The organism is Brachymonas sp. J145 (assembly GCF_036312245.1).
Lineage (GTDB): Bacteria > Pseudomonadota > Gammaproteobacteria > Burkholderiales > Burkholderiaceae_C > Brachymonas > Brachymonas wangyanguii.
The window spans coordinates 54,766-105,715 of sequence record NZ_JAZDCI010000009.1 but is presented as its reverse complement, the minus strand read 5'-3'; the positions used below and the strand labels follow the sequence as shown (position 1 = coordinate 105,715).

The following is a 50,950-nucleotide window of genomic DNA, read 5'->3' as shown; positions in this document are numbered from 1 at the left end:
TGGAGTTCCCCCTATCTCACGGACGGTTGAGCGCTGAAGAATTCAGCGCGGTAACGGTGGTATTTTCTACCGGGGACTGCCCGGATTGTGCATTGATTTGCTCGAATTCGTTGGGAGCAAGGTAGCCCAGTGCGCTGTGCAACCGATGTGGGTTGTACCAGCCCTCTATCCAGGTAAACACGGCATGCCTGGCCTCGGTCTGGCTTTTCCAGCTTCTTCGGTTGACCAGTTCGCATTCCAGGCTGGCAAAGAAACTCTCGGCCATGGCGTTGTCGTAAGCATCCCCCACCGATCCCATGCTTGGGCGCACGCCCATTTCCTCGCAACGCTTGCCAAACACCGTGCTGGTGTATTGGCTGCCCTGATCGGAGTGGTGGATGACGCCCTGGGGCTTGCGCGTGAAGGCGGCCATCTCCAACGCCTGCACCACCAGATCGGCCGTCATGCGCGTGCCAAAGGCCCAACCCACTACTTTGCGGCTGTATACGTCGATGACTACCGCCAGATAGGCAAACCCGCTCCAGGTAGGCAGGTAGGTCATGTCTGCCACCCAAAGTTGGTTAGGAGCATCCGCCGCAAAGCGGCGATTGACCAGATCGCTGGCCAGCCCAGCCTCTCGATCACGGCGCGTTGTCACGCACCAGCCGCGCCGGCGGCTGACACCCTTCAGACTCGCCTGACGCATCAGGCGTTCGACGCGCTTCTTGTTGACGATCACCCCATCGCGCGCCAGTTGCGCGACCATGCGCGGCACGCCGTAGGTGGTATCGCTCATCTGATGGATGGCTTTGATGCGCAGCAGCAGCTCGGCATTGGCCTGATCGCGTGCACTGGGTCGGCGATTTAGCCAGTCGTGGTAACCACTGCTGGACACACCCAACACCCGGGCCATGGTGCGTATTGGGAGATCGGCCTGGTTCGCCTGCATCAGCGCGTAGACGGCGTGGACGTCTTCTCGCTTTGTCCGGCAAACCAGGCCGTAGCCTTTGCCAGGATGTCGCGCTCCGTTTGAAGACGCTTGACCTCCCGGCGCAAGCGGACGAGTTCCTCGCGCTCGGACGTTGTCAACACATCCTTGCCGGATAACGGCTTGCCAGCATCGGCTGCAGCGCGTGCAACCCAGTTGGCAATGCTCACCGCTGACACATCGAACTCACGTGCCAGCTCGGATTGGCTGCGACCGGAATGAAACAGCTCGACGATCTGCTGTTTGAATGCCTCGGGGTACGGGGGCTTGGTTTTTCCCATGGGGGCTCCTTTCTTCTCAGTGAAAGTGTCCGTCAAATGGGGGGAACTCCATCCAGCCGGAGCTCAGGCTTTCCAGCCAGCGTTCGGACGGATGGCGCACCTGCACCGCTTGCTGTATCAGTTGTTCGGCGCGTTGCGCCACGGCGGCATCGGCCTGGATACGGCCCGGTTCGGCCTGGGACAGCCAGCTGGGCAGCAGTGGATCGGGTTCCAGCGTGTCGGGTGCCTGCAGCGGCCAGCACAGCAGGCCGGGGGCAGCACCGCCTTGTGACAGCAGATGCGCACGACGCAGCCACCAGGCCCCTTCCAGCGGATCGCCAATCGCCTGCAGCGTGTCCTGCTGTAACGCCGGTTCAGGCAGCTCTTGCAGTGGCAGCGGCGCGGCCTCCGGCACCAGGCGTTGCACCTCGCAGCCGGCCAGGCGCAGCTGTTCCAGATGCTGCTGCAGCCAGTCGAGCCGGCAGGTACAGACCCAGACCGGCTGGCCGATGGCGGCATTCGGCTGCAGCGCGCAGTGCAGTATCTCCATATCGTCCAGCACCAGCTCTTCCAGCAGGCCGTCCAGCACCAGCCGCGTGCGTGCTGGCGAGGCCAGGCTGCCCTTGGGCAGCTCCAGCGCATGCCAGGACAGCGCCTGCACCGGCACGATGCCGATCACCTCGTGCGCATCGGCCAGCGGCAGGGCATCGGCAGCGGCCATGCCATGCTGCGACACACCCTGACCATCGGGGCTCAGGGCAAACGCGTAGCCATCGGCTGCATCGTGGCCGGGCAGGGGGAATCGGACAAGCAATTGGGACATGGGGCGGTGCGATTCTAGGCAGTCAATATGACGCCGGAATGTCATGAAAGCATCATCTACATGACATGTACCGGGCGACCTCAGCGCTGGGTGGCAGGATCCTGGGCGATTACGCTGTCCTTCTGGCGCCACAGCACGATCGAGCTCAGGCCGTCACGCTGGATCAGCGCCTGTTCCTCGATGCGGACATCGCCAATGCGCAGCTTGCCGTGGATCAGGAAATAGCGGCTGCTCACGCCCAGGCTGGCCTGCTGGCCGCCGGTCGGCAGCAGCTCGCGCACGGCGTCCATCTTCAGGAAAGGCTGGCTGTTGCGCCGGCTCACCAGCTGCAGCACCTGCGAGCGGGTGGCATCGCCGGCAGCAGCCAGCAGCACCTCCTGGGTGGCGGTATTTACATTGATGGCGGTGTATTCGGGCAGGATCGCCAGATGCGGCTCCAGTTGCGCGATGCGTTCAGCCGGCAGGCCGAGCCAGACCAGCTGCTCGATGCGCTGTGGCAGCAGCGGCGCGCCGGGATCGACCTGGGCACTAGCCTGGTTGGCGCGCCAGGCGCGTTCCCACTGGCTGACGAGCTGGTTTGCCTCTTGCGTTGGCAGGCCGAGCTCCTGGAACAGGCGCTGCAGCGTCTGCACGTCACGCTGGGATGGCTGGCCCTGTCGTATCAGGTTGCCCAGATTGAAGCGGCCCTGCATGTCCTGCACCTGGCCGGACAGGAAGGCGTCATCGGGCAGGTCGGTGCTGTTGGCAGTGACGTTGCCCTCTGCGGCCAGAAAGCTGCTCATGCGCGCCTCCAGCAGCGGCACCGCCCAGGGTTCGGACAGGTGGTCGGCCTGGGTCTGGCGCGTGTCTTCCTGCAGGATCTGGCGTGTCCAGTCGATGGCGCCGGACAGCAGCCAGCTGGTCTGCAGGCGGGCGCGCTCGGCCGCCTCGACCTCGGTGGCGCGCCATTGCTGCCAGGCGGCGGCCGCGGCAAAGGCGGTCACCAGCGTTACCGTCAGCATCGCCAGCAGCAGGGCGGCACCGCGTTGCGGGCGCGGGCGGGGCAGGCTGCGGCGCTTCATGAGCGTCTCCGTGTCAGCGTGGCCGGTATCCAGTCCATGGTGAGCGTGCCGTGCAGGGCGCTGTCGGTATCGGGCAGTTGCAGTTCCAGCCGTATCGCGTCGGGCATGCTGGCCAGGGCCTGTTCGCCTGCCAGTGGCAGCTCCTGCTCGCTGGCCGGGCGCCAGTTGGCATCGCGGAAGTGCAGCAGTTTCCAGTTGGTGAGCGGCACCAGTTCCTGCTCTCCGGGCAGCTGCTCCTGGCCTTCGGTCCAGCGTGCCGCCTGTTGCCAGGCCTGCTGCTGTTCACCGACGGTACGCAACACGGGGGACTGCCAGCGGATCCAGCACGGCGTAGCACCCAGGCTGGCGCACTGGCTGCGCAGCGACCAGGCGACGACCTGGCTGCCGGCCGGCAGCAGCAAGCTGGAATCGCCCTGTGCCACCGGGCTGTCGCTGGCGGGCGCCAGCCGCAGCACGCGCAGTGCGCGACCGTTCCAGGCCAGCACCGGCTGTGCCGGTTGCGCCGATACCGGCAGCATCGCATCGAGATCGCTGCGCCATTGCGCCAGCGCCGTCTGCAACAGCGTCAGGCGTTCGCCCTGGGCCTGCGTCACCTGCTGCGCGCGGATCATGGCATCCAGTCCGCGCCAGCTCAGCAGCGCCAGCAGCGCCATGATGGAGAGTGCCACCATCAACTCGATCAGCGTGAAGCCGCGTGATGCGCGGCGCAGGGGAGATCGGCGCATGCTCACCACTTGCCCAGAATGGTGGACAGGCGCAGCAGCGGACGTTCCTGTTCCAGCGCCTGCGCATCGATGCGCCGGAAATGCGGGTTCAGCGTGGTGTGCACGCTGACTCTGACCTGCAGCTCGCGACCGGCCTGGCTGCAGGCCACGGTCGATTCGCCCACTGCCGGGTACTGGGTGGACAGCCGCATCGCGATCAGCTGGTTTTCGGCGCACAGCTGGCCCAGCAGGAGCTCGGACTGGCGCTCGCTGTGCCGGATCAGCGCACTGGTGGCTTGCGTGCCGGCCACCAGCGCCACCGCCACGATGGCGAGTGCTACCAGCACTTCGATCAGCGTAAAACCCCGGCGGTTGGCCGGGGCAGGGCGGGGACGTCGCATCATGGTTGTGCTGCAGCTGCCTGCGCCACACGGAAAGGCCGCAGGCCATCGGTCTGCAGCGTGCGCTCCAGTCCGGGCTTGCCGGGTACGCCCAGCGTCAGCGATTGTGCCGGCAAGATTGGTTCCGGCCCCAGCAGCAGCTCCGCATCGGCCCCCTGGCGTGGCGCAGTCAGCAGGCCGCCGCGCAGCACCAGCGTCGGTTGCAGCCAGGGGTGGGACAGCCGTGCATGCGGCAGGCCGAGAAACTGGAAGCCCTGGCCATCGCTGGTCGCCTGCCAGCGTACCGGCAGGCCGCTGGCGCGCGACTGCGTACGCGCGCTTTCGAGCACGGCGGCCAACCGTTCGGCCTCACGATCCAGCCGCATCTGGTCGCCATCGCGCAGCGCCAGCGTGGCTGCGCCACTGGCAACCGCCACGATCAGCAGCACTACCAGCAGCTCGATCAGGGTGAATCCGCCGGCTGCGCGCCGGACGCGCCTGCCGCCCATGGACACTTACTGCCAGCTGCCGATATCGGCATCCTTGCCTTCGCCGCCGGCCTTGCCGTCGGCGCCAAAGGACATCACGTCCACTTCACCCTGGATGCCGGGGTTGGCGTACTGGTAGGCATTGCCCCAGGGGTCGGCCGGCAGCTTTTCCAGATACGGCTTCCAGTTGGCCGGCACCGGCTGGCTTTCCGGCTTGCTCACCAGCGCCTGCAGGCCCTGTTCGGCTGTCGGGTAGCGCTGGTTGTCCAGACGATACAGCTTGAGCGCCTGCATCAGGTTGCTGACATCGGTCCTGGCGGCGGTGACGCGTGCATCATCGGCTCGGCCGAGCACGCTAGGCACCACCAGGGCACCCAGCACACCGATGATGACCAGCACCACCATCAATTCGATCAGGGTAAAGCCACGGGCAGCACGTTGGCGTGGCTGGCGACGGCGCAGTGCCGCAAGGGAAGACAATCGCATGAAAACTCCTCGGAAATGCGGCAAACATAACGCTGTTGTGTGACAGTCAAGTGACTGTTGCATGTATTCCAGTCGCCTGTCGGGCCCATGCGAGATGCCGCATAATGGCGCACATGAGCGCCTCTCCCAGCCTGTTGTCCAATCGTATTCCTGCTTTTGCGCTACCCCCGGCCGAGCGCTGGGGCGTGCGAATCGGCAGCCTGTTGCCCTGGTTCGCCGCCAGTGCGGTGCTGGCCTATGCGTTGCTCGGCACGCAGGGCGAACCGGTGGCCGTGATGGCCAGCGTTGCTGACAGCCGGCTGCAAAGCCAGCAGGACAGCCTGGCCAGCCTGCTGGGCCATCAGGACGAGGCCATCCCCGCTGCACCGGCGGATGCACAAGCGCAGACGGCCCCGGCCGGTCCGGGCCGATTCGTGCTGCAAGGCACGGTCAGCCGGCTGCAAGGAGGCGGCACTGCCATCATCGCCATCAATGGCCAGCCCGGTCGCCACGTCAAGCTGGGTGAGGAACTCGTCGATGGCTGGAAGCTGGCTTCGGTGGGCGTACGCCAGGTGGTGCTGCAGGCAGCCGGCCAGCCGGATCTGACGCTGGGCTTCCCGGCCAGCGGCGTGACAGCGGCGCAGGCGAACAGCAGCCTGCCGGCCTACGGCTCCGATGCCAAGGTGGTGACGCCCGAGCCCGCACCGGTTGTCGTGCCGGCCCCAGCTGCCACACCAACACCAACGCCGCCTGCCCATGTTCCCGCCGCGATCCCGCCAGCCACCGAGCTGGGGGATGGCCGCAATGATTGACCCGATACTGCCTCCATGCCACTGAACGGACTCGCTTTTCCTGCTGATCTTTACTACCTGATCGAGCATCAGGTCTGGGCGCGCCTGGACGCTGACGGTTGCGCCACCATTGGCATTACCGCGCTGGGCATCCGCCATTCGGGCGATATCTATATGTGCCGCCCGAAACGCGTCGGCACGCCACTGGAGCAGGGCGCTTCGGTCGGCGTTGTCGAGCTGGCCAAGTCGGTAGTCTCGGTCAAGACGCCGGTCAGCGGCGAAGTCATCGAGGTCAATCCGCTGCTGGAGGACACTCCCGAGCGCGTGCACCAGGATCCTTATGGCGAAGGTTGGCTGGCGCGTATCCGCCTGAGCGATTGGGCATCGGACCAGCAGGCGCTGCTGCACGGTGACGCACAGGTCTTGCCGGCGATGCAGCATCACGCCTGGCTCAACCGCATCGAATAAGCCATGGCCTTTGTCGATCACGCCGCCGATGGCATTGCCATCCTGCTTTGGGCTTCCGGCCCGGAGCGCCCCGATCTGCTGCATACGCCGTTCTTCTTTGCCGCAGCCGCGGCGGCGATGGAAGTCCCGGTCGAGATCTATTTCACTGCCGGCAGCGTGCGCCTGCTGCAACCCGGCATCGCCGAAGGCCTGCAGGCGGCGCACCACCAGAAGGATGTGGCCACGGCCATGCGCGAGTCGGTATCGCATGGCGTGCGCCTGCTCGCCTGCACCGATGCGCTGCGCGCGCATGGCATGGAGATGCACGGCCTGATCCCCGAATGCTCCGGCCATGGCGGCGCCGTGCAGTTCATGGCGCGCGCGGCCGACCTGCGCTGGCGCACGCTGGTGTTCTGAAGCCGGAAACGACAACGCCCTGCACAGGGCAGGGCGTCGGCATCATGTGTGGCACCCGCGGGTGCCACGACAGGATCAGCGGTAAACCGGGAAACGGCTTACCAGCTCGGCCACCTTGGCGCGCACGGCGGCGATGTTGGCCTCGTCACGCGGGTTGTCCAGCACGTCGGCCATCAGGTTGGCGGTGATGCGGGCTTCCTCTTCCTTGAAGCCGCGCGTGGTCATGGCCGGCGTACCGACACGCAGGCCGCTGGTCACGAAGGGCTTCTCGGGATCGTTCGGGATCGAGTTCTTGTTGATCGTCATGTGGGCATCACCCAGCACGGCTTCGGCTTCCTTGCCGGTAATGCCCTTGTTGCGCAGGTCGACCAGCATCACGTGGCTTTCGGTGCGGCCGCTGACAATGCGCAGGCCACGCTGGGACAGCGTCTCGGCCACGACCACGGCGTTCTTCAGCACCTGTTCCTGGTAGGACTTGAACTCGGGCGTCAGCGCTTCCTTGAAGGCGACGGCCTTGCCGGCAATCACGTGCATCAGCGGACCACCCTGCAGGCCCGGGAAGATGGCGCTGTTGATCGCCTTCTCGTGCTCGGCCTTCATCAGGATGATGCCGCCGCGCGGGCCGCGCAGGCTCTTGTGCGTGGTGGATGTGACCACGTCGGCATACGGCACCGGGTTGGGGTAGACGCCCGCGGCGATCAGGCCGGCATAGTGCGCCATGTCGACCATGAACAGCGCGCCCACGTCCTTGGCGATGCGCGACATGCGCTCGAAGTCGATACGCAGGCTGTAGGCCGAGGCGCCACCGATGATCAGCTTCGGCTTGCTTTCGTGTGCCTTGCGCTCCATCGCGTCGTAATCGATCTCTTCCTGCTCGTTCAGGCCGTAGCTGACGACGTTGAACCACTTGCCAGACATGTTCAGGGCCATGCCGTGCGTCAGGTGACCGCCTTCGGCCAGGCTCATGCCCATGATGGTGTCGCCGGGCTTCAAGAAAGCCAGCAGCACGCCCTGGTTGGCCTGCGAGCCGGAGTTGGGTTGCACGTTGGCGGCTTCGGCGCCAAACAGCTGCTTCACGCGATCAATCGCCAGCTGCTCGACCACGTCCACGTTCTCGCAGCCACCGTAGTAGCGCTTGCCCGGGTAGCCTTCGGCGTACTTGTTGGTGAGCTGCGTGCCCTGGGCGGCCATCACGGCCGGGGAGGCGTAGTTTTCGCTGGCAATCAGCTCGATGTGTTCTTCCTGGCGCTGGTTCTCGGCCTGGATGGCGGCCCACACTTCGGGGTCGGTCTGTTCGATCAGGATGTTGCGGTTGTACATGGCAGGTTTGCATCAAGTGAGGATGACACTTGGCACGCAAGCGTGACAAGGCTGCCCAGGCGAACGGCAAGGACGTGCCCCAAGGCACGGTGCATTTCCTCGCGGTTGAGGCAGCGGCCGCAAGGGCTTGCCAGTCCGCGTCAGCCGGGGTGGCCGGCAATAGCCAAGCCCACCGGCCTATCGCCAGTCATGCACATGGCTAGTGTACCGGATTCGACACCCGGCAGACCAGCGAAAAAAGATTACTGGACGCTGGAGTCCCCGGTGTCTGCTGCAGGATGTTCCTGTGCGACCAGGCGCACGCTGGAGGCAGCGCTGGTGGCCTGCTTGCTGGTTGCAGGCTGCTCGGGGGCGAGCGAACGGCGGATCTGCTGCTCGACACGGGCGCTGTCGTTGCGCACCTGTGCGGATTCTTCCTGTACCTGCGGCGTGACGCGGCTGGATACACGCACCGGCTTGGCGGCTTCAGTGCTGGCCGGCGTCAGCGGCTGGGCGCTGCCACGCTGTTGCGGTTCGGCCTTGACCAGCTGCACGGCCGCGGGCTTCTCGCTCTTGGCCGGTTCGCGCTTGGCAACATTTACGGCAGCTTCCGGCAGGCCGTGCGGCAGCTGGGCATTGTGTGCCACCTGCTGGCCCTGGGCCACGGCGCGGATGCGGGCAAATTCGGACAGCACCTTGTTGCCATAGCCCTGGTCATCGGGCAGGTTGGCAGCACCCACATAGTATTTCAGGCCACCACGCACCGAGCCGGCGCGCGCAATCGTTTCCTTCAGCACCTGCACGCCCACGTGCAGGTTGCTGACCGGGTTCAGCGCGGCAAAGTGGCCGCCGTGGTCTTCATACTTGTCCGAGTGGATGTGTGTCATCACCTGCATCAGGCCCTGGGCACCGACATGGCTTTGCGCAAACGGGTTGAAGCTCGATTCCACCGCCATGATGGCCAGGATCAGCGCCGGATCGATCTTCTCGATCTTGCCCACGGCATAGGCTTCCTTGACCAGCATGCCGACCGCTTCCGGGGCCACGCGGTATTTCTTGGCGATCCAGTAGGTCACCGCAGCCTGGCGGCTGGGCAGTTCCTTCGGGTTGACCACCGGCATGCCGGCCGGGTTGACATCGGTCGGGGTCACGCTGGCAGTTGCAACGGTGGCTGCCTGCAGTTCGGCGGCAGCTTCCAGCGGCATGCCGATATCGCTGATGGCTGGTGCCACCTTGTCGCTGTTGGCGAGCAACTGGTCCAGGCGCTCACCCAGATCCTGTTGCAGGTGCGAACTGGTTGCCAGCAGGGCGGCGCCGGCAATGGCGCCTGCGCCTACTAGTGCCATGCTGTGGTGCGTCCACTTCAGGACACGTTGCAGGGGGTTTTTGCGGGCCGGATCGGCCGTTGCCAGGGAACTGTCCGCAGACAGGGTGCTGGTAGTGCTGTTCAAGCTGAATCTCCTTCAGTATCGGTGTCGCCGCTGGTACTGCTGAGAGGGCAGGGCAAAAGGCCGGTTGGCACTTGCCTGCAAAAGAGGATCGGCTGAAAAACAGGTCCGTCCGGGTGCGACACGAGTAAGACCGTCAGGTGACGATCGGGAAAACCCTCGAATTTTATGCACTGCACAAATTACTGGTCAAGCATGATTGTTGTTTTTCTTATGATTTTTGGTTCTGTTGTGGCATCTGGTACACAGTGCCAAAGCCCGGCCAGCGGGTGCAGCAGGGGCAAAATGCAGGCAAAATAGGCATGTTGCCCGCCTATGGAGGCAGGCACAGCCATTGACTCTAGATTTCATACTGCCATGATCCGTACTCCACGATTTGGCCTGCGCCCGCTGCTGCAGTCCAATGATCCGACCTCCACCGGAGGACAAGAATTTCCCGCTGCATCCGGCAAGGCCGCTGCGCACCCGCTCGATGCCGTGACTGGTGGCGTGTTTTCTGCCGCCACCTCCGGCGAACGCGCCGCGCGCCTGCGCGCCTGGCTCGCCACCGAGCCCGAAGTCGCCGTCATGCAGGAAGTCTTTCGTGATCTGAGCACGCGCGACAAGGGTGCCGCCAAGCCGCTGCGCGAGAAACTGGACGAGATCAAGCGCAGCCGTGGCCAGGAAGCCCTGGCGGCTGAATGGCAGGCGCGTGCCGAGCAGCTGCTGCAGGCGAGTCGCCTGAATATTGCCGATGCCATGGCCTGGCAGCGTGACGCCGCCAAGGCTGGTGCGCCGCTGAGCAAGGAGCCGCTGGCTACCACGCGGACCCAGCTGGCTGAACGCATCAAGGTGATCGAGGATCTGCAGACTCAGGTCCAGATCCAGCGCGAGGCTGCGGTGCTGCTGGCACAACGCATTGAAACCCTGTCCACCAAGAGCTGGAAGGAAGCGGAAGAAGCCGAAACTGGCCTGCAGACCGATGTCGCCGACTGGCGCCAGCAGGCCCAGACGCTGCAGCAGGATGCGAGCTGGCCCAGCGTCGATCCCAAATACGCCGGCCAGCTGGAAAGCGCGGTCGATCAGTTGCAGCTGGTGGTGCAGGCGTTTGAAGACGCGCTGCAACAGGTACGTGCCGCCGCCGCCGACAACAGCGCTGCGCTGCCGTCGGTGCCGGTCTGGGCGGACGAGATTCGCAGCCTGCGCGGTGAAGCGCCCGAAGCTGCCGCCGAGCCGGCCGAAGACCCCGCCGTGGCCGCCGAGCGCCAGCAGGCGCTGGCACAACGCCGCGCCGAAGCCGAAACCGTGGTGACTGCTGCCGTCAAGGCGCTCGAAGCCGAGCTGGTCAGCGGCCACAGCAAGGCCAGCGTAGCCGCTGCCCAGGCCCTGCGTCAGGCGCACAAGGAACACCGCAAGGCGATCAGCCCCGAACTCGAAGGCCAGGTGCATGCCGTGCTGGCTTCCGCCGGTGAACTGGAAGGCTGGCAGCGCTGGCGCGCCGACCAGCTGCGCCAGGAGCTGGTGCAGAAGGCCGAAGCCTTGATCGATCGTCCGGCCGCCGAGCCGGTGGTGGAAGCGGCTGCAGACACGCCTGCTGCTGAAACCGCTGTCGCAGAAGCGCCCGCAGCAGAAACCCCGGCCGCTGAAGCCAGCGCGTCCGAGTCGCCTGCAGCAGAGACGCAGGCTGCCGACGCGGATACGGCACCGGCTGCAGAACCGGCCGCGGTCGAATTGGCGGAAAGCACCGAAGCTGCAGCCGAGCCGGCAGCAGCCCAGGATGAGGGCGCCAAGGCTGCGCCCGCAGAGGCGACCCAGCCTGCTGCCGCCCCCGTGGTGGCCCGCCCCGCACGCCGCCAGTCTGACAAGCAGGCGGCCAAGGGTGAGCGCCCGCTGCCGACCAGCAAACTGAGCCCGCGCAAGCTGCAGGAAACCCTGCGCCAGCTGCGCGAACAGTGGAAACAGACCGACCAGGGCGGCGTGCCCAACCACGCCCTCTGGAAGCGCTTCGACCAGGCCTGCAACGAGGCCTATCGCATCGTTGAAGCCTGGCTCTCCACCATGAAGGAGCATGCGGCCCAGCAGAAGACGCTGCGCCTGACGCTGCTGGAAGACGTCAAGGCCTGGACTGCGCGCCACCAAGAGCAGGTGGATGCCGGACGTGCGGACTGGAAAGCCGTGCACCGCGACCTGCTGGCCTTCTCGCGCCGCTGGCGCGAAGCCGGTCATGTCAGCGAAAAAGTCTTTGCCGAACTGCAGCCGCGCTGGAAGGCCGCCATGGCCGAAGCTGGCGCGCATATCGACGCCGCCCAAAAGGCCAGCATCCAGTTGCGCCACGCCATGATCGACGAGGCCAAGGAGCTGGGCGCCGCCCCTTCGTTGCGCATCGACGCGATCAAGGCGCTGCAGCAACGCTGGCAGCAGGAAGCGCAGACCGTGCCGCTGGAGCGCAAGCACGAACAGAAGCTGTGGGATGCTTTCCGCAAGCCGCTGGACGAAGCCTTCCAGCGCAAGCACGAGCAGCGTGGCCAGCAGCAGGCCGAAATGAACGAGCGCGATCGTGCCGTGTTCGATGCCTCCAAGGCGCTGGAAGCCGCCAACGCGACTGGTGATGCGCAGGCCATCCGTGCAGCCATGCAGGCCCTGAACGATGCCATCCGTGGCCAGCAGGAACAGCAGTCCGCAGATGCTGCCGCAGCAGCCGAGGCGTCGGCCGCCGAAGCGGCACCAGAAACCCCGCTGGAAGAGGGCGCCATGCGTCCGCCGGCTCCTTCTGCGCTGCAACACAAGCCGGCCGTGGCCGTGCGTGGTGATGACCGCCCGCAGCAGCAGCGTCCGGGTGCTACGCGCCAGCGGGACGAGCGCGGCGACCGCCGTGATTCGCGTGAGCGTGGCCGCGACGGCCGCCGTGATGGCCGTTTTGGCGATCGTTTCGGTGATCGCCCCGAGCGCGGCCCACGCGCGCCGCGTCTGGGCGATGCCGCTTTCCGTGCCCAGCGTGATGCCGTCGAACATGCCCAGGCTGCGCTGCGCAAGCTGGCCGAGCAGGCTCATGGCGAAACCCTGACGCAGCTGCTGTCGGCCTGGGAAAAGCGCCAGCCCGATGCGATTCCGGTGGCTTCTGAACTGGGTCGCCGTGTCAGCGGCAGCCAGCGCAATGCCTGGGTTGCTGCACTGGGTCAGGGTGCCGCATCAGGTCGCGAATCCGAAGCGCTGCTGCGCCTGGAAATGGCCGCCGAGGTGCCCACGCCGGCGGACCAGCTGAACGCGCGCCGCGCCCTGCAGCTGCAGCTGCTGACGCGCCGCAACGATCCCAGTCCGCAGGAAACCTGGCACGAAGACGTGGCCAGCGTGCTCGCCGCCCCGCACGATGCCGCCAACGCCAAGCGCCTGCAGCACGCCTTGCGTGCCTTGCTGAAGGGCTGATCGATCTTCTTGTCGACCTCCTGCAACACCCGCTTCGGCGGGTGTTGTCATTTCTGCACGCGGGCACTGTGCCAACCCGCTGTTCAGATTGCGTTCAGGCAGATCTTCCATGATGCCGTCATGGTTGATCACAACAGGACGCACGACATGAACACACACGCTGGTTTGTGCACGAGCATGACGAGATTCCGGCCCAGGTATTCAAGCGCGCCTCGATTGGCAGCGCTGCCAACTGCATCGCCTGCCACAGCGGCGCCGAGCAGGGCTATTTTGATGAAGACAGCGTGCGCATTCCGCGCTGACAGGAACTGACATGGAACAGACTCTCCCCCTGGGCGGCAGCAGTGCCAGCCCGACTTCTCCCGCAACCAGCCGGCGCATCAAGGATGCACCGACGCGCGCCGCCCACGCCTGGATCGCGATCAGCTTTGCGGTGGCCTACATCACGGCCGATGGTGAAGCCTGGCGTCTGGTCCACGTGATCGCCGGCTACAGCATGGTGATTGCACTCGGTTTTCGCCTGCTCTGGGCGGTGTTCGGCCCGCGCTCTGTCGGCTTTTCTGCCTGGACCGCACGCGGCCGGGCCTTGGGTCACTGGTTGGGCGAGCAGCTGCGTCCGGCTGGCTGGAAGGCCTGGATGACGCAGCCGCGTGCAGCGCTGCAACGCACGCTGCAGCAGGGCGTCAGCCTGTCGATCCTGGTGCTGCTGCTGGTACTGCCGCTGATGTTGCTGACCGGCTATCTGGGCTGGAGTGAACTGGCCGGTGAATGGGCCAGCGAGCTGCATGAATCGCTGGGTGAATTCAGTCTGCCGCTGGTGCTGGCACATATCGGCGTCCTGTTCGGCCTGATGGCAGTGCGCCGCCAGAATGTGCTGCAATCGATGTGGAGTGGCCGCGTGGCCGGCAAGGGTCCGGATCTGGTGCCGCACAACCGCAGCTGGCTGGCCATGCTGCTGGGCGCGGTCGTGGTAGTCTTTGCCGTGTGGTACTGGCAGGATGCCAGCCAGCGACTGCCCGATGGTGTCTCGATGCCCTCGCTGTCGCAGCTGGCCAGCCAGGGCGGCCACGACGATGACGACGACTGATACGGAGGTTTCCCGCCATGCGCATCCTGCTGGCTGAAGATGACGAACTGCTGGGGGCCGGCCTGCGCGTCGGCCTGCAGCAGCAGGGCTTCCAGGTCGACTGGGTGCGTGATGGCCAGGCCGCCCTGCGCGAACTGCTGGTGGTCGACTACGAGGCTGCCGTACTGGATCTGGGCATGCCGCGCATGGATGGCATGGACGTGCTGGCCGCCCTGCGCGAGCGTGGCCGCAGCCTACCGGTGCTGGTCCTGACCGCGCGCGATGCCATCCAGTCCCGTGTCGCCGGCCTGGATCTCGGTGCCGATGACTACGTCGTCAAGCCGGTCGACCTGCACGAACTGGCGGCCCGCCTGCGCGCCCTGATCCGCCGCGCCCATGGCCTGCAGCAGACGCTGTTGCAGGCTGGCAATGTACAGCTGGACCCGGTCGGCCATGTGGTCATCCAGGCCGGCCAGCCGGTCGATCTGGCGCAGCGCGAATACGCCGTGCTGCACGCCCTGATGCGCAATCCTGGCCGCATCCTCAGTCGCGAACAGCTCGAGGCCCAGATTTACGCCTGGGGCAGCGAAGTCGCCAGCAACGCCGTCGAGGTGCATGTCTCGCACCTGCGCCGCAAGCTGGGCGCCAGCCTGATCGAGACGGTACGCGGTCTGGGTTACCGCATTGGCCAGGGTACGGAATAAGACCATGGCCCGCAGCAGCGCTTCCTGGTCCCTGACGCGCCGGCTGGTGCTCAGCATCGTGCTGCTGCTGACCGTGGTCTGGTCGCTGGCCATGGCTGGCATCTACTGGCATACGCGCGAACATGTGCACAAGCTGCTCGACATGCACCTGATGCAGACGGCGGTGCTGCTGTCGAACCAGTCGCCCGAAGAGATCGATGATGACGAGCTTGAGCATGTGCAGAAGCGGAGTCGTGAGCGGATCGTGGCTCAGGACGAAGAGAGCGCTGATCTGGATGACGTGCCGACTATCTTCCAGGTCTGGCGCGATGGCGTCCTGATTGCCCATTCGCGCCATGCACCCCAACAGGCACTGGCGGATGGCCATGCCGGTTTTTCCCGCGCCCGGCTGGATGACCGGCGCTGGCGTGTCTACACCGAAGTGGCCGACACGCCCAATGGGCAGGTGCGCGTGATGGTGGCGGAAGACCTGCATCTGCGCGATGACATCGTGCTGGGCAATGTGCGCGGCCTGCTGGTCGGCCTGCTGTTGGCCTTTCCGGCCACCGCGCTGCTGGTCTGGTGGCTGGTGCGCCGTGCCATGCGTCCGTTGCAGCAGGCGGGTGCCGCCATCCGCGAACGCCAGCCCCAGGCACACGCACCGTTGCAACTCGATGATGTGCCGCGTGAAGTACAGCCCCTGATCGATGCGCTCAACCAGCTGTTCGGCCGTATTGGTGAATTGCTGCACAAGGAGCGCCGCTTCACTGCCGATGCCGCGCATGAATTGCGCACCCCGATTGCCGCCATCCGCATGATGGCGCAAGTCGCCCAGGGCGCCGAAGACGTCGAGCAGCGCCAACAGGCGCTGGATGGGGTGGTGCAGGGCTGTGATCGCGCCACACGGCTGGTGGAGCAGCTGCTGCAGCTGGCCCGGCTCGAGGCCGAATCTGATACCGGCACCGAATGGCCGGTCGCCGACCTGATGCCGGCGCTGGACACAATCGTGCAGGAGTTGCAGCAGACCCAGGCCGCCAGCCGTGGCCAGTGCCTGTCCTGGCAGGCCCCCGAACAGCTGCCGGCACGCATGCAGCCGGCGCTGGCTGCCGTGCTGCTGCGCAATCTGCTCGATAACGCCTTGCGCTACAGCCCGGACGGAGCCGAAGTGCGTGTGCTGCTGCAGGCATTGCCCGGGCAGCGGATGTGCTGGATCGTGGAAGACAGCGGTCCCGGCATGGCCGAAGAGGACATGCAGCGCCTGGGCGAACGGTTTTTCCGGGTGTTGGGCACGGGCCGCAGCGGTAGTGGCCTCGGCTGGTCCATCGTGCGTCGTATCGCGGCCCTGTATGGCCTGCGCCTGCAGGTGGATCGCAGTCCGGAACTGGGCGGCTTGTGCGTGCGGCTGCAAGGCTGAAGCGCAGGGTGGCCTTGCCGCTGTCTGCCGGAAAAGTACAGACAACAAAAAACCGCCATGAGGCGGTTATTTGTTGCTTTCGATCGATGGTGCCCAGAAGAGGACTCGAACCTCCACGGAGTTACCCGCTAGTACCTGAAACTAGTGCGTCTACCAATTCCGCCACCTGGGCATCGATTGAAGCTGCTATTGTAGCCACATTTTTTCGTGTTTTGCAAGCTTGCCCCAATTTTTTTATGAGGCTGTGCACCTTGCGGTGACACTTGCTTTCCACGAAACACCGCGCGAAGCGGTATCATGTGTCCTTTGTTGATGGTGCCCAGAAGAGGACTCGAACCTCCACGGAGTTACCCGCTAGTACCTGAAACTAGTGCGTCTACCAATTCCGCCACCTGGGCATCAACGAAGAGGAGCATTGTATCAAGAATTCAAACAAAAAAACAAGCCCGGAAAAAGATTTTTCTGCGGAGTTCGAGGGTGTGGTGCAAGGGCATCGTGACGGGCACGGTTTCGTGATTCCGGACGATGGCCGGCCCGACCTGTTTTTGCCCCCCAACGAGATGCGTGCCGTGCTGCACAAGGATCGGGTCAAGGCGCGTGTCGTGCGGCAGGATCGCCGGGGCCGCCCCGAAGGCAAGGTGCTGGAGATCATCGAGCGCAGTACGCAGCCCATCATTGGGCGCCTGTTGCAGGAGAACGGCATCTGGCTGGTGGCACCGGAAGACCGGCGCTATGGCCAGGACGTGATCATCCCCAAGGACGCCATCGCCCAGGCCAATGCCGGCCAGGTGGTGGTGGTCGAGCTGACCGAGGCGCCGGCGCTGTACGGCCAGCCGGTCGGCCGCATTGCAGAAGTGCTGGGTGAAGTCGATGATCCCGGCATGGAAATCGAGATTGCCGTGCGCAAGTATGGCGTGCCGCACATATTTTCCGATGCCTGCCTGCAGGCCGCCAAGGCGCTGCCGGCCACGGTGCAGCCGGATGACTGGCCGGGTCGTGTCGACCTGACTGACATCCCGCTGGTCACCATCGACGGCGAAGATGCACGCGACTTTGACGATGCCGTCTACTGCGAACCGGCCGTCATCAGCGGCCGTGGCAAGACAGCGCGCCAGGGCTGGCGTCTGCTGGTGGCGATTGCCGACGTCAGCCACTACGTGCGCACTGGCAATGCCATTGATATTGACGCCTACGATCGCGCGACCAGTGTCTATTTCCCGCGCCGCGTGATTCCGATGCTGCCCGAGAAGTTGTCCAACGGCCTGTGCTCGCTGAATCCGGATGTGGATCGCCTGTGCATGGTCTGCGACATGCTGATTACCGATACCGGTGATTTGCATGGCTACCAGTTCTATCCGGCAGTCATGCACAGCCATGCGCGCTTTACCTATACCCAGGTTGCCGACATCCTGTCCAACACGCGTGGCCTGGAAGCGCGCAAGGCGCAGGGTCGTGTCGATGACCTGATGCATCTGCACGGTGTCTTCAAGGCACTGCACAGCTCGCGTGAGCGCCGTGGCGCGCTGGACCTGGATACGGTCGAGACACAGATCGTTTGCGATGAAAGCGGCCGTATCGAGAAGATCATCCCGCGTGTGCGCAACGATGCGCACCGCCTGATCGAGGAATGCATGCTGGCGGCCAACGTCTGTGCGGCGGATTTCCTCACGCACCACAAGCAGGCCGGCCTGTTCCGCGTGCACGAAGGCCCGACGCCCGAGAAGATCGAGATCCTGCGCAATTTCCTGCGCACCATGGGCGTGCCGCTGAGTGTCAGCGACGAGCCGACGACGGAAGAATTTGCCGCCATCGCTGACGCCACCAAGGAGCGTCCGGACGCCGAGCAGATCCACATGATGCTGTTGCGCAGCATGCAGCAGGCGATCTATACGCCAACCAACAGCGGCCACTTTGGCCTGGCCTACGATGGCTACACGCACTTCACCAGTCCGATCCGCCGTTATCCGGACCTGCTGGTGCACCGTGTTATCAAGTCCATCCTGCTGGGGCAGCGCTATGTGCTGCCGGCATTGCCGACGCCGGGCGAAGCGCATGCCAAGCTGAGCAAGCGGCTGGAAAAGACCGCAGCCGCGCGTGGCCGTCCGGTACCGGCACGCAAGTCCAGTGCCGAAATCCAGGCCTGGGAAGCCGCTGGCTTGCACTGCAGTGCCAACGAGCGCCGTGCCGACGAGGCCAGCCGCGATGTCGAGGCCTGGCTCAAGTGCAAGTACATGCGCGATTTCCTCGGCGAGGAGTTTGGCGGCCGCGTCACCACGGTCACCAGCTTTGGCCTGTTCGTCACGCTGGATGCCATGTATGTCGAAGGCCTGGTGCACATCACCGAGCTCGGTAGCGACTATTTCCGCTTTGACGAGGCGCGCCAGGAGCTGCGCGGCGAGCGCACCGGGGTGCGCTTCGCTCTCGGCAGCCGCGTGCAGGTACAGGTGATCCGTGTTGATCTCGATGGCCGCCGCATCGACTTCCGCCTGGTGCGTGCCGGCGAAGAGGCGGTAGCAGCCGGTGCCGCACAAAAGCGTTCCGCCAGCAAGCGGGCCAATGCCGGTAACCCGGGCGAAGCCGAGCAGGCCGATGCCGAAGCCTACGCTGACGACGAAGTGGTCTGGCAGCCGCGCAAGCGCAGCACGCGTGCCACCCGGGACAATCGTTCCGGCGATGCGGCCAGCAAGCGCAAGACCGCCAGGGTGCCGGCAACGGCAGCGCGTCTGGGTGTAAAGACGGTGTCAGCGGTCAAGCCGGCCGCCAAGCCGGCATCGCGCTCGGCACGCAAATCGACTGGCGGCAAGCGCTGATGCCGCAGTAACGGTGGTTCAGCCGGGCAAGCGCTGCAGGGCGCTTGCCAGTTGGCCGGCAGTCAGCGTGCCACGGGCTGCCGGCCACAGGTCGGCGGCACGGCCGTGCGCCTGTACCGCCGCGCAGGCGACGTCAAAAGCCTGTTGCCAGGCGGATTCTGCCGGGTTGCGGGCATGCGCCTGTGCCCAGTACGCGGCGATGGTGCCGGCCAGCACATCGCCAGTCCCCGCTGTCGCCAGGTGCGCATTGCCGGCATGCACGATGACGGGCTCCATGCCAAGGGCAGGCGGCGCAGCCACGACGGTGCCCGATCCTTTCAGGACGACGATGGCCTGCCATCGTTGCGCCAGCTGGCTCGCTGCCTGCAGCCGCTGTTGCTGGATATCAGCTGCCGTGCCACCCAGCAGGCGTGCCGCTTCCAGCGGGTGCGGCGTCAGGATGGTCGGCTGCTGGCGTTGCGCCAGCCATCCGGCTAATGCGGTATCGCTGGCAATGGCATTCAGGGCGTCGGCATCCAGGATCAGGCGGGCAGTGTGCTGCAGCAGTGCGGGCAGGTGTTCCGTAATCGCCTGGCCGCCGCCACAGCCGGCTGCCACGCTGGCGCCAGCCAGTGGCAGGGCATCCAGATCATGGGCGTGCAATAGCGGGCGATGCATGATTTCCGCATCAATCGGGCCGGAATCCCGTGCCGACAAGGAGGCCAGATAGACCCGGCCCGCGCCCGCATGCAGGGCGGCACGCGCCGCCAGTACTGCTGCTCCCTCCATGCCGCTGGCACCACCGACGATGCAGGCATCGCCAAAGCTGCCCTTGTGGCTGGCGTGCGGGGCAGGTATCGCAGCGGAAGCGGCCTCCGGCTGCAGCGAAACGCCTTGCAGCCAGGCGTCTGGCGAACTGGTGTCCTGCGCTTGCAGGGCCGAGGTGCCCAGATCATCCCACCAGACGGTGCCGGCGGCATCGCGACCATGGGCGGTGAACAGGCCGGGCTTCAGGCTCAGCAGGCTCAGCGAGTGGTCGGCCTGGATGCATTGGCGCGCGCTGCCACCTTGCAGCCAGGAGCCGCTGTCGGCATCCAGCCCGGTGGGCAGGTCGATCGCCAGTATCGGTGCCGGCAGCGCGTGCATGGCATCGATACAGGCCTGCATCGCGGCCGAAGGCGCGCGGCTGGCACCGATGCCGAGTAGGGCGTCTATGGCCAGATCGTGGTCTTGCAGACCAGTGGGAATGGCGTTGCTGATGGCTACACCGGCAGCCACGGCATCGGCATGGGCGGCGCGTGCGTCGTCCGGCAGGCGCTCCGGTTCGGCCAGCAGCGTGACCTCGACCTGATGTCCCCAGCCCTGCAGCAGTGCGGCCGCCTGCAGGCCGTCGCCGCCGTTGTTGCCCGGTCCGCAGGCGATCCAGATGCGCTGCGCATGCGGCGCGATGGCGCAGGCGAGCCGGGCGATGGCCAGGCCGGCGCGCTGCATCAGGGTATGTGCTGGCAGCCGCTGCATCCAGGCCCGCTCGATCTGCCGGCTGCCGGTCACGCCATGCAGGGGCAGGCGTCGGGGCAGGGCGCTGGCATGCAGGCGTGTCAATGCAACAGGAGGGGGATTCAGGGTAGGCATGGCTGTTCGGTAAAGCATGGTTGTGCTACAATTTCGCGGCTCTTGCTGATGGCGCTGCCATCCTGCAAGGCTAATCGCAAATCCGCCAATCTAGGTGTTGCCGCAATCCTTTACGGTCTGCTGGCATGCGAGGCGAATTTTAGACCCAACCTCAGGAGAAAAACCATGTCCGTTACCATGCGCGAAATGCTGGAAGCCGGTGTCCACTTCGGTCACCAGACCCGTTTCTGGAACCCCAAGATGGCCCCGTACATCTTCGGCGCCCGCAACAAGATCCACATCGTGAACCTGGAGCAGTCCCTGCCCATGTTCGAAGATGCCATGAAATTCATCCGCCAGCTGGCTGCCAACCGTGGCACCATCCTGCTGGTCGGTACCAAGCGCGCAGCCCGCGACATCATCGCTGAAGAAGCCAAGCGCGCCGGCATCCCCTACGTCAACCAGCGCTGGCTGGGTGGCATGCTGACCAACTTCAAGACGGTCAAGACCTCCATCAAGCGCCTGAAGGACATGCAGGCCCAGCAGGAAGCCGGCCTGGAAAGCATGAGCAAGAAAGAGCAGCTGATGTTCCAGCGCGAAATGGACAAGCTGGAAAAGGACATCGGCGGCATCCAGGACATGACCAGCCTGCCCGACGCCATCGTCATCGTTGACGTTGGCTACCACAAGATTGCCGTGTCCGAAGCCAAGAAGCTGGGTATCCCGCTGGTTGGCGTGGTGGATACCAACCACAATCCGGACGGCATTGATTACGTGATCCCCGGTAACGACGACTCCGCCAAGGCCGTGGCCCTGTACGCCCGTGGCGTGGCTGACGCCGTGCTGGAAGGCCGTGCCAACGCCGTGAACGAGCTGGTGCAGGCCGTGTCCGAAGGCGAAGACGAATTCGTCGAGGTGGACGACGCCCAGGCGTAAGCCAGGCTTTCGCCTGCCCTCAAGGCATAATCCAAGGAAGAGGGGCGATCATGCCCCTTTTTCGTAACTGAAAAATCTTTTCAATCGAATACGGAGAAAGACAATGGCAGCAATTACCGCAAGCATGGTGGCAGAACTGCGTGGCAAGACCGACGCCCCCATGATGGAGTGCAAGAAGGCCCTGACCGAAGCTGGCGGCGACATGGCCAAGGCTGAAGAGATCCTGCGCGTGAAGCTGGGCAGCAAGGCTGGCAAGGCCGCCGCCCGCATCACGGCTGAAGGCGCCGTGGGCAGCACCATCGAAGGTGGCGCCGGCTCCCTGATCGAAGTCAACTGCGAAACCGACTTCGTGACCAAGAACGACAGCTTCCTGGCTCTGGTCAAGGCCGCCGCTGACCTGGTGACCAAGCACAACCCGGCTGACCTGGACGCCTTGGGTGCGCTGCCCTACGAGCAAGACGGCTTCGGCCCGACGCTGGAAGACGTGCGCAAGGGCCTGATCGGCAAGATCGGCGAAAACATGAGCTTCCGCCGCTTCCAGCAGTTCTCCGGTGGCCAGATGGTGTCCTACCTGCACGGTACCCGCATCGGCGTGATGGTCGAGTTCGAAGGTGACGAAGTCGCCGCCAAGGACGTTGCCATGCACGTGGCGGCCATGAAGCCGGTGGCCCTGTCCAGCGCTGACGTGCCGGCCGAGCTGATCGAGAAAGAGCGCAGCGTTGCTGCTGCCAAGGCGGCCGAATCCGGCAAGCCGGCCGAGATCGCGGCCAAGATGGTCGAAGGCTCCGTGCAGAAGTACCTGAAGGAAGTGGCCCTGCTGAGCCAGCCTTTCGTCAAGAACGACAAGCAGACCGTCGAGCAGATGCTGAAGGAAAAGAACACCACCGTGAAGGGTTTCACCCTGTACGTGGTGGGCGAAGGCATCGAGAAGAAGGCCGACGACTTTGCTGCTGAAGTGGCTGCCCAGATGGCTGCTGCCAAGCAGGGCTGATTTTCTGGCCTGCAAGCCACGCATCGGGGTGAAGCCACCCCGGTACGGGGCTTTTTTTTCGTCACCCGACTACCTGATTGTTCCTACCACGCCCTGGAGATTGCCATGACTGCCACCCAACCCGCCATCAAACGTGTCCTGCTCAAGCTGTCCGGTGAGGCCCTGATGGGCGACGATGCCTTCGGCATCAATCGCGAAACCATCAGCCGCATGGCAGACGAAATCGCCGAAGTCGCACGGCTGGGCGTGGAGGTGGCCATCGTCATCGGTGGTGGCAACATTTTCCGTGGCATGGCGGGCGGCGCTGCCGGCATGGACCGTGCCACGGCCGACTACATGGGCATGCTGGCCACGGTGATGAACGCGCTGGCGCTGGCCGACACCATGAACCGCACCGGCATGACCGCGCGCGTCATGTCGGCCATCAATATCGACCAGGTGGTCGAGCCCTATGTGCGTCCCAAGGCGCTGCAGTACCTGGAAGAGGGCAAGGTGGTGGTGTTTGCCGCCGGTACCGGCAACCCCTTCTTCACCACCGATACCGCTGCGGCGCTGCGCGGTGCCGAAATCGGCGCTGAAATCGTGCTCAAGGCGACCAAGGTGGACGGTGTCTACACCGCTGATCCGAAGAAGGACCCGAGCGCCACGCGTTACGACAAGCTGACCTTCGACGAGGCCATTTCGCGCAGCCTGGGCATCATGGATGCCACCGCCTTTGCGCTGTGCCGTGACCAGAAGCTGCCGATCAAGGTGTTCTCCATCTTCAAGCCGGGCGCGCTCAAGCGCGTGGTGATGGGCGAAGACGAAGGCACACTGGTATATATTTGACCTCTTGTCCCAGATACAGATTCCGGAGAACCCCATGTCCGTAGCCGACATCAAGAAAACCATGCAGACCAAGATGGAGCAGTCCATCGAGGCGTTCAAGAACAACCTGACCAAGATCCGCACCGGCCGTGCCAACCCGGCGCTGCTGGACAACGTGCAGGTCGATTACTATGGCTCGATGGTGCCGCTGAGCCAGGTCGCCAACGTGTCCGCGATCGACGCGCGTACCCTGAGCGTGCAGCCCTGGGAAAAGAACATGGGTCCCAAGATCGAGAAGGCGATCCGTGAAAGCGACCTGGGCCTGAACCCGGCATCCATGGGCGACCTGATCCGCGTGCCGATGCCGCCGATGACCGAAGAGCGCCGCAAGGAAATGACCAAGCTGGTACGCCATGAAGGCGAAAACGCCAAGATCGCCGTGCGCAACCTGCGCCGCGATGCCAACGATTCGGTCAAGAAGCTGGTCAAGGACAAGGAAATTTCCGAAGACGACCAGAAGCGTTCCGAAGCGGATATCCAGAAGATCACCGACAAGGAAATCACCACCATCGACCAGTTGGTGACCAGCAAGGAACAGGATATCATGGCCGTTTGAGGCTGTTGGTGCCGCCACGCAAGTGGCCGGCATCCCGAATCCTGAGATATGTCGAAACAAGAATCTGAAGCGTCCGTACCGCATCATGTGGCCATCGTGATGGACGGCAACGGGCGATGGGCGAACAAGCGCTTCATGCCCCGGCTGGTCGGCCACCGCCAAGGCCTGGCGGCACTGCGCCGCTGCGTTGCTGCCTGCCTGGATCGCGGTGTCCAGGTGTTGACGGTGTTTGCCTTTTCCTCCGAAAACTGGAATCGTCCCGAAGACGAGGTCAGTGGCCTGATGAGCCTGATGGGCATGGCACTGACGCGCGAAGTGCCCAAGCTGCACGAGGCGGGTGTCCGCGTCTACCTGGTAGGCGACCGTGACTCGCTCAAGAGCAAGCTGCGAGACGGCCTGACCCAGGCGGAGGAGCTGACGCGCAACAACCAGCGCCTGATCCTGAACGTCTGTTTCAACTACGGTGGTCGCTGGGATATGGCTCAGGCAGCGGCGCGCCTGCAGCAGCAGGGCCTGCCGTTTACCGAAGACAACCTCTCTTCTGCCATGGCCATGAGCCATGTGCCCGATCCGGACCTGATCATCCGCACGGGTGGCGAGTACCGCATCAGCAATTTCCTGCTCTGGCAAGCCGCCTACAGCGAACTCTATTTCAGCGATATCCTCTGGCCCGATTTCGATGCGGCGGCACTGGATGCCGCCATTGAGGATTACACGCTGCGTGAACGCCGCTTTGGCAAGACCTCTGCCCAGGTCAGCGACTAGGACGAGGCATGCTGAAACAGCGCATCATCACCGCCATCATCCTGCTCATCGTCCTGCTGGGAGCACTTTTTGCCCCCGGCCATCAGGCCTTCAGCCTGCTGATGGCGCTGGCGATTGCCTGTGCCGGCTGGGAATGGGCGCGCCTGAGCGGTTTTTCCGGCATGGCCAATATCCTGTGGGCGCTGCTTGCCGTAGCCGGTTGCCTGTTGATGGGCCTGGCCGGCTGGCAGTTGCAGGCAAGTAACGCCTCTACCGCCCTGATCACGCTGGTCAGCCTGTTGTGGCTGCTGAGCACGCCCTGGCTGCTGCGTGCCGGCGTGCCGGTGTGGCAACGCATTCCGCGCTGGCTGCGTATGACGGCCGGCCTGCTGGTGCTGTGGGCGACCTGGCTGGCGATCGTGCAACTGCTGGCACAGCATGGCCCCTGGTACCTGCTGTCGGCCATGGCACTGGTCTGGGTGGCGGATATTGCCGCCTATTTCTGCGGCCGCGCCTTCGGCAAGCGCAAGCTGGCACCTTCGATCAGCCCGGGCAAGAGCTGGGCGGGTGCCATCGGCGGTGCGCTGTTCGTGCAGCTGTTTGCCTTGTCGTGCGCCTGGCTCACTACGCCGGAACAGACGGTCTATGCCGATCTGGCCGCGCGCAGCCATCTCGTCATAATGCTGCTGGCCGTGCTGCTGCTGACCGTGATGAGCGTGACCGGTGATCTGGTCGAGTCCCTGATCAAGCGCAGTGCCGGCTTGAAAGACAGCAGCCAGTTGCTGCCCGGCCATGGAGGCGTATTGGATCGCATCGATGCCTTGCTGCCGGTCATGCCGATCACGCTGGCGCTGCTGCTCTGGCTTTCCTGATTTCTCGAGTTGCGCATGAATGCTTCTTCCTCTTCCCGCCTGCAGGTGACGGTACTGGGCGCCACGGGCTCGATCGGCACCAGTACGCTGGACGTGATCATGCGTCATCCGGAGCTGTACCAGGTGTTTGCGCTGAGTGCGGCGACCCAGGTCGACAAGATGCTGGCGCTGTGCCGCACACACCAGCCGCGCTATGCCGTGATGGCGTCCGAATCGCACGCGCAGACACTGCGCCAGGCCTGCCGTGAAGCTGGCCTGAAGACCGAAGTGCTCGCGGGTGAGCGGGGTCTGGTCGATATATCCTGCCACCCTGAAGTCGATGCCGTGATGGCGGCCATTGTGGGTGCGGCCGGGCTGGCGCCCTGTCTGGCCGCTGCGCGCGCTGGCAAGCGCCTGATGCTGGCCAACAAGGAAGCGCTGGTCGTGGGTGGTCAGGTGTTCCTGGATGCGGTGAAGCAGGGCGGTGCCACGCTGCTGCCGGTCGATAGCGAACATTCCGCCATTTTCCAGTCCTTGCCCGAAGACCCGGCCAGCTGGTCGCAGCGCGTTGACAAGATCATCCTGACGGCATCCGGTGGCCCGTTCCGCACCGCCGATCCGGCCAGCCTGTGCCAGATGACGCCGGAACAGGCCTGCGCCCACCCTAACTGGAGCATGGGACGCAAGATTTCGGTCGATTCCGCCACCATGATGAACAAGGCGCTCGAGGTGATCGAGGCGCACTACCTGTTCGGCATGCCGCCGGAGCGCATGGGCGTGGTGATCCATCCGCAGAGCATCATCCATTCCATGGTGCAGTTCCACGATGCCTCCATCGTGGCGCAAATGGGCACGCCCGACATGCGCGTGCCGATTGCCTATGCGCTGTCCTGGCCGCAGCGCATTGCCAGTGGTGCCGCCACGCTGGATTTTGCCAATCTAAGCGCGATGACCTTCGAGTCGGTCGATGCCCATGGCCACCCGGAGCGCTTCCCGGCCTTGCCGCTGGTCTGGCAGGTGCTGCGCGCCCAGCCCGGCAGCACGGCAGTGCTCAATGCCGCCAACGAAGTGGCGGTGGCCAGTTTCCTGGACGGTCGCATCCGCTTTGACCAGATCCACCAGGTCAATGCCGATACCCTGCAGCAGAGCCATTTTGCCAGCCCGCATTCCCTGGAGGACCTGCTGGAGCTGGATCGCTCGAGCCGCGCGAAGGCACAAGCCCTGGTCGAGGCGCTGCAGCCATGACCACGCTGCTGGCTTTCCTGGTCACGCTGGGAGTGCTGATCACCATCCACGAGTATGGCCACTATCGCGTGGCACGCGCCTGCGGCGTCAAGGTACTCAAGTTTTCTGTCGGTTTCGGCAAGACCATCTGGAGCCGTACCGACAAGCACGGCACTGAATTTGCCGTGTCCTGGCTGCCCCTGGGCGGTTATGTGCGCATGCTGGATGAGCGCGAAGCGCCGGTGCCATACGAGTTGCGCTCGCAAGCCTTCAATACCCAGCCGGTCAGCCGGCGCATGGCGATCGTCGCTGCCGGACCGGCGGCGAACCTGCTGCTGGCAGCGCTGCTCTATGCCGGTATCGCCTGGCATGGCATGCAGGAGTTCAGTCCGGTGATCGCGCAGCCAGGCGCTGGCAGCATTGCCGAACAGGCAGGGCTGCGCAGTGGCCAGGAAATCGTATCGGCACAGGTCGGTGATGCGGCCGAGGCCGAGCCGGTGCTGTCCCTGCAACGCCTGCAATGGACCGTGCTGCAGGCGGCCATGGATGAGCAGGACCTGCGCCTGCAGGTGCGTGAGGCGCAGGACAGCGCGACACGCGAGTTGGTGCTGCCCCTGGCCGAAGCAGGTCTGGGCAAGGCCAACCCGGAAGACTTGCAGCGTATTGGCCTGGGCGCCCCCTGGATGGCGCCGGTCGTGGGTGAGATCGTGCCCGGCAAGGCAGCGGAAAGCGCCGGCCTGCGGCAGGGTGACACCGTGCTGGCGGTAGACGGGGCGCGTATCCTGGACGCCGTGCAGCTGCGCATGCTGATTCGCGCCAATGGCGATGGCCAGCTCCAGCATTGGCAGGTGCGCCGTGACAGCCAGTTGCTGGATCTGGAGCTGACGCCCGAGAGTAGGCAAGAGGGCGAACAGCGCGTTGGCCTGGTCGGTGCCTATCTGGGAACACCGCCGGCCATGACCACGATCCGTCTCGGCCCGCTGGAAGGATTGGCCTATGGCCTGCAGCGCACCTGGGAGGTGTCGTTGTTCAGTCTGCGCATGATGGGCCGCATGATCACCGGCCAGGCTTCCTTGCAGAATATCAGCGGCCCGCTGAGCATTGCCGAATTTGCCGGGCGATCGGCACAAGCCGGCATCACCAGTTTCCTGGGTTTTCTGGCGCTGGTCAGTGTCAGCCTGGGGGTACTCAATTTGTTGCCAGTCCCGATGCTGGATGGCGGACACCTGATGTATTATCTCTGGGAATCTGTCACCGGCAAGCCGGTGTCCGAGGCGTGGGCGATGCGCCTGCAACAACTGGGCATGCTGTTGCTCCTCGGCCTGATGGGCCTGGCCCTGTTCAATGATCTGTCCCGCTGGACTGCCGGAGGCTGAGCCCTGGCCAGCAATGTAGTACCGTACCTGACGAATTCCATGAAGCGACACTCCCTTCCTTTCCGCCGCACGGCAGCCGCTGCCGTTGCCAGTCTCGCCTTTGTTTCCCATGCCGCCTGGGCGGTAGACCCGTTTGTCATCCAGGACATCAAGGTGCAAGGCCTGCAGCGTGTCGATGCCGGTACGGTGTTCTCCTCGATGCCGGTGCGTATCGGCGAATCTTATGATGATGACAAGGGTGCGGCCACCATCCGTTCGCTGTATCAGCTGGGCCTGTTCAACGACGTGCAGGTGCAGACGCAGGGCAGCGACGTGATCGTGGTGGTGACCGAACGACCCACCATCAACACCATTGACGTCAGCTCGGCCAAGCAGTTCGACAAGAACACCGTGCTCGGGGCGCTGGCAGCCAGCGGCTTTGCTTCCGGCCAGCCCTATAGCAAGGCGGTAGAAGACCAGGCGATCCAGGACCTGAAGCGCATGTACCTGAGCCGTGGCTACTACAACCTGGAAGTCGAAACCACCATGACGCCGCTGGAGCGCAACCAGGTCAACGTCACGCTGAGCGTGCAGGAAGGCCCTTCGGCGCGCATCGACAGCATCAACTTCGTCGGCAACGAGGTCTTCAGTGATTCCACCCTGAAAGGCCAGATGCAGCTGGATACCGGCAACTGGATGTCCTGGTACACCAAGTCCGACCGCTATGCGTCTGATCGCCTGAACCAGGACGTCGAGGCCGTCACGCGCTACTACAAGAACCGTGGCTACCTGGAATTCAAGGTCGATTCCACCCAGGTGGCCCTGACGCCCGACAAGACCGGCATCAACATCACCATGAACGTGACCGAAGGTCCGCGCTATGTGGTGTCCGGCGTGTCGCTGGCAGGTGATTATCTGCAGCGCGAAAATGAATTCCAGTCGCTGGTCAAGATCAAGCCGGGCGAAGCCTACAAGATCGACGATGTGGACGAGACCGTGCAGGCCATGGAAAACCACTTTGGCAACTACGGCTACGCCTTTGCCAAGGTCAATGCCGTGCCGCAGGTGGACCGCGAGCGCCAGCAGGTGGCCCTGATCATGGAGGCCACACCCAGCGATCGCGCCTATGTGCGCAACATCAACATCTCCGGCAACGCACGTACGCGTGACGAGGTGATCCGCCGAGAGCTGCGTCAGTACGAATCGTCCTGGTACAGCTCCGACAAGATCCAGACCTCGCGCGCTCGCGTGGACCGTCTGGGTTACTTCACTGACGTGCAGGTCAGCACCCAGCCGGTACCGGGTACCAGTGACCAGGCCGACATCAACCTGAACGTCAAGGAAGCGCATACCGGTTCGCTGCAGCTGGGACTGGGCTATTCCACCTCGGACAGCGTTTCCTTCCTGGTCGGCGTGTCGCAGGACAACATCTTCGGTTCCGGCCAGTCGCTGGGTTTCGAGGCGTCCAACAGCGAATACAACCGCACCTTCTCACTGCGCTCTACTGATCCCTATTTCACCAAGGACGGCATTTCCCGCACCTTTGGCCTGAGCTACAGCGATATCGAGCCGTACGAGTCCCAGAGCGGTAACTACTACGACTACAAGATGCAGCACATGAACGCCAACATGAACTTTGGCGTTCCGTTTACCGAAAACGACACGGTGTACTTTGGTGCCGGCTTCGAGCAGTACAAGGTCAAGCAGCAGAACCGCGAGCTGCCCAAGGAATACCAGGACTTCCAGAAGGAATACGGCGGCAACTCGGCCTATGGCATTCCGTTGACGGTGGGCTGGTCGCGTGACCGTCGCGACAGCGCACTGGCACCATCTTCCGGCAGCTACCACCGCCTGTTTGGTGCCGTCAGCCCGGCAGGTGACATGAAGTACGCGCTGGCAACCTATCGCTACCAGTATTTCTACCCGCTGTCCAAGAAGTACACCTTCGCCCTGAATACCGATCTGGCCTATGGCAAGAGCCTGGGTGGCAAGAGCTTCCCGATCTTCAAGAACTTCTATTCGGGCGGCCTGAGTTCTGTGCGCGGCTTCGAACAAAGCTCGCTGGGTCCCAAGAACGTGGACCTCGACGGTGATACCTATTCCGTGGGCGGCTCCAAGAAGTTCAACGTGAACATGGAAGTGGTGGCACCGTTCCCGGGCGCCGGTACCGACAAGACGCTGCGCATGTTCGGCTTCATGGACGTGGGTAACGTCTATGCGGATGACAGCTCCGTCTACGACCTGCCGCAGAACAAGGATGCCAAGAGCCTGCGCGCTTCTGCCGGTGTCGGTATCCGCTGGATCTCGCCGATGGGCCCGCTGAGCCTGGCGTTTGGCTGGCCGGTCAAGAAGTACGACGGTGATAAACTCGAGAAAGTCCAATTCCAGATCGGTACGCAATTCTGATGAACAAGATCCGCCCATTTATCAAGCATGCAGCGGGTGCGCTGCTGGCCTGTGCCGCGGTAGTCGCACCGCTGGCAGCGCAGTCCCAGACTGCCGTGGCGACGACACTGTCGGCACAGCCGCTGACGGGCCGCATCGGCTTCGTGAATACCGATCGCCTGTTCAGCGAGACGCGCGCGGCGGTGGATTCGCAGAACAAGCTCAAGCGCGAGTTTTCTTCGCGTGAGCAGCAGCTGTCCAGGCTGGGTGAGCGCATGCAGAAGGCGATCAACCAGTTCGAGCGCGAGCATGCCAACCTGTCCGAATCGCAGTTGAACGAACGTCGCCGTGAGCTCACGGCCATGGACAGCGAGTTCCAGCAGAAGCGCCAGGAATTCCAGGAAGACCTGAACAACCGCAAGGCCGAGGAAATGCAGGCCCTGCTGGAGCGTGCCAACCGCGCCGTGATCCGTATCGCGACGCAGGAAGGCTACGATGTGATCCTGCAGGAAGTGGTATTCATCAAGCCGCAACTGAACATCACCGACAAGGTGATTGCCGAACTCGACGCAGGTCGATGAATGGGCCGCTGCTGGCTCCCGACAGGGCACCAGCAGGTGCCCTTTTTTGTTTGAAAGGCGAACATATGGACAAGCAGGTGACAGTGGCGCAGATCGTGGAGGCGCTGCAATCCCATGGTGGTGAACTGCACGGTGATGGCACGATCTGCGTCCAGGGTCTGGCAGCGCTGGAGCATGCCCAGCCCGGCAGCCTGAGCTTTGTCAACGGTCCGCGTTATGCCGCCCAGATGGAGCAGTCGCAGGCGTCCTGCCTGATCGTGCCGCCTGCCATGCTCGAGGCCGCGCGCCGTGAGGGCAGGGCGTGCATCGTCACTGCCAACCCGTACGCCTACTATGCGCGTGTCACGCAGTGGTGGAAGCAGCACATGCTGCCGCAGCCTGACTACCGCATCCATCCTTCGGCGGTGGTACATCCCGAAGCTGATGTCCATCCGGATGCCATCATCGGCCCGTTGTGTGTGGTCGAGCGCGGTGCCCGTGTTGGTGCCGGCAGCTGGCTCAAGTCGCGCGTCACGCTCAGCGAAGGCTGCTCGGTCGGTGCACGCTGCATCCTGCATCCCGGCGTGGTGATTGGCGCTGACGGTTTCGGCTTTGCCCACGAGAATGGCGAATGGGTCAAGATCGAGCAGCTGGGCGCGGTACGCATCGAGGACGATGTGGAAATCGGCGCCAACACCTGTATCGACCGTGGCGCCTTGGATGACACCGTGATCGGCAAGGGCGTCAAGATGGACGACCTGATCATGATTGCGCACAACGTGCAGATCGGCGAGCATACGGCCATGGCCGCCAACACCGGTGTGGCCGGCAGCGCCCGCATTGGTGCGCACTGCACGATTGGCGGTGCCGCCAATATTGCCGGCCACCTGACGATTGCCGATGGCATCCATATCACCGCCACTTCCATGGTCACGCGCTCGCTGCGCAAGCAGGGCGCCTATACCGGATTCTTCCCGCTGGACGATAATGCGACCTGGGAGAAGAATGCCGCAGCTGTCAAGAGCCTGCACAAGCTGCGCGATCGCGTACGCGCACTCGAACAACAACTTTCTGAAAACAAGACACAACCATGACTGCTGCCTCCATCGATATCCACCAGATCATCAAGCGCCTGCCCCACCGTTACCCGATCCTGCTGGTGGATCGCGTGCTGGAGGTGGAAGGTTCGACGCGCATCAAGGCGATCAAGAACGTCACCATCAACGAACCGTTCTTTACCGGCCACTTCCCGAACCGTCCGGTCATGCCGGGCGTGCTGATCCTGGAAGCGATGGCACAGGCCTCGGCGCTGCTGCTGCTGCCGCCGGACAGCAACAAGCTGGATCCGGACGTGGTCTACTACTTTGTCGGTATCGACAATGCCCGTTTCAAGCGGCCGGTCGAGCCGGGTGACCAGTTGGTCATGGAGTGCACTGCCGAGCGCTCGCGCGGCGGCATCTACAAGTTCCACGCCGTCGCGCGTGTCGATGGTGAACTTGCCTGCGAAGCCGACCTGATGTGTACGGTGCGCCGTATCGAAGCCTGATTCCTGGAGACACCATGGCACTGATCCATCCCACCGCCCTGATCGATCCCGCTGCGCAACTGGCCGCCGATGTCGAGGTGGGTCCGTTTGCCACGGTGGGTCCGCATGTGCAGATTGGTGCCCGTAGCCGCATTGGTGCCCATTGCGTGATCGACGGTCACACCACGATTGGTGAAGACAACGTCTTCCATCCGCACAGCACGATTGGCGGCCCGCCGCAGGACAAGAAATACGCCGGCGAACCGACGCGCTTGGAGATTGGCCACCGCAACACGGTGCGTGAGTACTGCACCTTCAACACCGGCACGGCGCAGGATGCCGGCGTGACCCGCATCGGCGATGACAACTGGATCATGGCCTATGTGCATATCGCGCACGATGTGCAGCTGGCCAATAAGACCATTCTGGCCAACAACGCCACGCTGGCCGGCCACGTGCATGTGGGCGACTGGGTCATCATCGGCGGCCTGACCGGCGTGCACCAGTTCGTCAAGATCGGCGCACACGCCATGATCGGTTTTGCCTCGGCGATCAACCAGGATGTGCCACCCTTCATCATGGCCGATGGCAATCCGCCCTCGGCGCGCGGCTTCAATATTGAAGGCCTGCGTCGTCGCGGCTTCGGCCCGGAACGCATTGCCGCGGTCAAGGCCATGTACCGCCAGATCTATCGCAACGGCCTGACGCTGGAACAGGCGCGTGACGCCATTGATGCGCTGGCGGCTGAACACCCCGAAGCGCGCGAAGACGTGGCGATGATGCAGGCCTTTCTGCAAGGCTCCACGCGCGGCATCACGCGCTGATTCCGGCAGCTGGAGCACGAGCGGATGGCGGGCGATTCCCTGCGCATGGCCATGGTGGCTGGCGAAGCATCCGGCGACTTGCTCGCCGGTCTGCTGCTGGAAGGTGCGCGCCAGCGCTGGCCGCAGCTGCAATCCGATGGCATTGGCGGCCCGCGCATGCAGGAGCAGGGTTTTGTCGCGCACTGGCCGAGCGAGGCGCTGGCCGTGCACGGCTACAGCCTGGAAGTGCTGAGCAAGGTTTACGGCATCTGGAAAATCCGCAATCAGCTGCGTGAACGCCTGCTTCGCGATCGGCCCGATGTGTTTGTCGGCGTGGATGCGCCTGATTTCAATCTGGGTCTGGAGCAAGCCCTGCGCGAGAAGGGCGTACCGACCGTGCACTTTGTCTGCCCCTCGATCTGGGCCTGGCGCGCCGAGCGTGTACACCAGATCCGGCGCAGCGCCGATCATGTGCTGTGCCTGTTTCCGTTCGAGCCGGAGCTGTTGCAGCAGCATGGCATTCCGAGTACCTATGTCGGCCATCCGCTGGCCGCGGTGCTGCCGCTGGAACCGGATCGTATCGCGGCACGCCAGGCGCTGGGCCTGCCCGAGGCGGGCGAAGTGGTGGCGCTGCTGCCTGGCAGTCGCGGTTCCGAAGTGCGCCATCTGGCGCCACGCTTTCTGCAGGCGGCGCGCCTGCTGCTGGAGCAGCGTCCGGGCCTGCGCTGCATCCTGCCGGCGGTGCCGGCGCAATACGAGCGGCTGCAACAGCAGATCGCCCAGGCTGGCCTGGCCGGCAAGATCCAGCTGCTACAGGGACAATCGCATGCGGCACTGGCGGCCTGTGATGTCACCTTGATCGCCAGCGGTACCGCCACGCTGGAGGCTGCGTTGTTCAAGCGCCCGATGGTGATTTCCTATGCCATGGCTGACTGGTCCTACCGGCTGATGCAGCGCAAGCAGCTGCAGCCCTGGGTGGGACTGCCCAACATCCTGTGCCAGGACTTTGTCGTGCCGGAAATCCTGCAGGACCAGGCCACGCCGCAGGCACTGGCTGCTGCCGTGACCGACTGGCTGGATCAGCCGGCGCGTGTTGCCGCGCTACAGCAGCGCTTTACCGATCTCCATCTTCTGCTGCGCCGTGATACGGCTGCACTTGCCACCGATGCCATCGCCCAGGTCCTTGCACGCTGAACAGGCTTCCTTGCCCTGGGACAGTCCGGGATTGCTGGCTGGCGTTGACGAGGCCGGCCGTGGCCCGCTGGCCGGCCCGGTGGTGGCGGCGGCCGTGATCCTGGACGAGCGCCAGCCGATTGCCGGTCTGGCTGATTCCAAGAAGCTGACGGCGCGTCGCCGTGAATTGGTGTACGAGGAGATCCTGGCCAAGGCCTTGTGCTGCAGCATCGCCCAGGCCAGCGTGGAGGAAATCGATCAACTCAATATCCTGCACGCCACCATGCTGGCGATGCGCCGGGCCGTGGAAGGCTTGCGGCTGAAGCCAGCCAAGGTGCTGGTCGATGGCAATCGCCTGCCGACGCTGCAGGTGCGCGCCGAAGCCATCGTGCAAGGCGATGCCAAGGTGGCCGCGATTTCTGCCGCCTCGATCCTGGCCAAGGTCACGCGTGACCGCTGGTGCCTGGAGGTGGATGCCAGCTATCCCGGCTACGGTTTTGCCCGCCACAAGGGCTATGGCACGGCCGAGCACCTGCAGGCGCTGCGCAGCCTGGGTGCCACGATGCAGCATCGTCGCAGCTTCGCGCCTGTGGCGCAGGCCTTGCTGCGCGCAGACTGTGGGCAGAGCGCATGAGCAGTCCGCTGAAGCCGGTCTTCATTGCCAGCCGTGATAACGCGCTGGCCAAGCTGTTGCGCAAGCTGGCGCAGGATCCGGGTGCCTACCGACGCCAGGGCCAGATCTGGGTCGAAGGCGATCACCTCTGCCGCGCCGCCCTGGAGCGCGGGGTGCGACCACAATGGGCGGTCATCAGTGAACGCGCCTGGGGGCAGGTTCCGGCCAGCTGGTATGCCGGTGCCGAACGTCTGGCGGTGCTTGATGATGCGCTGTTTGTCCAGGCCAGCACGCTGGAATCGCCGGCTAGCATGGGCTTCCTGCTGCCGTGGTCGGATCAGCAGGCAGTGTTGCAGCCGCAGCAGGACAGCATCGTGCTGGACCGGGTACAGGATGCCGGCAATGTCGGTTCCATCTTGCGTACTGCCAGTGCCATGGGCTTTCGCCAGATACTGGCACTCAAGGGCACGGCCGCGCTGTGGTCGCCCAAGGTGCTGCGTGCCGGCATGGGGGCCCACTTTGGCCTGCAGCTGCATGAAGGCCTGTCGCTGGATGACCTTGACGCGTTGCAGGTACCGCTGCTGGTCACCCATTTGCAAGGCGCACAACTGCTGCATGAGGCAGCGTTGCCGCGCCCATGCGCCTGGGTCATGGGGCATGAAGGGCAGGGCGTGCAGCAGGGCCTGGTTGATCGTGCCAGCCTGCTGTTGCGTATTGCCCAGCCGGGCGGCGAAGAGTCGCTCAACGTGGCGAGTGCTGCCGCCATCTGCCTTTACGCCAGTTCCATTGCACGCTGACCGGGTTTTCATCAGGGAAATCCATACGCTTGCAATGCTGCTCGGATATAATGAGGGGCTTCACAGCACACCCGGCGCCTGCCGCGATTCAAGTTCTCATGCTAATTCGGTGCTGAGCCATGCACCCTCTACCCAGGGCATGGTGGTTCTTGCGTCTGCCTGGCGACCGTCCATTTTGTCGACCCCGCATCCTCTTCTATCGGAGAACCACGTGCTCTTGTCCCAGCAGGCACCCTTTCCCACCGCTATCCTCACCCTGGCCGACGGCTCGGTCTTCATTGGCCAGTCCATCGGTGCTGCCGGCATCACCACTGGCGAGGTGGTTTTCAACACCTCCATGACCGGTTACCAGGAAATCCTGACCGATGCCAGCTATGCCCGCCAGATCGTCACGCTGACCTATCCCCACATTGGCAACTACGGCACCAACCCGGAAGACGTCGAGTCGCGCGACCTGTTCGCCGCCGGCCTGGTGATCCGTGACCTGCCGCTGGTCGCCTCCAACTTCCGCAGCACCGCTACCCTGCAGGAATACCTGCAGAGCCACGACACGGTGGCCATTGCCGGTATCGATACGCGCCGCCTGACGCGCCACCTGCGTGACCACGGATCGCAGAACGGCTGCATCATGGCGCTCGACAGCGCGCGTGCGCCGACGCAGCAGGAAATTGACCAGGCCATCGCCGCTGCCAAGGCCGCACCGTCCATGGCTGGCCAGGATCTGGCCCAGGTGGTGACCTGCACCCAGCCCTACACCTGGACCCAGACCGAGTGGGTGCTGGGCGAGGGTTACGGCAACCTGGAAGAACCCGAGTTCCATGTCGTCGCCTATGACTATGGCGTCAAGCACAACATCCTGCGCATGCTGGCCGGCCTTGGCTGCAAGCTGACCGTGGTGCCGGCGCAGACACCGGCGGCCGAGGTGCTGGCGATGAACCCGGACGGCGTGTTCCTGAGCAACGGCCCTGGCGATCCGCAGCCTTGCGATTACGCCATCAAGGCGATCAGCGAGATCGTTGACAGTGGCAAGCCGACCTTCGGCATCTGCCTGGGCCACCAGCTGCTGGCACTGGCCAGCGGTGCCACGACCTACAAGATGAAGTTTGGCCACCACGGTGGCAACCATCCGGTCAAGGACCTGGACAACGGTCGCGTCAGCATCACCAGCCAGAACCATGGCTTTGCCGTGGACGGCGACAACCTGCCGGCCAATCTGCGCGTCACGCACCAGAGCCTGTTCGATGGCACGCTGCAGGGTATTGCCCGCACCGACCAGCCGGCCTTCAGCTTCCAGGGCCACCCGGAAGCCTCCTGCGGCCCGCACGACATCGACTACCTGTTCGATCGCTTCATCCAGCTGATGCGCGAAGCCAAGGCCTGATTACGCCAGCGCTGCCCGCGTGCGCCCACAAGGCGCGGCGGGCATCCACAGAACGCACTTCATTCGAAATACCATGCCAAAACGTTCAGACATCAAGAGCATTCTCATCATCGGTGCCGGCCCCATCATCATCGGCCAGGCCTGTGAATTCGACTATTCCGGCGTGCAGGCCTGCAAGGCGCTGCGCGACGAGGGTTACAAGGTCATCCTGATCAACAGCAACCCGGCCACGATCATGACCGACCCGGCCACGGCCGATGTCACCTACATCGAGCCGATCAACTGGAAGACGGTCGAGAAGATCATCGCCAAGGAGCGCCCCGACGCGATCCTGCCGACCATGGGTGGCCAGACCGCGCTGAACTGCGCGCTGGACCTGTGGCGCAACGGCGTGCTCAACAAGTACCGCGTCGAGTTGATCGGCGCATCGCCCGAAGCCATCGACAAGGCCGAGGATCGCCAGAAGTTCAAGGACGCCATGACCCGCATCGGTCTGGGTTCGGCCCGTTCCGGCATCGCCCACACCATGGCCGAAGCCTGGGACGTGCAAAAGAGTGTCGGCTTCCCGACCATCATTCGCCCGAGCTTCACGCTGGGTGGTACTGGTGGCGGCATCGCCTATAACGCGGAAGAGTTCGAGACCATCTGCAAGCGCGGCCTGGAAGCTTCCCCGACCAACGAGCTGCTGATCGAGGAATCGTTGCTGGGCTGGAAAGAGTACGAGATGGAAGTGGTGCGCGACAAGGCGGACAACTGCATCATCGTCTGCTCGATCGAGAACTTGGACCCGATGGGCGTGCACACTGGTGACTCGATCACCGTGGCACCGGCACAGACGCTGACCGACAAGGAATACCAGCTGATGCGCAACGCCTCGCTCGCCGTGCTGCGCGAGATTGGCGTCGATACCGGCGGTTCCAACGTGCAGTTCGCGGTCAACCCGAAGGATGGCCGCATGATCGTGATCGAGATGAACCCGCGTGTGTCGCGTTCCTCGGCACTGGCTTCCAAGGCGACCGGCTTCCCGATCGCCAAGATTGCCGCCAAGCTGGCTGTGGGTTACACGCTGGACGAGCTGCGCAACGAGATTACTGGCGGCGCCACGCCGGCCAGCTTCGAGCCGACGATTGACTACGTGGTCACCAAGATCCCGCGTTTTGCTTTCGAGAAATTCCCGGCTGCCGATAACCGCCTGACCACGCAGATGAAGTCCGTGGGCGAAGTGATGGCCATCGGCCGCACCTTCCAGGAGTCGTTCCAGAAAGCCCTGCGTGGCCTGGAAGTCGGCGTTGACGGCATGAACGAAAAGACCCAGGACCGCGAGATCCTGGAAAAGGAACTGGGCGAGCCCGGTCCCGAGCGCATCTGGTACGTGGGCGACGCCTTTGCCGCCGGCTGGACCGTGGAAGAAGTGCACCAGCTGACCAAGATCGATGTCTGGTTCCTGGTGCAGATCGAGGAAATCGTCAAGATCGAACTGGCGATTGACAAGCTCTACGAAGAAAAGGGCGAAGCCGCGCTGGCCGCCATTGGTGCCGACACGTTCCGCATGCTCAAGCAGAAGGGCTTCAGCGACCGCCGTCTGGCCAAGCTGCTGCACACCACCGACAAGGCGGTGCGCGAAGCGCGCCAGGCACTGAACGTGCGCCCGGTCTACAAGCGCGTGGACACCTGCGCCGCCGAGTTTGCCACCGATACTGCCTACATGTACTCCACCTACGAGGAAGAGTGCGAGGCCGAGCCCACCAGCAACAAGAAGATCATGGTGCTGGGCGGTGGCCCCAACCGCATCGGCCAGGGCATCGAGTTCGATTACTGCTGCGTGCACGCCGCGCTCGCCATGCGTGAAGACGGTTACGAGACCATCATGGTCAACTGCAACCCCGAGACCGTCTCCACCGACTACGATACTTCCGATCGTCTGTACTTCGAGCCGCTGACGCTGGAAGACGTGCTGGAAATTGTCGACAAGGAAAAGCCGACTGGTGTGATCGTGCAGTACGGTGGCCAGACGCCGCTGAAGCTGGCGCTCGGCCTGGAAGCGGCCGGCGTGCCGATCATCGGTACTTCGCCCGACATGATCGACGCCGCAGAAGACCGTGAGCGCTTCCAGAAGCTGCTGCATGAACTGAACCTGCTGCAGCCGCCGAACGCCACGGCGCGTACCGAAGCCGAGGCGCTGGACAAGGCGACCGAGCTGGGCTACCCGCTGGTGGTGCGTCCCAGCTACGTGCTGGGTGGCCGTGCCATGGAAATCGTGCATGAGCAGCGCGACCTGGAGCGCTACATGCGCGAAGCGGTCAAGGTCAGCAACGATTCCCCGGTGCTGCTGGATCGTTTCCTGAGCGATGCCATCGAATGCGACGTGGACTGCGTGCGCGATACCGCCGGCCGTACCTTTATCGGCGGCGTGATGGAGCATATCGAGCAGGCTGGCGTGCACAGTGGTGACTCCGGTTGTTCGCTGCCGCCGTACTACCTGAGCCAGGCCACGGTCGACGAGATCAAGCGCCAGACGCGCGCCATGGCCGAGGCCCTGAACGTGGTCGGCCTGATGAACGTGCAGTTTGCGATCCAGGAAAAAGTCCAGGAAGACGGTAGCAAGCAGGACGTGATCTACGTGCTGGAAGTCAACCCGCGTGCCAGCCGTACCGTGCCCTTCGTCAGCAAGGCGACCGGCATCCAGCTGGCCAAGGTGGCCGCGCGCTGCATGGCCGGCCAGACGCTGGACCAGCAGGGCGTTGGCGAGGAAGTCACGCCGCCGTATTTCAGTGTCAAGGAAGCCGTGTTCCCCTTCGTCAAGTTCCCGGGCGTGGACACCATCCTCGGTCCCGAGATGAAGTCCACCGGCGAGGTGATGGGCGTTGGCAAGACCTTTGGCGAAGCCTTCCTGAAGGCCCAGCTGGGTGCCGGCGAAAAGCTGCCGACTTCCGGCAAGGTGTTCCTGACCGTGAAGAACAGCGACAAGCCGACGGCAATCAAGATCGCTAGCCAGCTGGTCGAGATGGGCTTCGAGCTGGTCGCCACGCGCGGCACGGCCAAGGCCATCAGCGATGCCGGCGTGCCTTGTGCCACTGTCAACAAGGTGGCCGAAGGCCGTCCGCACATCGTCGACATGATCAAGAACAACGAGATCGTGATGGTGATCAACACGGTGGAAGAGCGTCGCAACGCAATCGCCGATAGCCGTGCCATCCGCACCAGCTCGCTGGTCGCCGGTGTCACCACCTACACCACGATTGCGGCAGCCGAAGCCGTGGTGGAAGGCATGCAGTTCGTCGACAAGCTGGGCGTGATTTCCGTCCAGGAGATGCACGCGCACCTCAACGCTTGACCTTGTCTGCCATTTGGGCATAATGAGCCCATTCATGACCGCCGGGACGCAAGACCCGGCGGTTTCGCTTTATTGGACCGATTCCAGTCAACAGCAAGAACAACACGAGACCATGACTACCTATCCCATCACCGTCAACGGTGCCGAAAAACTCAAGACCGAACTGCAACGCCTGAAGACCAAGGACCGTCCCGAAGTCATCAACGCCATCGCCGAGGCGCGCGCCCAGGGTGACCTGAGCGAGAACGCCGAATACGAGGCCGCCAAGGATCGCCAGGGCTTTATCGAAGGCCGCATCAAGGAAATCGAAGGCAAGCTGGCCGCCGCCAAGATCATCGATCCGGTGGCGCTCGACGCCGGCGGCAAGGTGGTGTTTGGTGCCACCGTCGACCTGGAAGAGGAAGAGTCCGGCGAAGCCGTGACCTACCAGATCGTCGGCGAAGACGAGGCTGACCTCAAGCTGGGCCTGATCAACGTCGGCAGCCCGATCGCACGTGCGCTGATCGGCAAGGAAGAGGGCGATACCGCCGTGGTGCAGGCACCGGGCGGTACCAAGTCCTACGAAATCGTGGGCGTGCGCTACATCTGATCCCGGGAACTGCCATGAAAGAACGCCAGCACCTGATCAGCACCATCGTGGCAGCCATCTGGCTGGGCAGCATGTCGGTGATCGGCTTCATGGCCGTGCCGCTGCTGTTCAAGTACCTGCCGAGTACGGCCGTGGCGGGCAACATGGCCGGCCAGCTGTTCCTGGCGCAGGGCTGGGTTTCCATCATCAGCATCGTCGTGCTGCTGGTGATTTTCCGCGCGCGCCTGCGTGACTACGCCATGACGCGTTACGAAGGCGATGGCCAGCTCAAGGCGCTGGACCCGGCGCACAAGCCGAACATGCTGTATTTTGGCGTGCTGATTACGGCCATCCTGCTGACCATGCTGCTGGTGCTGGTGGCCGCACCGCGTATCCAGGCGCGCGAAAACCTGGCGCTGTGGCATGGCGTGGGCACTTTCCTCTATGTGGCGCAATGGCTGTGCGCCCTGATCGCCGTCATCCGGCTGCAGCAGCGCCGTACCTGATCTGCCCGCTTCCTAGCGTTGGCCCGGTTGCTGGGCCTCGGGACGCGGCCGCTGCGCCGGTACCAGCTCTATCGGCTGGGTCTGTCCTTCGCGCAGCACGGTAAAGCTGGCGGCCACGCCGGGTGTCAGCGCCGCCACGGCGGACAGCACTTCCTGCACATTGCGGATCGGCTTGCCATTCACGGCGGTGATGATGTCGCCCGGTCGCATCTGTGCCAGGCTGGCCGGACCTCCCTGCACGATGCCGGTGATGATCACGCCCTGGTTGGCCTTGGCCTTGAAGGTTTCGGCGATCTCCGGCGTGATGTCGTTCGGCTCCACGCCAATCCAGCCGCGAGTGACATGGCCGTTGGTGACGATGCTGTCTAGCACATGCTTGGCGGTGCTGGTTGGCGTGGCAAAACCGATGCCCATATAGCCACCGGTACGCGAATAGATCGCGGTATTGATGCCGACCAGGTTGCCGTGGATGTCGACCAGGGCACCGCCCGAATTGCCCGGATTGATCGCGGCATCGGTCTGGATGAAGTTTTCGAAGGTGTTGATGCCCAGCTGGCTGCGGCCCAGGGCACTGACGATGCCACTGGTCACGGTCTGGCCGACACCAAACGGGTTGCCGATCGCCAGGACCGGGTCGCCCACCTGCAGGCTTTCCGAATCGCCGAGCGTGATCGCCGGCAGCTCCTTGACCTCGGTCTGCAGCACGGCCAGGTCGGTATCGGGATCGGTGCCGATGATGCGTGCCATGGTGCGGCGGCCATCGTGCAACAGGACCTCGATCGTGGTGGCACCCTCGACCACGTGGTTGTTGGTCAGGATATAGCCGGACGGGCTGACGATCACGCCGCTGCCAACGCCGGAAAACAGGTCTTCCTCGCTGTTGCCATCGCCCGGCGCCGACAGGCTGGGGGCGGCCTGGCGCTCATCGGGGTTGGTCAGGATGCTGACGACAGAGGGCGCAGCTTTCTGTGCTGCCGTGCGCAGGGTTTCGGTTTGCGCGCTCGGGACCGGCTTGTCGCGTGCCGGCGCCTCGATCACGGTGACACTCTTGTAATCCCCCGTCCGCGACACCCAGTCTGGGCGCACGGCCGCCACCACCAGGAACAGGGCCAGCGCAACCGTCACAACCTGCGAGAATAGCAACCAGAATCTTTTCATCCGGACATTGTCGCTGAAATTGCCTGCACAGCCGTGGCAGGCGCCTGGCGCGATGGCATTACAGGAGTCAAGCGATGTTGCGATCCGACTTGCTGCAAGAACTGGACCAGATCCTGCAGCCCTGGAATTTCAAGGACTACGGTCCCAACGGCCTGCAGGTCGAGGGACGCGCCGAAGTGCGGCGGCTGGTCACTGGCGTCACCGCCAGCCGGGCGCTGATCGAGGCCGCCATCGAGGCCCAGGCCGATGCTATCCTGGTGCACCACGGCCTGTTCTGGCGTGGCCAGACTGGCGTCGTGACTGGCTGGATGCGCCAGCGTCTGAAACTGCTGCTTGGCCACGACATCAACCTGCTGGCCTATCACCTGCCACTCGATGCCCACCCGGAGCTTGGCAACAACGCCCAGCTGGCGCGCCAGCTCGGTCTGGTCACGCAGCGCCAGTTTGGCGAGCAGAACCTGATCAGCATCGGCCAGCCGGAGCAGGGCGAGTTTGCCAGTGCCCAGGCACTGGCCGATCATGTCAGTGCGCGGCTGGGTCGATCCGTGCAACTGGCTGATGGCTTGCCGGCCGGTCGTCCGGTGCGCACCATCGCCTGGTGTACCGGTGGTGCCCAGGGCCAGTTCGAGGCCGCACTCGAGGCTGGTGCCGATGCCTACCTCACCGGTGAAATGTCCGAGCCGCAACCGCATTACGCGCGTGAATGCGAAGCCGCCTTCCTGGCCTGTGGTCACCATGCGACGGAGCGCTACGGCGTGCAGGCACTAGGTGCCGAAATCGCCCGCCGCTGCCAGCTGGAACATATTCACATCGATATCGACAATCCGGCATGACGACACAACTGCTGGCCCTGAGCATGGGCGATCCCGCCGGCATTGGCCCGGAAATCATCATCAAGGCTTGCGCCGAACAACCGCAGCTGATGCGCCATGTCTGCATCGTCGGCGACCTGCAGGTGTTGCAGCGCGCCCTGCAGGTGTGCCGCGAACAGCTGCCGGATCAGGCCTGGCCGGAACTACGACCTGTTGCCGATTGGCAGCAGGCCGCAGAGCAAACAGGGCAGGCTGGTCAGCTGCTGCTGTTGCAGGCATGCGACAGCCCGGCTGTCATGCCGGTGTTTGGCGAGGTTCAGGCCGCGGCGGGTCGGATGGCGGCCGACTGCATTCTGGCTGGTGCCCAGGCAGCACTGGATGGCCGCGCCGCCGCCCTGGTCACGGCTCCGATCCACAAGGAGGCGCTGGCGCTGGCCGGCGTGGATTACCCCGGACATACCGAACTGCTGCAGGCCTGCGCTGCGCGCCATGCCGGCGTGTCGGTTGTGCAGATGCCGGTGCGCATGATGCTGGCCAACCATGAGCTGCGCACCGTACTGAACAGCATCCATGTCAGCCTGCGCGATGCCATCGAGCAGGTCAGCGCGCAGCAGGTGCTGGACACCATCCGCATCACGCATGATTTCCTGCTGCGCACCGTGTGTGCCCGGCTGCAGCGCCCGCCGCGGATTGCCCTGGCCGGGCTGAATCCGCATGCCGGCGAAGGCGGGCTGTTCGGGTGCGAGGAAATCGATGCCATCTTGCCGGCCATCGAGGCAGCGCGGGAGCAGGGCATGGACGTGCATGGCCCGTATCCGCCTGACACCGTCTTCATGCAGGCGCGCGCTGCCAGCCTGCAGGAGCCGCCATTCTGCGATGCGGTGATCGCCATGTACCACGATCAGGGCCTGATTCCGGTCAAGTACCTGGGAGTGGAGCAGGGCGTCAATGTCACGCTGGGGCTGCCGCTGGTGCGTACCAGCCCGGACCACGGCACCGCCTTCGATCTGGCCGGCACGGCGCGCGCCGACTGCGCCAGCCTGCTGGAGGCCGTGCGCATGGCGCGCTGGATGACCAGTGGCAGCATGGACTGAAGCTGCAGGCACAAAAAAGCCCCGCCATGGCGGGGCTTGAACAGGCAACCGAAGCAGGTATTACTTCTTCAGGCTGTCACGGATTTCGCGCAGCAGCACGATGTCCTCGGCCGGAGCCTCGGGAGCGGCTTCTTCCGGCTTGCGCATGCGGTTCACCTGCTTGATCATCATGAAGATGACAAAGGCCAGCAGGAGGAAGTTGATCACGATGGTGATGAAGTTGCCATAGGCCAGCACCGGCACGCCGGCTTCCTGCAGCGCTGCCAGGTTGTTGGCCACGCCGGCCGGAATATTGCCCAGCACCACGTACATGTTGGAGAAGTCGATATCACCGATCACGGCGCCGATCAGCGGCATGACGATGTCCTTTACCAGCGAATCGACGATCTTGCCGAAGGCCGCGCCGATGATCACACCGACGGCCAGATCCATCACATTGCCCTTGGTGGCAAATTCCTTGAATTCCTTGAGCATTCCCATGCTTATCCTTTCTTTGGGTTGAGGGAGGTCAAAAACGTGTGCGAGTATGGCACAAATAAAATTCCTGCAACGCTTCGCTTACATTGAATAACACACTGTCACTGGGCTACAATCTGGCAGTTAACCCTGTTGTGAACAAGCGTAACAGCGCATCGTGAGGATTCCCATGAGTAATACAGTAGAACCAGTAGACGCCAGCAAACGCACCTGGCTGATCGCATCCGGTTGTGCAGGTGTGGCGGGGGGTGTCGCTGCTGCAGTGCCCTTGGTGCGGTATTTCCAGCCCTCCGAGGCGGCCAAGGCCGCTGGTGCTGCCGTCCAGGCCGACGTCTCTGCCCTCCAGCCCGGTGAAATGATGACCGTCGAGTGGCGTGGCAAGCCGATCTGGATCCTGCGTCGCACGCAGGAAATGCTGGAATCCCTGAAAAACCATGAAGGCCAGCTGGCAGATCCTGCTTCCGACCGCAACAACATTCCCACCCCGGATTACGCCAAGAACCAGTGGCGCTCTACCAATCCGGAGTTTTTCGTGGCCATTGGCATCTGTACCCACCTGGGCTGCTCTCCCAGCAGCAAGTTCACGCCGGGTGCACAGCCGTCGCTGCCGAACGACTGGCCGGGTGGCTTCTTCTGCCCCTGCCACGGTTCCACCTTCGACCTGGCCGGTCGCGTGTTTGCCAACAAGCCGGCACCCGACAACCTGGAAATCCCGCCCTATACCTTCCTGTCCGAGACGCAGCTGCTGATCGGCGAGACCCAACAGGCTTGAGGTGAAACAACATGGCTGAATTCAAAGAAATTTCTCCCAACGCGCCGGCAACGGCCAAGCTGGGCAACTGGTTCGAGAACCGTTTCCCGACGCTGTTCTCCGCCTACCGCGTGCACATGTCCGAGTACTACGCGCCGAAGAACTTCAACTTCTGGTATGTGTTCGGCGTGCTGTCCATGGTCGTGCTGATCATCCAGATCGTGACCGGCATCTTCCTGGTCATGAACTACAAGCCCGATGCCAACCTGGCATTTGCTTCCGTCGAATACATCATGCGTGACGTGCCTGCCGGCTGGTGGGTGCGCTACATGCACTCCACCGGCGCTTCCGCCTTCTTCGTGGTGGTCTACCTGCACATGTTCCGCGGCATGATGTACGGCAGCTACCGCAAGCCGCGCGAGCTGGTGTGGCTGTTTGGTTGCGGCATCTTCCTGGCGCTGATGGCCGAAGCCTTCATGGGCTACCTGCTGCCCTGGGGCCAGATGTCCTACTGGGGCGCCCAGGTGATCGTGAACCTGTTTGCTGCCATCCCGCTGGTCGGCCCCGACCTGGCGCTGCTGATCCGTGGTGACTATGTGGTGAGCGACGCCACCCTGAACCGCTTCTTCAGCCTGCACGTGATTGCCGTTCCGCTGGTCCTGATTGGCCTGGTGGCTGCGCACATCTTCGCGCTGCACGACGTGGGTTCCAACAACCCCGACGGCATCGAGATCAAGCAAGGCCCGAAGGGCAACCAGTGGTCTGCCACTGCCCCGGCCGATGGCGTTCCGTTCCATCCCTACTACACCGTGCATGACATCTTTGCCGTGTGCGTGTTCCTGTTCGTGTTCTTTGCCGTGGTGTACTTCGCTCCTGAAATGGGCGGCTACTTCCTGGAATACAACAACTTCATCCCGGCTGACCCGATGGTCACTCCGCTGCACATTGCGCCGGTGTGGTACTTCACCAGTTTCTACTCCATGCTGCGTGCCATCACCACCGAAATGGTGTATGTGCTGATGGCGTGTGCGCTGCTGGCGGCCTTGTTCGTCGTGCTGAAGATGAAACTCTCCAGCATCACCAAGGCCGTGGTCCTGGTGGCTGCCATCGTGGCCTGTGTGCTGATGTACTTCCTGGACGCCAAGTTCTGGGGTGTGGTCGCCATGGGTGGCGCCGTGATCATCCTGTTCTTCCTGCCCTGGCTGGATCAGAGCCCGGTCAAGTCGATCCGTTATCGTCCGACCTGGCACAAGGTGCTGTACGCGATTTTTGTGGTCAACTTCATCGTGCTGGGCTACCTGGGTGTGCTGCCCCCGTTCCCGGTGGGTGAGCGTGTGTCCCAGCTGGGTACGCTGTTCTACTTCGGTTTCTTCCTGCTGATGCCCTGGTGGAGCAAGCTGGGCCAGTTCAAGCCGGTGCCGGAACGCATCACCTACAAGCCCCACTGAGCACACGGACTGGAGATATCAACATGAAACAATTGAAGAAAGTCATTGCCGGTCTGCTGTGTGCTGCAGGCCTGATGGTAGGCGGTAACGCCATGGCGGCAGGTGCCGGTGGTGTGGCCTGGGACAAGGCACCGGTTGACGTCAGCAACCTGCCGTCCCTGCAGAACGGCGTCAAGCTGTTTGCCAACTACTGCCTGAACTGCCACTCTGCTGCTTTCATGCGCTACAACCGCCTGGAAGAAATCGGCCTGACCGAGAAGCAGATCAAGGAAAACCTGATGTTCACCGACATGAAGTACGGTGAAGGCATGAAGGTTGCCATGAGCAAGGCTCAGGGCAAGGAGTGGTTCGGCAACGCACCGCCGGACCTGACGCTGGTGGCACGTTCCCGCGCCGGTGCAGGCGGCAGCGGTGCTGACTATCTGTACACCTATCTGCGCGGCTTCTACCGTGACGACAATGCGCCCACGGGCTGGAACAACGTCGTGTTCAACAACGTCGCCATGCCGCACGCCATGTGGGAGCTGCAGGGCGAGCGCAAGCCGGTGTTTGAAATGCACAAGGTAGGCGACACTGAAACCCCGGTCTTTACCGGCAAGTGGGAGCAGGTGACGCCGGGTACCATGGAGCCGGCCCTGTTTGACCAGGCCGTTGGCGATCTGGTCAACTACCTGCAGTGGATGGCCGAGCCGGTGCAACAGACGCGCAAGACCATCGGCTTCTATGTGCTGGCCTTCCTGGCAGTGTGTATCTTCCTGACCTGGCGTCTGAACAAGGCGTTCTGGAAAGAAGTGCGCTAAGCACACCGTGCTAAGCTATCCCTGAACTGACAGGGTCAAGCGGAGTGGACAGTCCTTCAGGGAGTCCACTCCTTTGGTTTTTTGTTCATCGTATTCATTGCGTTGACTTACAGGAGTTTTTTGCCATGATGGTTTTGTATTCGGGAACGACTTGCCCGTTTTCTCACCGCTGCCGTTTCGTTCTGTTCGAAAAGGGCATGGACTTCGAAATCCGTGACGTCGACCTGTACAGCAAGCCGGAAGACATCAATGTCATGAACCCCTATGGCCAGGTGCCGATCCTGGTCGAGCGTGACCTGATCCTGTACGAGTCGAACATCATCAACGAGTACATCGACGAGCGCTTCCCGCACCCGCAGCTGATGCCGGGTGACCCGGTGGATCGCGCGCGTGTGCGCCTGTTCCTGCTCAACTTCGAAAAGGAGCTGTTCACACATGTCTCCGTACTGGAAAACCGCACGTTGAAGAGCACCGACAAGTCGCTGGAAAAGGCGCGCAGCCAGATCCGCGACCGACTGACGCAGTTGGCGCCGGTGTTCCTGAAGAACAAGTACATGCTGGGCGAGAACTTCTCCATGCTGGACGTGGCGATTGCGCCGCTGCTGTGGCGTCTGGACTACTACGGCATCGAGCTGAGCAAGAATGCTTCGCCGCTGCTGAAGTACGCCGAGCGCATCTTCTCGCGTCCGGCCTATATCGAGGCACTGACGCCGTCCGAAAAGGTCATGCGCCGCTGAGCCACAGGAAACGCCCATGTCTGAAGCTAGCGACATCCGCCCGTACATGATCCGTGCCTGGCACGAATGGTGTACCGACAATGGATTCACGCCGTATCTGCTGGTCAAGGTCAACCAAACGGTGGCCGTGCCGCGCGAGTTCGTGCAGAACGGCGAGATCGTGCTGAACGTGGACCTGGATGCTACCGGTGGCCTGAGTCTGGGCAATGACCTGATCCGCTTCAAGGCCCGTTTTTCCGGCAAGGTGCGCGACATCATCGTGCCGGTCGATCGGGTGCAGGCCATTTATGCTCGTGAAAACGGGCAGGGCATGGGCTTTGAAGTGCTGGAGGAAGAGCAGCAGACTGACGCCCAGGATGCGGCCGAAGTGGATGCCGATGCGGACACCGCGACGCCTGCGACAGGCTTGCAGGTGCTTGAAAAGTCTGCTTCCGAGGCGGCAGCCAAGGCTGACGACAAGCGTCCGGCAGGCAAGTCGGGCAGCAGACTGCGGATTGTCAAATAAGTCGCTACTGGCCCTGGAATGGCAATTTCCATGGTTATAATGCGGGCTTCGCCGGCTTAGCTCAGTTGGTAGAGCACCCGCCTTGTAAGCGGTAGGTCGTCAGTTCGAATCCGACAGCCGGCACCATTCAAAAATACCAGTTTCCGTTTGGAGCTGGTATTTTTTTATGCAAATTTGCCGGAAATCCGGAAACGTGTCATTCTTGTTACCGACTTTGCATCGCTTCCTGCGGCGCTGGTCGCAGGTAGAATAGCGCCATGTCTTATCTGGTCCTCGCCCGCAAATACCGTCCGCGCAGCTTCCTCGAAATGGTGGGGCAGGAGCACGTGGTGCAGGCGCTGACCAATGCGCTGAACACGCAGCGCCTGCACCATGCCTACATGTTCACCGGCACGCGTGGTGTCGGCAAGACCACGGTATCGCGCATCCTGGCCAAGTCGCTCAACTGCACCGGGCCGGATGGCAACGGCCAGGTCACGGCCGAACCGTGTGGCGTTTGCCAGGCCTGCACCGAGATCGATGCCGGCCGCTTTGTCGATTACATCGAACTGGACGCGGCGTCCAACCGCGGCGTGGACGAAGTGCAGGGCCTGCTCGAACAGGCGATCTACAAGCCGGTGCAGGGCCGCTTCAAGGTCTTCATGATCGACGAAGTGCACATGCTCACCAACACCGCCTTCAACGCCATGCTGAAGACGCTGGAAGAGCCGCCGGAATACCTCAAGTTCGTGCTGGCCACGACTGATCCGCAAAAGGTGCCGGTCACGGTGCTGAGCCGCTGCCTGCAGTTCAACCTGCGCCCGATGGTGCCGGAAACCGTTTTCACGCATCTGGAGCATGTACTGGGCTCCGAGGGCATTGCAGCCGAGCCCGGTGCGCTGCACCTGCTGTCACGCGCGGCACGTGGCTCCATGCGCGATGCGCTGTCCCTGACCGATCAGGCGATTGCCTTCAGCAGCGGCCAGGATGGTGCGGGTGGCCTGCGTACCGAATCCATTCGCCAGATGCTGGGCAGTGTCGATTCCAGCTATGTGCATCGCATGATCGAGGCACTGGCGCTGGCGCAGCCGGCACAATTGCTGGAACTGGTCAAGGCCTTGCAGACGCATGGCCTCTCAGCCGCGCATGCGCTGGAGGACATGACACAGGTGCTGCAGCGCATGGCGGTGTACCAGATGGTGCCCGATGCCGCTGGCCAGTCCCATCCGGACGAAGAAGAGATCCGCCGTCTGGCCAGCCTGATGCCGGCAGACGAAACCCAGCTGCTGTACAGCATCTGCCTGCAGGGCGGGCAGGAACTGGGCCTGGCGCCCGACGAATATGCGGCGCTGGTGATGGTGCTGCTGCGTCTGCTGGCGTTCAAGCCGGCGACGTCTGCCCAGCCCGTGGCTGCGGCCGGCGCTGAAAAAAAAACACTGAACACGACTGAGCCTGCGCCGCTGGCTCCCGCTGCAGAGGATCATCCGCCTTCGGCCGTTACGTCG

The 50,950-nt window shown here is 63.6% G+C and carries 48 protein-coding genes, 3 tRNA genes and 1 pseudogene (1 of these 52 cut by a window edge); 38 read left to right on the top strand and 14 right to left on the bottom strand.

Translation table 11 applies throughout. The annotated features are described in order from the left end of the window. Positions 1 to 16: 16 nt before the first annotated feature. From V1261_RS09170 to gspG, 7 genes are all read right to left on the bottom strand, one after another. Positions 17 to 1,248 (bottom strand): IS3 family transposase gene (locus tag V1261_RS09170; protein ID WP_405197982.1). Its coding sequence is split into 2 segments (ribosomal slippage): positions 17 to 981 and positions 981 to 1,248, totalling 1,233 coding nucleotides; the frame shifts between segments, so codons are not numbered across the junction. 16 nt (positions 1,249 to 1,264) lie between these two features. Further along, the gene (locus V1261_RS09165; protein WP_329771427.1) at positions 1,265 to 2,050 is read right to left on the bottom strand and encodes a type II secretion system protein GspL; all 786 of its coding nucleotides are present in this window, start codon (positions 2,048 to 2,050) and stop codon (positions 1,265 to 1,267) included. Between the two features lie 80 nt (positions 2,051 to 2,130). Then, positions 2,131 to 3,111: a type II secretion system minor pseudopilin GspK gene (gene gspK, locus V1261_RS09160; RefSeq protein WP_329771426.1), complete on the bottom strand. Its 981-nt coding sequence runs from the start codon at positions 3,109 to 3,111 to the stop codon at positions 2,131 to 2,133. Continuing rightward, entirely contained in the window at positions 3,108 to 3,836 is a 729-nt protein-coding gene (locus V1261_RS09155; RefSeq protein WP_329771425.1) for a PulJ/GspJ family protein, read from the bottom strand. Before V1261_RS09155 ends, gspK begins: the two co-directional genes overlap by 4 nt. A gap of 2 nt (positions 3,837 to 3,838) precedes the next feature. Continuing rightward, entirely contained in the window at positions 3,839 to 4,216 is a 378-nt protein-coding gene (gspI, locus tag V1261_RS09150) for a type II secretion system minor pseudopilin GspI (protein ID WP_405198063.1), read from the bottom strand. Next, positions 4,216 to 4,704 (bottom strand): prepilin-type N-terminal cleavage/methylation domain-containing protein, encoded by a 489-nt coding sequence (locus V1261_RS09145; protein ID WP_329771423.1) that lies wholly within the window; start codon positions 4,702 to 4,704, stop codon positions 4,216 to 4,218. The genes gspI and V1261_RS09145 overlap by 1 nt, the downstream gene beginning before the upstream one ends. 6 nt (positions 4,705 to 4,710) lie before the next feature. Next, positions 4,711 to 5,169: a type II secretion system major pseudopilin GspG gene (gene gspG, locus V1261_RS09140; RefSeq protein WP_329771422.1), complete on the bottom strand. Its 459-nt coding sequence runs from the start codon at positions 5,167 to 5,169 to the stop codon at positions 4,711 to 4,713. A 113-nt stretch (positions 5,170 to 5,282) separates the two neighbouring features. Between gspG and V1261_RS09135 the strand changes: the two genes are divergently transcribed. The 3 genes from V1261_RS09135 to V1261_RS09125 are packed head-to-tail and all read left to right on the top strand — an operon-like array spanning position 5,283 to position 6,803. After that, a complete protein-coding gene (locus tag V1261_RS09135; protein WP_329771421.1) occupies positions 5,283 to 5,960 on the top strand; it encodes a type II secretion system protein N in 678 nt (225 codons plus the stop codon). 15 nt (positions 5,961 to 5,975) lie between these two features. Next, positions 5,976 to 6,407, top strand: a complete 432-nt coding sequence (locus V1261_RS09130; RefSeq protein ID WP_329771420.1) for a glycine cleavage system protein H — start codon at positions 5,976 to 5,978, stop codon at positions 6,405 to 6,407. Between the two features lie 3 nt (positions 6,408 to 6,410). Further along, positions 6,411 to 6,803, top strand: a complete 393-nt coding sequence (locus V1261_RS09125; protein WP_329771419.1) for a DsrE family protein — start codon at positions 6,411 to 6,413, stop codon at positions 6,801 to 6,803. A 75-nt stretch (positions 6,804 to 6,878) separates the two neighbouring features. Here V1261_RS09125 and glyA read toward each other — a convergent pair whose 3' ends face one another. Beyond that, positions 6,879 to 8,123: a serine hydroxymethyltransferase gene (gene glyA / locus V1261_RS09120; protein ID WP_329771418.1), complete on the bottom strand. Its 1,245-nt coding sequence runs from the start codon at positions 8,121 to 8,123 to the stop codon at positions 6,879 to 6,881. 242 nt (positions 8,124 to 8,365) lie between these two features. Then, positions 8,366 to 9,448: a transglycosylase SLT domain-containing protein gene (locus V1261_RS12010; RefSeq protein ID WP_436231814.1), complete on the bottom strand. Its 1,083-nt coding sequence runs from the start codon at positions 9,446 to 9,448 to the stop codon at positions 8,366 to 8,368. Between the two features lie 459 nt (positions 9,449 to 9,907). Here V1261_RS12010 and V1261_RS09110 point away from each other — a divergent pair, with 459 nt between their 5' ends. From V1261_RS09110 to V1261_RS09090, 5 genes and pseudogenes are all read left to right on the top strand, one after another. Then, complete coding sequence (locus V1261_RS09110; RefSeq protein ID WP_329771417.1) at positions 9,908 to 12,952, top strand: DUF349 domain-containing protein; 3,045 nt, start codon at positions 9,908 to 9,910, stop codon at positions 12,950 to 12,952. A gap of 152 nt (positions 12,953 to 13,104) precedes the next feature. Beyond that, a pseudogene (locus V1261_RS09105) lies at positions 13,105 to 13,254 on the top strand (diheme cytochrome c); the annotation flags it as partial. 11 nt (positions 13,255 to 13,265) lie between these two features. Further along, positions 13,266 to 14,039 carry a cytochrome b/b6 domain-containing protein gene (locus V1261_RS09100; RefSeq protein WP_329771416.1) on the top strand — a complete coding sequence of 258 codons (774 nt, stop codon included), beginning with the start codon at positions 13,266 to 13,268 and terminating at the stop codon, positions 14,037 to 14,039. A 17-nt stretch (positions 14,040 to 14,056) separates the two neighbouring features. Continuing rightward, entirely contained in the window at positions 14,057 to 14,722 is a 666-nt protein-coding gene (locus V1261_RS09095; protein WP_329771415.1) for a response regulator, read from the top strand. Between the two features lie 4 nt (positions 14,723 to 14,726). Next, positions 14,727 to 16,115 (top strand): ATP-binding protein, encoded by a 1,389-nt coding sequence (locus V1261_RS09090; RefSeq protein ID WP_329771414.1) that lies wholly within the window; start codon positions 14,727 to 14,729, stop codon positions 16,113 to 16,115. A gap of 87 nt (positions 16,116 to 16,202) precedes the next feature. On the opposite strand, the gene V1261_RS09085 is transcribed toward V1261_RS09090, so the two are convergent. Beyond that, positions 16,203 to 16,287, bottom strand: a tRNA-Leu gene (locus V1261_RS09085). A gap of 141 nt (positions 16,288 to 16,428) precedes the next feature. After that, positions 16,429 to 16,513: transfer RNA gene (locus V1261_RS09080), tRNA-Leu, on the bottom strand. 21 nt (positions 16,514 to 16,534) lie between these two features. Between V1261_RS09080 and rnr the strand changes: the two genes are divergently transcribed. Then, positions 16,535 to 18,925, top strand: coding sequence for a ribonuclease R (gene rnr / locus V1261_RS09075; RefSeq protein ID WP_329771433.1), 2,391 nt, complete (start codon positions 16,535 to 16,537; stop codon positions 18,923 to 18,925). Positions 18,926 to 18,943: 18 nt separating this feature from the next. On the opposite strand, the gene V1261_RS09070 is transcribed toward rnr, so the two are convergent. Then, positions 18,944 to 20,536, bottom strand: coding sequence for an NAD(P)H-hydrate dehydratase (locus tag V1261_RS09070; RefSeq protein ID WP_329771413.1), 1,593 nt, complete (start codon positions 20,534 to 20,536; stop codon positions 18,944 to 18,946). A 165-nt stretch (positions 20,537 to 20,701) separates the two neighbouring features. Here V1261_RS09070 and rpsB point away from each other — a divergent pair, with 165 nt between their 5' ends. The 20 genes from rpsB to V1261_RS08970 all read left to right on the top strand — a co-directional run bounded on the left by rpsB (position 20,702) and on the right by V1261_RS08970 (position 41,684). Then, complete coding sequence (rpsB, locus tag V1261_RS09065) at positions 20,702 to 21,451, top strand: 30S ribosomal protein S2 (RefSeq protein ID WP_329771412.1); 750 nt, start codon at positions 20,702 to 20,704, stop codon at positions 21,449 to 21,451. Between the two features lie 103 nt (positions 21,452 to 21,554). After that, the gene (tsf, locus tag V1261_RS09060) at positions 21,555 to 22,442 is read left to right on the top strand and encodes a translation elongation factor Ts (RefSeq protein WP_329771411.1); all 888 of its coding nucleotides are present in this window, start codon (positions 21,555 to 21,557) and stop codon (positions 22,440 to 22,442) included. Between the two features lie 105 nt (positions 22,443 to 22,547). Beyond that, positions 22,548 to 23,270 (top strand): UMP kinase, encoded by a 723-nt coding sequence (pyrH, locus tag V1261_RS09055; RefSeq protein WP_329771410.1) that lies wholly within the window; start codon positions 22,548 to 22,550, stop codon positions 23,268 to 23,270. 34 nt (positions 23,271 to 23,304) lie between these two features. Further along, complete coding sequence (gene frr, locus V1261_RS09050) at positions 23,305 to 23,865, top strand: ribosome recycling factor (protein ID WP_329771409.1); 561 nt, start codon at positions 23,305 to 23,307, stop codon at positions 23,863 to 23,865. 48 nt (positions 23,866 to 23,913) lie between these two features. Further along, the gene (gene uppS, locus V1261_RS09045) at positions 23,914 to 24,630 is read left to right on the top strand and encodes a polyprenyl diphosphate synthase (protein ID WP_329771408.1); all 717 of its coding nucleotides are present in this window, start codon (positions 23,914 to 23,916) and stop codon (positions 24,628 to 24,630) included. 8 nt (positions 24,631 to 24,638) lie between these two features. Next, on the top strand, positions 24,639 to 25,481 hold the full coding sequence (locus V1261_RS09040; protein ID WP_329771407.1) for a phosphatidate cytidylyltransferase: 843 nt from the start codon (positions 24,639 to 24,641) through the stop codon (positions 25,479 to 25,481). Between the two features lie 15 nt (positions 25,482 to 25,496). After that, positions 25,497 to 26,705 (top strand): 1-deoxy-D-xylulose-5-phosphate reductoisomerase, encoded by a 1,209-nt coding sequence (gene ispC, locus V1261_RS09035; protein WP_329771406.1) that lies wholly within the window; start codon positions 25,497 to 25,499, stop codon positions 26,703 to 26,705. Beyond that, positions 26,702 to 28,060 carry an RIP metalloprotease RseP gene (gene rseP / locus V1261_RS09030; protein WP_329771405.1) on the top strand — a complete coding sequence of 453 codons (1,359 nt, stop codon included), beginning with the start codon at positions 26,702 to 26,704 and terminating at the stop codon, positions 28,058 to 28,060. The genes ispC and rseP overlap by 4 nt, the downstream gene beginning before the upstream one ends. A 39-nt stretch (positions 28,061 to 28,099) precedes the next feature. After that, positions 28,100 to 30,445 (top strand): outer membrane protein assembly factor BamA, encoded by a 2,346-nt coding sequence (gene bamA, locus V1261_RS09025; RefSeq protein WP_329771404.1) that lies wholly within the window; start codon positions 28,100 to 28,102, stop codon positions 30,443 to 30,445. After that, entirely contained in the window at positions 30,445 to 31,005 is a 561-nt protein-coding gene (locus tag V1261_RS09020; RefSeq protein WP_329771403.1) for an OmpH/Skp family outer membrane protein, read from the top strand. Before bamA ends, V1261_RS09020 begins: the two co-directional genes overlap by 1 nt. Before the next feature lie 65 nt (positions 31,006 to 31,070). Further along, positions 31,071 to 32,078 carry a UDP-3-O-(3-hydroxymyristoyl)glucosamine N-acyltransferase gene (gene lpxD / locus V1261_RS09015; protein ID WP_329771402.1) on the top strand — a complete coding sequence of 336 codons (1,008 nt, stop codon included), beginning with the start codon at positions 31,071 to 31,073 and terminating at the stop codon, positions 32,076 to 32,078. Continuing rightward, a complete protein-coding gene (gene fabZ, locus V1261_RS09010; protein WP_329771401.1) occupies positions 32,075 to 32,530 on the top strand; it encodes a 3-hydroxyacyl-ACP dehydratase FabZ in 456 nt (151 codons plus the stop codon). The genes lpxD and fabZ overlap by 4 nt, the downstream gene beginning before the upstream one ends. A gap of 14 nt (positions 32,531 to 32,544) precedes the next feature. Continuing rightward, positions 32,545 to 33,333, top strand: coding sequence for an acyl-ACP--UDP-N-acetylglucosamine O-acyltransferase (gene lpxA, locus V1261_RS09005; RefSeq protein ID WP_329771400.1), 789 nt, complete (start codon positions 32,545 to 32,547; stop codon positions 33,331 to 33,333). Between the two features lie 24 nt (positions 33,334 to 33,357). Further along, the gene (gene lpxB, locus V1261_RS09000) at positions 33,358 to 34,506 is read left to right on the top strand and encodes a lipid-A-disaccharide synthase (RefSeq protein WP_329771399.1); all 1,149 of its coding nucleotides are present in this window, start codon (positions 33,358 to 33,360) and stop codon (positions 34,504 to 34,506) included. Further along, positions 34,478 to 35,119 (top strand): ribonuclease HII, encoded by a 642-nt coding sequence (gene rnhB / locus V1261_RS08995; RefSeq protein WP_329771398.1) that lies wholly within the window; start codon positions 34,478 to 34,480, stop codon positions 35,117 to 35,119. The genes lpxB and rnhB overlap by 29 nt, the downstream gene beginning before the upstream one ends. Then, the gene (locus V1261_RS08990; protein ID WP_329771397.1) at positions 35,116 to 35,895 is read left to right on the top strand and encodes a TrmH family RNA methyltransferase; all 780 of its coding nucleotides are present in this window, start codon (positions 35,116 to 35,118) and stop codon (positions 35,893 to 35,895) included. The genes rnhB and V1261_RS08990 overlap by 4 nt, the downstream gene beginning before the upstream one ends. A 211-nt stretch (positions 35,896 to 36,106) precedes the next feature. Next, positions 36,107 to 37,276, top strand: coding sequence for a glutamine-hydrolyzing carbamoyl-phosphate synthase small subunit (carA, locus tag V1261_RS08985; RefSeq protein ID WP_329771396.1), 1,170 nt, complete (start codon positions 36,107 to 36,109; stop codon positions 37,274 to 37,276). 73 nt (positions 37,277 to 37,349) lie between these two features. Next, positions 37,350 to 40,610, top strand: a complete 3,261-nt coding sequence (gene carB / locus V1261_RS08980; protein WP_329771395.1) for a carbamoyl-phosphate synthase large subunit — start codon at positions 37,350 to 37,352, stop codon at positions 40,608 to 40,610. A 112-nt stretch (positions 40,611 to 40,722) separates the two neighbouring features. Beyond that, positions 40,723 to 41,199 carry a transcription elongation factor GreA gene (gene greA / locus V1261_RS08975; RefSeq protein WP_329771394.1) on the top strand — a complete coding sequence of 159 codons (477 nt, stop codon included), beginning with the start codon at positions 40,723 to 40,725 and terminating at the stop codon, positions 41,197 to 41,199. A gap of 14 nt (positions 41,200 to 41,213) precedes the next feature. Further along, a complete protein-coding gene (locus V1261_RS08970) occupies positions 41,214 to 41,684 on the top strand; it encodes a DUF4149 domain-containing protein (protein WP_329771393.1) in 471 nt (156 codons plus the stop codon). Between the two features lie 12 nt (positions 41,685 to 41,696). Here V1261_RS08970 and V1261_RS08965 read toward each other — a convergent pair whose 3' ends face one another. Further along, complete coding sequence (locus V1261_RS08965; protein ID WP_329771392.1) at positions 41,697 to 42,842, bottom strand: S1C family serine protease; 1,146 nt, start codon at positions 42,840 to 42,842, stop codon at positions 41,697 to 41,699. Between the two features lie 74 nt (positions 42,843 to 42,916). Here V1261_RS08965 and V1261_RS08960 point away from each other — a divergent pair, with 74 nt between their 5' ends. Beyond that, positions 42,917 to 43,675, top strand: a complete 759-nt coding sequence (locus V1261_RS08960) for a Nif3-like dinuclear metal center hexameric protein (RefSeq protein ID WP_329771391.1) — start codon at positions 42,917 to 42,919, stop codon at positions 43,673 to 43,675. Continuing rightward, positions 43,672 to 44,748 carry a 4-hydroxythreonine-4-phosphate dehydrogenase PdxA gene (gene pdxA, locus V1261_RS08955; RefSeq protein ID WP_329771390.1) on the top strand — a complete coding sequence of 359 codons (1,077 nt, stop codon included), beginning with the start codon at positions 43,672 to 43,674 and terminating at the stop codon, positions 44,746 to 44,748. The genes V1261_RS08960 and pdxA overlap by 4 nt, the downstream gene beginning before the upstream one ends. Positions 44,749 to 44,808: 60 nt before the next feature. Here pdxA and mscL read toward each other — a convergent pair whose 3' ends face one another. Next, positions 44,809 to 45,228, bottom strand: coding sequence for a large conductance mechanosensitive channel protein MscL (gene mscL, locus V1261_RS08950; protein ID WP_329771389.1), 420 nt, complete (start codon positions 45,226 to 45,228; stop codon positions 44,809 to 44,811). Between the two features lie 166 nt (positions 45,229 to 45,394). On the opposite strand from mscL, the gene petA reads away from it, so the two are divergent. From petA to dnaX, 7 genes are all read left to right on the top strand, one after another. Continuing rightward, entirely contained in the window at positions 45,395 to 45,997 is a 603-nt protein-coding gene (gene petA / locus V1261_RS08945) for a ubiquinol-cytochrome c reductase iron-sulfur subunit (protein WP_329771388.1), read from the top strand. An 11-nt stretch (positions 45,998 to 46,008) separates the two neighbouring features. Next, entirely contained in the window at positions 46,009 to 47,424 is a 1,416-nt protein-coding gene (locus V1261_RS08940) for a cytochrome b (RefSeq protein WP_329771387.1), read from the top strand. 32 nt (positions 47,425 to 47,456) lie between these two features. Next, complete coding sequence (locus tag V1261_RS08935; protein WP_329771432.1) at positions 47,457 to 48,224, top strand: cytochrome c1; 768 nt, start codon at positions 47,457 to 47,459, stop codon at positions 48,222 to 48,224. Between the two features lie 125 nt (positions 48,225 to 48,349). Continuing rightward, entirely contained in the window at positions 48,350 to 48,961 is a 612-nt protein-coding gene (locus tag V1261_RS08930) for a glutathione S-transferase N-terminal domain-containing protein (protein ID WP_329771386.1), read from the top strand. 16 nt (positions 48,962 to 48,977) lie between these two features. Further along, entirely contained in the window at positions 48,978 to 49,466 is a 489-nt protein-coding gene (locus V1261_RS08925) for a ClpXP protease specificity-enhancing factor (protein WP_329771385.1), read from the top strand. A gap of 50 nt (positions 49,467 to 49,516) precedes the next feature. Next, positions 49,517 to 49,592, top strand: a tRNA-Thr gene (locus tag V1261_RS08920). A gap of 131 nt (positions 49,593 to 49,723) precedes the next feature. After that, positions 49,724 to 50,950, top strand: partial view of a DNA polymerase III subunit gamma/tau gene (gene dnaX / locus V1261_RS08915; protein ID WP_329771384.1) — the 5' portion only. It continues 849 nt past the right edge of the window; only the first 1,227 of its 2,076 coding nucleotides appear in the window; its start codon is at positions 49,724 to 49,726; the stop codon falls past the right edge of the window.

Excerpts from the sequence above, each read along its gene's own strand:
- ispC (WP_329771406.1), top strand. The coding sequence starts at position 25,497 with ATGAATGCTTCTTCCTCTTCCCGCCTGCAGGTGACGGTACTGGGCGCC.
- pdxA (WP_329771390.1), top strand. The coding sequence starts at position 43,672 with ATGACGACACAACTGCTGGCCCTGAGCATGGGCGATCCCGCCGGCATT.
- V1261_RS09040 (WP_329771407.1), top strand. The coding sequence starts at position 24,639 with ATGCTGAAACAGCGCATCATCACCGCCATCATCCTGCTCATCGTCCTG.
- mscL (WP_329771389.1), bottom strand. The coding sequence starts at position 45,228 with ATGGGAATGCTCAAGGAATTCAAGGAATTTGCCACCAAGGGCAATGTG.
- tsf (WP_329771411.1), top strand. The coding sequence starts at position 21,555 with ATGGCAGCAATTACCGCAAGCATGGTGGCAGAACTGCGTGGCAAGACC.
- V1261_RS09130 (WP_329771420.1), top strand. The coding sequence starts at position 5,976 with ATGCCACTGAACGGACTCGCTTTTCCTGCTGATCTTTACTACCTGATC.
- V1261_RS09110 (WP_329771417.1), top strand. The coding sequence starts at position 9,908 with ATGATCCGTACTCCACGATTTGGCCTGCGCCCGCTGCTGCAGTCCAAT.
- V1261_RS08965 (WP_329771392.1), bottom strand. The coding sequence starts at position 42,842 with ATGAAAAGATTCTGGTTGCTATTCTCGCAGGTTGTGACGGTTGCGCTG.
- frr (WP_329771409.1), top strand. The coding sequence starts at position 23,305 with ATGTCCGTAGCCGACATCAAGAAAACCATGCAGACCAAGATGGAGCAG.
- V1261_RS08960 (WP_329771391.1), top strand. The coding sequence starts at position 42,917 with ATGTTGCGATCCGACTTGCTGCAAGAACTGGACCAGATCCTGCAGCCC.
- V1261_RS09020 (WP_329771403.1), top strand. The coding sequence starts at position 30,445 with ATGAACAAGATCCGCCCATTTATCAAGCATGCAGCGGGTGCGCTGCTG.
- bamA (WP_329771404.1), top strand. The coding sequence starts at position 28,100 with ATGAAGCGACACTCCCTTCCTTTCCGCCGCACGGCAGCCGCTGCCGTT.
- V1261_RS09165 (WP_329771427.1), bottom strand. The coding sequence starts at position 2,050 with ATGTCCCAATTGCTTGTCCGATTCCCCCTGCCCGGCCACGATGCAGCC.
- glyA (WP_329771418.1), bottom strand. The coding sequence starts at position 8,123 with ATGTACAACCGCAACATCCTGATCGAACAGACCGACCCCGAAGTGTGG.
- rpsB (WP_329771412.1), top strand. The coding sequence starts at position 20,702 with ATGTCCGTTACCATGCGCGAAATGCTGGAAGCCGGTGTCCACTTCGGT.
- V1261_RS08940 (WP_329771387.1), top strand. The coding sequence starts at position 46,009 with ATGGCTGAATTCAAAGAAATTTCTCCCAACGCGCCGGCAACGGCCAAG.
- gspI (WP_405198063.1), bottom strand. The coding sequence starts at position 4,216 with ATGCGACGTCCCCGCCCTGCCCCGGCCAACCGCCGGGGTTTTACGCTG.
- V1261_RS09090 (WP_329771414.1), top strand. The coding sequence starts at position 14,727 with ATGGCCCGCAGCAGCGCTTCCTGGTCCCTGACGCGCCGGCTGGTGCTC.
- rnhB (WP_329771398.1), top strand. The coding sequence starts at position 34,478 with ATGCCATCGCCCAGGTCCTTGCACGCTGAACAGGCTTCCTTGCCCTGG.
- V1261_RS09135 (WP_329771421.1), top strand. The coding sequence starts at position 5,283 with ATGAGCGCCTCTCCCAGCCTGTTGTCCAATCGTATTCCTGCTTTTGCG.
- gspG (WP_329771422.1), bottom strand. The coding sequence starts at position 5,169 with ATGCGATTGTCTTCCCTTGCGGCACTGCGCCGTCGCCAGCCACGCCAA.
- greA (WP_329771394.1), top strand. The coding sequence starts at position 40,723 with ATGACTACCTATCCCATCACCGTCAACGGTGCCGAAAAACTCAAGACC.
- V1261_RS09155 (WP_329771425.1), bottom strand. The coding sequence starts at position 3,836 with ATGCGCCGATCTCCCCTGCGCCGCGCATCACGCGGCTTCACGCTGATC.
- uppS (WP_329771408.1), top strand. The coding sequence starts at position 23,914 with ATGTCGAAACAAGAATCTGAAGCGTCCGTACCGCATCATGTGGCCATC.
- fabZ (WP_329771401.1), top strand. The coding sequence starts at position 32,075 with ATGACTGCTGCCTCCATCGATATCCACCAGATCATCAAGCGCCTGCCC.
- V1261_RS12010 (WP_436231814.1), bottom strand. The coding sequence starts at position 9,448 with ATGGCACTAGTAGGCGCAGGCGCCATTGCCGGCGCCGCCCTGCTGGCA.
- gspK (WP_329771426.1), bottom strand. The coding sequence starts at position 3,111 with ATGAAGCGCCGCAGCCTGCCCCGCCCGCGCCCGCAACGCGGTGCCGCC.
- pyrH (WP_329771410.1), top strand. The coding sequence starts at position 22,548 with ATGACTGCCACCCAACCCGCCATCAAACGTGTCCTGCTCAAGCTGTCC.
- V1261_RS09100 (WP_329771416.1), top strand. The coding sequence starts at position 13,266 with ATGGAACAGACTCTCCCCCTGGGCGGCAGCAGTGCCAGCCCGACTTCT.
- V1261_RS08925 (WP_329771385.1), top strand. The coding sequence starts at position 48,978 with ATGTCTGAAGCTAGCGACATCCGCCCGTACATGATCCGTGCCTGGCAC.
- V1261_RS08930 (WP_329771386.1), top strand. The coding sequence starts at position 48,350 with ATGATGGTTTTGTATTCGGGAACGACTTGCCCGTTTTCTCACCGCTGC.
- petA (WP_329771388.1), top strand. The coding sequence starts at position 45,395 with ATGAGTAATACAGTAGAACCAGTAGACGCCAGCAAACGCACCTGGCTG.
- V1261_RS08970 (WP_329771393.1), top strand. The coding sequence starts at position 41,214 with ATGAAAGAACGCCAGCACCTGATCAGCACCATCGTGGCAGCCATCTGG.
- V1261_RS09095 (WP_329771415.1), top strand. The coding sequence starts at position 14,057 with ATGCGCATCCTGCTGGCTGAAGATGACGAACTGCTGGGGGCCGGCCTG.
- lpxD (WP_329771402.1), top strand. The coding sequence starts at position 31,071 with ATGGACAAGCAGGTGACAGTGGCGCAGATCGTGGAGGCGCTGCAATCC.
- lpxB (WP_329771399.1), top strand. The coding sequence starts at position 33,358 with ATGGCGGGCGATTCCCTGCGCATGGCCATGGTGGCTGGCGAAGCATCC.
- lpxA (WP_329771400.1), top strand. The coding sequence starts at position 32,545 with ATGGCACTGATCCATCCCACCGCCCTGATCGATCCCGCTGCGCAACTG.
- rseP (WP_329771405.1), top strand. The coding sequence starts at position 26,702 with ATGACCACGCTGCTGGCTTTCCTGGTCACGCTGGGAGTGCTGATCACC.
- V1261_RS09070 (WP_329771413.1), bottom strand. The coding sequence starts at position 20,536 with ATGCCTACCCTGAATCCCCCTCCTGTTGCATTGACACGCCTGCATGCC.
- V1261_RS09145 (WP_329771423.1), bottom strand. The coding sequence starts at position 4,704 with ATGGGCGGCAGGCGCGTCCGGCGCGCAGCCGGCGGATTCACCCTGATC.
- V1261_RS08990 (WP_329771397.1), top strand. The coding sequence starts at position 35,116 with ATGAGCAGTCCGCTGAAGCCGGTCTTCATTGCCAGCCGTGATAACGCG.
- V1261_RS09125 (WP_329771419.1), top strand. The coding sequence starts at position 6,411 with ATGGCCTTTGTCGATCACGCCGCCGATGGCATTGCCATCCTGCTTTGG.
- carB (WP_329771395.1), top strand. The coding sequence starts at position 37,350 with ATGCCAAAACGTTCAGACATCAAGAGCATTCTCATCATCGGTGCCGGC.